We start from the raw sequence: 55948 nt of genomic DNA, 5'->3' as shown, positions 1-55948 counted from the left end.
CACCCCGCCCACGACCAGGCACCCCAGCCCCGGTCCTGTGTGGAGCAGGACGTGGAGCGGGTCGGAGCCGAGGGCCGTGCCGAGGAGCAGGCCCAGGACCGGCAGGCCGGCGAGCATCAGGGCCGTGGAGCGGGCGCCCGCCAACTGGGCTCGAAGATCGGCGCGTTGGTCCCGCTCGGCGCGCAACGCCGCTTCGAGCCGATCGACGCCGGCGGCCAGCCCCGCGCCCCGGTCCACGGCGACCCGCCAGCACGCCGCGAGCCCCAGCAGCCCACCGGCCCCCGGCTGCCGTGCCGCCGCCGCGAGCGCGTCCGGCACGTCACCGCCGAACCGCGCCGCCGCCAGCACCGCCGACTGGGCGTCGCCGAGCCCGTCGCAGTCGCGCGCGGCCCGCAGCAGGGCCTCGCCCGGCTGACGCCCGGCCCGCACCTCCCCGGCGAGCACCCCGCACAGCGCGATGACCGCGTCCCCGCGCCGCTCCCTGGCCCGCCGCTCCCGCCGGGCCAACCGCACCCGCCGCAGCAACGGCACCCCGGCCAGCCCCACGACAAACGGCACCACCGAGGCCCCCAGCACCGCGAGCACCGCCCCGGCCGCCGCCGACCACCACTCGGCCCCCAGCCGCCCCCGCAACCGCCGCATCTCGCCGCCCAGTTGCCCCCACAGGGGCGGCCCGGCCCCGACCGCACCACCGCCGCCCGCGAGCAGCAGCCGCGCTCGTCGAGCCCCGACATGGGGCCCGCCCAGCAACCAGACGACCGCCCCGACACAGGCCACGGCGGCACCGGCCGACATCTCACTCACCCCGGTCATGGCATCCCTCTCCGAGCAGCCCCCGCAGCCGCTCCCACCCCTGCTCGTACGCGAAGCCCTCCGCGCCCCAGCGCAGCGCCGGCACCGTGCGCACCAGCCCCGACGGGTCCCGTTCCAGCACCCGCACCTCGGCGATCCGCCGCCTTCCGGTCCGGTCACGCACCAGGTGCAGCACCACCGACAACGCGGCCGCCACCTGGGAGTGCAGCGCGGCCCGGTCGAGCCCGGCGGCGGTGCCGAGCGCCTCCAGGCGGGCCGGCACATCGCCGGCGGCGTTCGCGTGGACCGTCCCGCAGCCGCCTTCGTGGCCGGTGTTCAACGCGGCCAGCAGATGCACCACTTCGGGCCCCCGCACCTCGCCCACGACCAGCCGGTCCGGCCGCATCCGCAGCGCCTGCCGCACCAGGTCCTGGAGCGTGACCAGGCCCGCGCCCTCCTGGTTGGCCGGTCTGCTCTCCAGCCGGACGACGTGCGGATGGTCGGGGCGCAGTTCCGCCGAGTCCTCGGCGAGCACGATCCGTTCCCCGGGCCCGACCAGCCCCAGCAGCGCGCTCAGCAGCGTCGTCTTGCCGCTGCCGGTCCCGCCGCTGATGAGGAACGACAGCCGTGCGTCGACGAGCGCCCGCAGCACCCGGTCCCCGCCTGGCGGCACGGTGCCCGCCGCCACCAACTCGTCGAGCGTGAACGCGCGCGGCCGCACGACCCGCAGCGACAGGCAGGTGCAGTCGACGGCCACCGGTGGCAGCACCGCATGGAGCCGCGTCCCGTCCGGCAGCCGGGCGTCCGCCCACGGCCGCGCGTCGTCCAGGCGCCGCCCGGCCACCGCGGCCAGCCGCTGCGCGAGGCGCCGTACGGCCGCGGCGTCGGGGAAGCAGACCCCGGTCAGCTCCAGCCCGCCGCCCCGGTCCACCCAGACCCGGTCCGGCGCCGACACCAGGACGTCGGTGACGGACGGGTCGGCCAGCAGCGGCTCCAACGGCCCGCTGCCGACCAGCTCGGACCGCAACCGCGCGGCGGCGCCCAGCACTTCGGCGTCCCCGAGCACCCGCCCCTGCTCACGCAGCGCCTGCGCCACACGCGCGGGCGTCGGTTCGGCCCCACTCTCGGCAAGCCACTGCCGCACACCGTCGAGAAGCTCCGGAGCCATGTCGGCCCCGACCTGCACGCTTCCGAACCGCCCGGGAGCCGGGCCCCCATCACCCCGCACCCCGCCGGACGCCTCCGGAGCCAGGCCCTCGCCACGCCGTGCACCGTCAAAGGCACCCTCGCCACGCCGTGCACCGCCAAAGGCACCCGCACCGCCCCGCACACGGCCGAACACACCCGGCCCCGCGTCCGCGCCACCACGCGCACCCCCGACCACACCCGGCCCCGCCCCCGCGCCACCCAGCCCGCCACGCGCGCGTGCCCCCTCGTCCTCCAGCACCGTGGTCATGCCGCCTCCACCAGTGCCCGCTCCCAGAACTCCTTGCAGAACCGCGTCAGCGGCCCCCTCCCGGCGCCGGGCGGTGTCCTGGTCTCGTGCGGTCGCAGCAGGCCCGCCTCGACCGGTACCTCGCCCACCAGGGGCAGGCCCAGCAGGCGTGCCACCTCGCGGTCGTCGAGTCCGGGCGCGTACGGGCCCCGTACGGCCACCCGCAGGTCGCGTACGACCATCCCGACCGCGGAGGCCACCCGTCCTGCCGCCGCGACGGCCCGCAGCTCGGCGGGGACGACGAGGATGCCGAGGTCGAGCTGGGCCAGCGTCTCGGCCACGCCGCCGTCGATACGGCGGGGCAGGTCGACGACGACGGTGCCGCCCCGGCGTCGGGCCGCGGCCAGCACCGCGCGGACGGCCTGCGGCGGGACGGCGACGCAGTCGCCGCGGTCCCAGCTGAGCACCCGCAGGGAGTGCAGTTCGGGGAGCGACTCCTCCAGGGCGCCGCCGCCGACCCTGCCGCGCGAGGCGGCGAACGCCGGCCAGCGCAGCCCGTCGGCGGTCTCCCCGCCGAGCAGTACGTCGAGTCCGCCGCCCAGCGGATCGGCGTCCACGAGCAGGGTGCGCAGTCCCTCCCGCGCGGAGGTGACGGCGAGCGCACAGGCGAGCGTGGAGGCCCCGGCCCCGCCCCGGCCGCCGATGACGCCGACGGTGAGGGCGGGCCGGCCGACGCCCTCGGCGACGTCGGCGATCCGGTCGACGAGCCACTGCTCGCCGTCGGGCAGCATCAGGACGTGGTCGGCGCCGATCTCGACGGCCCGGCGCCACACCCCGGAGTCGTCCTGGTCCGTGCCGACGAGCACCACCCCGCCTCTGCGCGCGGCGCCCCGCACCCGTCGTACGGCGTCGTCGCCGACCAGGACGAGCGGTGCGGCCTCCCATCGGTCCCTCGGCTCGGGCACCCCAGGGTGCACCTCGGGTGTGGCGCCGGCCGCCGCGCAGAGCCGGAGCAGGTCGTCGAGGAGCCCGGGGTCCTCGGTGATGATCAACGGTCCGCTCTGGCGCCCTCCGGCGCCGGACGGCGGATCGTGTGTGACGGCTGCGGTCACGCTTTCCATCCCCCTTCGCTGCATCCCGCGAGGGCATCAAGGGCCTCGCGATTCCCGAACGTGTGAAGAACCGGCAACCGGCCTCCATATGAACGGCCGATAGGAACCGGCCAAACGCGCCCGACTAACCGGATCCGGCCATCGGATCGGCGTCGGCGGGCCGCGCTGGAATCACGGTGCAACGCAGCGGGAAATGAAGTGGATCTTGGTCGATATCTGTGGACAACTCGACCGTTGTGAATGTGTCCGTCACCCAAACCGGTGAGCTGTGCACCGACTCGTACCGACCTCTGTGCGACTTCCGCAGAGCAGCGCTACAACTACGGACGGTGACGGATCACGGGCATGCGGAAGAGGCGGCCGAAGCCGCCTCGGTGCGGCGGTCCTGCCGCCTGTGAAGAAGAGAAAACCCACCCGGACATGCGACGACCCCCACCGGGGGGGAGAGTGGGGGTCGTCTCCACGGCCGACTCGGGGGGGGAGGAGCCGGGCCGGGTTAGCACGGTCGCGAACGATCCGTGACTTCCATGGTGTACCCGAGAGCCCTCTCAGGCAAACCCACGCGCCACACCTTACGCCGAATGGGCTGCGCCTATGCTCGGGGTCGTGGAAAACCACTCCTTGCCCCGCACAGCGGCCTTCTTTGACCTGGACAAGACGGTCATTGCGAAGTCGAGCACGCTCACGTTCAGCAAGTCGTTCTACCAAGGCGGGCTGATCAACCGCAGGGCCGCGGTGCGTACCGCGTACGCCCAGTTCGTCTTCCTCGTCGGCGGCATGGACCACGACCAGATGGAGCGGACCCGCGAGTACCTCTCCCAGCTCGTGCGCGGCTGGAACGTCCAGCAGGTGAAGGAGATCGTCGCCGAGACCCTGCACGACCTGATCGACCCGATCATCTACGACGAGGCCGCCTCCCTCATCGAGGAGCACCACCGGGCCGGCCGCGACGTCGTGATCGTGTCCACGTCGGGCGCGGAGGTCGTCGAGCCGATCGGTGAACTCCTCGGCGCGGACCGGGTGGTGGCGACCCGGATGGTGGTCGGCGAGGACGGCTGCTTCACCGGCGAGGTGGAGTACTACGCCTACGGCCCGACGAAGGCCGAGGCGATCAAGGAGCTGGCCGAGTCCGAGGGGTACGACCTGGAGCGCTGCTATGCCTACAGCGACTCGGCGACCGATCTGCCGATGCTCCAGTCGGTCGGCCATCCGCACGCCGTGAACCCGGACCGTGCGCTGCGTCGTGAGGCGCTCGCGCGCGGGTGGCCGATTCTCGATTTCCACCGTCCGGTCCGGCTCAAGCAGCGCTTCCCCGCGTTCTCCGTGCCGCCCCGTCCGGCACTGGTCGCGGCGGCCGCCATAGGGGCCGCGGCCGCCACCGCGGGCCTCGTCTGGTACGCGAGCCGGCGCCGGGCGACAGCGCTCTGACATGCGCTTGCCGGTTTAATACCTGTTTGAGAGTAAAAGTAAAGAACCGCAGCCAGGGCTTCCGCTTGCCCGGGTGCTGGAGTACAAAGGGGTTAACGGCCCGCGAGACCAAGGACATCCGAGAGGATCACCTTAATAACGCATTTGGCCCCACGGACCGCGCATGAACACTGGGCACCCACGCGACGTCGACCCGTCGATTACGGGCCAGCCGCACCAGGTGACGGGCAAAGCTCCCGACCTGATGGGCAACATATCGAGGACGCTTGGTAACCCGGTGAGCATGCCAGCGGCGGTACGAGTCCTCGTACCGCCGCAACCCTGTTCCGGGACTTCTTTCCGGACTTCCTACGCCGCCCCGCGCTGCAACGCCTCGCACACCGCCGTCGACTCGCGCACACCGAGTTCGACCGCCTTGCCGCAGTGGGCGATCCAGGCGGCCATCCCCTCCGGAGTGCCGGAGACATAGCCTTCGAGGGCCGCCAGGTAGGCCGCCCGACCCAGTTCCGCGTGGCCGACCTCGGCCGGGCAGACGGACTTGGGGTCGAGACCGCTGCCGATCAGGACGATGCGCTCGGCCGCGCGCGCGACGAGGCCGTTGCGGGAGGTGAAGGGCCGCAGCGCGAGGAGTTCACCGTGCACGACGGCCGCCGTCACCAGCGCAGGGGCGGAACTGCCCGCGATGATGAGCTCGGACAGGCCCTCCAGGCGGCCGTTGACCTCCGCCGCGCTCGGCAGCGGCAGTTCGATCAGCGGCTCGTCGACCGGTTCGCCCTCCCGGCGCGGACGCCCGACCTCGTCGCCGTTGCTCGCCGCGGCCACCAGGTGCAGCCGGGCCAGGACACGGAGCGGTGACTGCCGCCAGATGGACAGGAGTTGGCCCGCCTCGGCGGTCAGCCTGAGCGCGGCGCCCATCACGCGCGCCTCGTCGTCCCCGCTGAAGTCGGAGCGGCGGCGCACCTCTTCGAGCGCCCAGTCGGCGCCGGACAGCGCCGCGGAGCCGCGGGAGCCGCGCAGCGCGGCCTCGCCGGTGACCGTATTGCTGCGGCGCCGCATGATCCGGTGCCCGTAGACCCGGTCCACGGCCTTGCGCACGGACTCCACGGAGTCGGCCACACCGGGCAGCGAGCCCAGGGCCGCGAGCGGGTCGGCGGTCGCGCCTGTCGTACTCATGAGTACGACACTACGCAACGGCGGCCCGGACCCCACGATGGAGTGGTCTTCTTCACGCACACCTGCCACATAAAGCTACTACGCCACTACCCTTCGTGAACATGAAAATTGCTTTCGTCGGGAAGGGCGGCAGCGGCAAGACCACCCTGTCCTCCCTGTTCATCCGGCATCTCGCCACGACCGGGCGGCCGGTGGTCGCGGTCGACGCCGACATCAACCAGCACCTAGGCGCCGCCCTCGGCCTCGACGAGGCGGAGGCCGCCGCACTGCCCGCGATGGGCGAGCGGCTGAAGCTGATCAAGGAGTACCTGCGCGGCGACAACCCGCGCATCGCCTCCGCCGAGACGATGATCAAGACCACACCGCCCGGCGACGGCTCCCGCCTGCTGCGGGTGCGCGAGGACAACCCGGTCTACGACGCCTGCGCCCGGCCGGTGGAACTCGACGGCGACACCGTCCGTTTGATGGTCACCGGGCCCTTCACCGACGCCGACCTCGGAGTGGCCTGCTACCACTCCAAGACGGGAGCGGTGGAGCTGTGCCTGAACCACCTGGTGGACGGGCGTGACGAGTACGTCGTGGTGGACATGACGGCCGGCTCCGACTCCTTCGCCTCCGGCATGTTCACCCGCTTCGACATCACGTTCCTCGTCGCCGAGCCGACCCGGAAGGGGGTCTCCGTCTATCGCCAGTACAAGGAGTACGCCCAGGACTACGGCGTCGTGCTGAAAGTCGTCGGCAACAAGGTGCAGGGCCAGGACGACCTCGACTTCCTGCGCGCCGAGGTCGGGGACGACCTGCTCGTGACGGTCGGGCACTCGGACTGGGTGCGCGCCATGGAGAAGGGCCGGCCACCCCGGTTCGCGCTCCTGGAGGACACCAACCGCCGCGCCCTGCGCCTGCTGCACACGGCCGTCGACGCGACGTACGACCTGCGTGACTGGCAGCGCTACACCCACCAGATGGTGCACTTCCACCTGAAGAACGCCCAGGCCTGGGCCAACGAGCGGACCGGGGCCGACCTGGCGGCGCAGGTCGACCCCGGGTTCGTGCTCGGCGAGAGCCTGGTGGCGAGCGCCTGACGGGCTCCTACCGCCCCGCCGCCGGCGCCCCCGGTACGCCCTTCGGGGCCGGGGCCGGGCGGCTGGAGAGGAAGGACGCCCAGCCCTGCTTCGGGGCCTCGCCGACGCCGAGCGTCCGCATCTTGGCCAGGGTCTCGGGGTCCTGGGCGTCCAGCCAGTCGGCGAGCTGCCGGAAGGAGACACAGCGCACGTCGGGCTTGTTGCAGACCTGCTCGACGGTCTCCTCGACGGCACGCATGTAGGTGCCGCCGTTCCAGGACTCGAAGTGGTTGCCGATGATCAGCGGGGCGCGGTTGCCGTCGTAGGCGCGGTGGAAGCCCTTGAGCAGGCCGTCCCGCATCTGGTCGCCCCAGAACTCGTACTTGTTCGGGTCGCCCTGCGTGTTGGTGCCGGACTGGTTGACCATGAAGTTGTAGTCCATGGTCAGCTGCTCGTAGGAGTGCCCGGGGAACGGCACGAGCTGCATCGACAGGTCCCACAGCCCCTCCTTCTTCCGGGGCCAGAGCTGGTCGTTGACGCCGCTGGTGTCGTAGCGGAAGCCCAGCTCGCGGGCGGCCTTCATGAAGTTCTTCTGGCCCTCCAGGCAGGGCGTGCGGGCGCCGACGAGCTCCTTGTCGTAGTCGAAGGGGAGCGGGGCGGCCTTCTTCATGCCGGTGTTGGTCTTCCAGGACTTCACGAACTGCTTCGCCTGGGCGATCTCGTCCTTCCAGTCCGCGACCGACCACTGGCCGACCCCGCCGCCGCTGCCGCAGAAGTGGCCGTTGAAGTGGGTGCCGATCTCGTTGCCCTCCAGCCACGCCCCGCGCAGCTGCTTCACGGTCGCGGCGATGCCCTCCTCGTCGTTGAAGCCGATGTCGGAGCGGCCCGGGGAGTGCTGCGGCGGCCGGTACAGGTCGCGCTTCTCCTCCGGCAGCATGTACACGCCGCTGAGGAAGTAGGTCATGGTCGCGTTGTTCGCCTTGGCGACCTTGCGGAAGTGGGAGAACAGCTTCTGGCCGTCCTCACCGGCGCCGTCCCAGGAGAACACCACGAACTGCGGCGGCTTCTGACCGGGCTTCATGCGCTCCGGCCGGGGCAGGTGCGGCTGGGCACCGGTGTACGCGGTGGAGCCGTCGCCGATCAGGCGGACCGCGCTCTTCGGCGGTGCCTGGGCGGGCTTCGCCTTCTGCGGGCCGGCGGCCCCTTCCTTGGAACCGTCGGTGCCGATCGCGCAACCGGCGAGCGACGCGGCACAGACCGCGGCGACCACGGCGCCGGCGGCGATCCTCTGGGTGGCGGCCATGTTCCGCCCACCTACTTCCTTCTGTCTCGGGAACTGGGGCCAACGACAGCGCCGCCAAGCTCGCACGAGACCCAGAAGGAATTAGTACGACAAGCCGATCAAATATCTGCATCACTCTGATGGGTGACTTATGAGGCCATTTGCCAGAAAAGTCTATGCCTGGCCTTTACTCTGAATTACGATCCGTTTACCGAGCGTTGATTCATCCCGCCGCTGCACGCCGTGACCCACGGCCGCGACCCGACCCCCGCCATCAGGTGGGGGACCACCTGTTCCGCGACCGCGCTGCCCCGGAGGAGACGGGAACCATGTCCGCCTGCGTCCCCACCCGCGCCACCGACTCGAGTCGGACGAAGCGCATCCACCGACCCCACAGCCCCCCGCCGCCCCGGCCCCGCCGCTTCCGCATCGCGGGCGCCGACGTGTCGGCCTCGATCGCGGTCTTCCTGATCGCCCTGCCCCTGTCCCTGGGCATCGCCCTCGCCACCGGCGCGCCCCTCCAGGCCGGCCTCGTCGCCGCCGCCGTGGGAGGCATCGTCGCCGGACGACTCGGCGGCTCCCCGCTCCAGGTGAGCGGCCCGGCCGCCGGACTCACGGTCGTCACCGCCGACCTCATCCACCGCTACGGCTGGCGCACGACCTGTGCCATCACGGTCCTCGCCGGTCTCGCCCAACTCGGTCTCGGCTGCCTGCGCGTGGCCCGCACCGCACTCGCCGTCAGCCCCGCGATCGTGCACGGCATGCTCGCCGGCATCGGCGTCACCATCGCCGTCGCCCAGCTGCACATCGTGCTCGGCGGCACCCCGCAGAGTTCCGTCCTGGCCAACCTCCGTGCGCTGCCCGCCCAGTTGGCCGGCCTCGCGCCCGCCGCCGTGTCGGTGAGCGTGCTGACGCTGACCCTGCTGCTGCTCTGGCCGCGCATCCCCGGCCGGGTGGGCCGCCTGCTGCGCAAGGTCCCGGCCGCCCTCGTCGCCGTCACCGGCGCCAGCGCGGTCGCGGCCCTCACCGGGCTGTCCGTGCCCAAGGTGGACCTGCCCTCCTGGAGCAGCCATGCCCTGGCCGGACTCCCCGAAGGGCCGGTGCTCGGCATCGCCGCCGCCGTCCTGACGACCACCCTGGTGTGCAGTGTGCAGTCGCTGCTCGGCGCGGTCGCCGTGGACAAGATGGCGGCCGCCCGGCCCGGTCTGACCGCCCGGGTCGGACGCTCCAACCTGGATCGTGAGCTGCTCGGCCAGGGCGCCGCCAACATCGTCTCCGGCACGCTCGGCGGACTCCCGGTCGCCGGGGTCGCCGTGCGCAGTTCGGCGAATGTGCACGCGGGTGCCGTGAGCCGGAACTCCACGATGCTGCACGGCGTTCTCGTAGTGATCGCCGCACTGCTGATGGTCCCCGTCCTGGAGTTCATCCCGCTCGCCTCGCTCGCCGCCCTGGTGATGGCCGTCGGCATCCAGATGGTGTCCCTGCACCACATCCGTACGGTGACCCGCCACCGCGAGGTCCTGGTGTACGCCGTCACGACCGTCGGCGTCGTCGCCCTCGGCGTCCTGGAGGGCGTGACGCTCGGCATCGCCGTGGCCGTCGCCGTCGCCCTGCACCGCCTCACCCGCACCCGCATCACGCACGAGCACGACGAACACGACGAACAGGAAGGAGTCCATCGCGTCCATGTACGAGGCCAGTTGACGTTCCTCGCGGTGCCCCGCCTCAGCCGGGCCCTGCACCTCGTGCCCCACGGCTCCCATGTCGTCGTCGAGTTGGACGGCTCCTTCATGGACCACGCGGCGTTCGAGGCATTGCAGGACTGGCAGAACACGCACACCGCGCAGGGTGGCACCGTCGAACTCACGGGCCGCCGCGCCGGAATCACGATCGCCGAGCCCGGCGAGACGCCCGCGACCGGCGCCGGCACCACTCCCCCGGCGGACGCCGACACGCCGCCGACCGCCGCAGGCTGCCGTTGCCGCCCCTGGACCCCCTGGCGCAACCACCAATGCGAACGCCCACCGTCCGCACCGCCGTCCGAGAAGTCCGAGGCATCCGGCACGTCTGACGCACCCGGCACGACCGGCACGGCCGGCACGGCCGGCACGACCGCTGCGCCCGGTGCCCCCTCCCCCGGCGCCCCCTCCTCCGGTGCCGCCGGCACTGGCGGCCCGAGCGGGCATGAACTGGCCCGTGGCATCAGCGCGTTCCAGCGCCACACCGCTCCCCTGGTGCGGGGCGAGCTGGCCCGGCTGGCCCGTGAAGGTCAGAGTCCTTCCCAGCTCTTCCTCACCTGCGCCGACTCACGGCTGGTCACCTCGATGATCACCTCCAGTGGTCCGGGCGACCTGTTCGTGGTGCGCAACGTCGGCAACCTCGTCCCGCTGCCGGGCGAGGAGAGCGGGGACGACTCGGTCGCGGCCGCGATCGAGTACGCGGTGGACGTGCTGAAGGTGCGGTCCATCACGGTGTGCGGGCACTCCGGGTGCGGAGCCATGCAGGCGCTGCTCAACTCCGAACCCGGAGGCGTCCAGACACCGCTCAAGCGGTGGCTTCGGCACGGGCTGCCGAGTCTGGAGCGCATGGCCGACGACAGCAGGCCGTGGGCCAGACTCGCCGGCCGGGCGCCCGCGGACGCGGTGGAACAGCTCTGTCTGACCAACGTGGTCCAGCAGTTGGAGCATCTGCGGGCCCACGAATCGGTGGCCCGGGCGTTGCACAGACGGGAGCTGGAGCTGCACGGGATGTACTTCCACGTGGGCGAGGCGCAGGCGTATCTGCTCACCGAGGCCTCGGACGCGGGAGTGTTCGACCACGTGACCGACCACGTGACGGATCACATGGATCACATGGTCGACACGGAGGAGCTGCGCAGCCCGGCGTAACCGTCGCGGTCACGCCCTACCCGGATGCCTCGCTCGGCGGAGACCGCACGTCTCCGCCGAGCGGGGCTACGGAGCGGGGACCGGATGGCACGGGGCGACTTCACCTCGGTAGAAGCCGAAGCCGGTGACCGGCATGAAGCTCCCGTCGGGCTGGCGCTGCCCCATCTTCACGACGGCCAGGGAGTCCCCGCGCCGCAGGTCGAACACCTGGCTGGGGCCCCCGTCCGCCTCGGGGCGGCCCCGGACCCACTCCCCCCGGTCCTCGGCGCACTCGTAACCGTTCGGCAGCTTGTCCACGACCACGTGGATGCCGTTCGCCTCCAGCCGGTCGACGAATTCGTCCGGCAGGGTGCCGCCGATGCCGATGTCGTTCAGGGTGACCGTCAGGCTCCCGTCCGAGTGAGACACCACCGCGTAGGCCGGGCTCTCGGCGGGGGAACCCGGCATCAGCACCGCGGCGCCCGCGACGGCGGCGCAGGCCAGGGCGACGAGTCCGAGCCTCGGCGCCGTGAATGCCGTACGGGCCCTGAAGCGGCGGCGTTCCACGGACGTGGATGCCGCCTCGGCCGTGCCGTCGGCCGCGCGCAGGTCGATCTCGCGGCGCAGTTCCGCCAGCAGCCGGTCCTCGAATGTCGTCCTGGTGGTCATGCCTCTCCCCCGTTTCCTCCGGTGACGTATGACAGGGCTGTGCCGCGCGGTCCGGCGGCGGGCTCGTCCGCCGCCCGGCGCAGTGACTTGCGGGCCCGGTGCAGCCGTACGCGGGCCGTGACCTGGGTGATGCCGAGGGCGGCGGCGGTCTCGGGGACCGTCAGCTGGTCGACCACGATCAGCTCCAGAACGGCTCGCTCCCCCGCGGGGAGCCGTTCCAGCGCGGCGAGGGCGCGGCGGCCCGGGGACTCCGCGTCGAGCTTGTCCTCAAGGCGCGCGATGTCGTCCGGCTCCAGCAGCCGCCGCCCGGAGATGCGCCGGTCGCGGGCCGTCTCGCGGGCCACGCGGCGGTGCTCTCCCGCGACGACGTTGCGGGCGATGCCGTAGAGCCAGGCCGTCTCGCTGCCCCGGCCCGGGCGGTAGGTGTGGGCGGAGTCGAGGACCGCGAGGAAGATCTCGGCGGTCAGGTCGGCGACCGTGTGCGGGTCGGCGACACGCCGGGCCACGAAAGATGTCATCGCGTCCACATGGCGCCGGTAGAACTCCTCGAAGAGCTCTGGGTCGCGGACGGCCGCCTGCGGCCCGCCCCGTATCCCTTCCACACGTACCTCCTTCATGTCGGTGGCGCTTCATCAGTACTTGGGCCGGAGTGTGAAAGGCGTTACAGGGACTGAACTCTGCCTGGTCGGCGTCCGTGGGTACGGATGACGTCGGCCGCCGCGAGAGACGTACGAGAAGCCCGCCCACAGGTCTAAACCAATTTCCGGACGACCCTTGTCAGCAGGGGCTTCGGTCTGATGAGCTGTGGCTTGGGACACAACGGACACCCTGGGAAAGGGAGATGTCGTGAGCAACGAATCCTTGGCCAACCTGCTCAAGGAAGAGCGCAGGTTCGCGCCGCCCGCGGACCTGGCAGCCAACGCCAATGTCACCGCGGAGGCGTACGAACAGGCCAAGGCTGACAGGCTCGGCTTCTGGGCCACGCAGGCCCGCAGGCTGACCTGGGCCAAGGAGCCGACCGAGACGCTGGACTGGTCGAACCCGCCGTTCGCCAAGTGGTTCAAGGACGGCGAGCTCAACGTCGCGTACAACTGCGTCGACCGGCATGTCGAGGCGGGCCACGGCGACCGGGTCGCCATCCACTTCGAGGGGGAGCCCGGCGACAGCCGCGCGATCACCTACGCCGAGCTCAAGGACGAGGTCTCCAAGGCCGCGAACGCCCTGCTGGAGCTGGGAGTTCGGAAGGGCGACCGGGTCGCCGTCTACATGCCCATGATCCCGGAGACGGCGATCGCGATGCTGGCCTGCGCCCGCATCGGCGCCGCGCACTCCGTGGTCTTCGGCGGGTTCAGCGCGGACGCGCTCGCGACCCGTATCCAGGACGCGGACGCCAAGGTCGTCATCACCTCCGACGGCGGCTACCGGCGCGGCAAGCCGTCCGCGCTCAAGCCGGCCGTGGACGAGGCGATCGCCAAGGTCGACAACGTCGAGCACGTGCTGGTCGTACGCCGTACCGGACAGGACGTCGCCTGGGACGACAACCACGACGTGTGGTGGCACGAGATCGTCGACCGGCAGTCCGCCGAGCACACGGCCGAGGCCTTCGAGGCCGAGCAGCCGCTCTTCATCCTCTACACCTCGGGTACGACGGGTAAGCCGAAGGGCATCCTGCACACCTCGGGCGGTTACCTCACCCAGGCCGCGTACACCCACCACGCCGTCTTCGACCTCAAGCCCGAGACGGACGTGTACTGGTGCACGGCCGACGTCGGCTGGGTCACCGGGCACTCGTACATCGTGTACGGGCCGCTCGCGAACGGCGCCACCCAGGTCATGTACGAGGGCACGCCCGACACCCCGCACCAGGGCCGCTTCTGGGAGATCGTGCAGAAGTACGGGGTCACGATCCTGTACACGGCGCCGACCGCCATCCGTACGTTCATGAAGTGGGGCGACGACATCCCCGCGAAGTTCGATCTCAGCAGCCTGCGGGTGCTGGGGTCGGTGGGCGAGCCGATCAACCCCGAGGCCTGGATCTGGTACCGCAAGCACATCGGCGCCGACCGGACGCCGATCGTGGACACCTGGTGGCAGACCGAGACCGGCGCGATGATGATCTCGCCGCTTCCGGGTGTCACCGAGACCAAGCCCGGTTCGGCCCAGACCCCGCTGCCCGGTATCTCCGCGACTGTCGTCGACGACGAGGCCAACGAGGTGCCGAACGGCGGTGGCGGCTACCTGGTCCTCACCGAGCCGTGGCCGTCGATGCTGCGCACCATCTGGGGCGACGACCAGCGCTTCCTCGACACGTACTGGTCGCGCTTCGAGGGCAAGTACTTCGCCGGCGACGGGGCGAAGAAGGACGACGACGGCGACGTCTGGCTGCTCGGCCGGGTGGACGACGTGATGCTCGTGTCCGGGCACAACATCTCCACCACCGAGGTCGAGTCCGCGCTCGTCTCCCACCCGTCCGTCGCCGAGGCGGCCGTCGTCGGTGCCGCCGACGAGACCACCGGACAGGCCATCGTCGCCTTCGTGATCCTGCGCGGCACGGCGAACGCCGAGGACGAGAACCTCATCGCCGACCTGCGCAACCACGTCGGCGCCACCCTCGGCCCGATCGCCAAGCCCAAGCGCGTCCTGCCGGTGGCCGAGCTGCCGAAGACCCGCTCCGGCAAGATCATGCGCCGCCTGCTGCGGGACGTCGCCGAGAACCGCCAGCTCGGTGACGTGACGACCCTGACCGACTCCACGGTCATGGACCTCATCCAGGCCAAGCTCCCGGCCGCGCCCAGCGAGGACTAGGAACGTCAAGAAAAGGGGCGTCCGGCGTCAGAACGCGCCGGGCGCCCCTTTTAGGTAAACTAAACAAAACTAGCGTGACCCCACAGGTGTGCCGGGAAGTCTGGTCGGCGAGCAGCTCAGCCCTACCCACCGACCGGAGGTCCCCCTCATGGCCGCGCCCCGCTCCACCACTCCCCGCAAGGTCTTCGGACGGCTCTCGCTGCCCGAACGCACCTTCGTGGCAGACGCGCTGCGCACCGAGACCGTCGGTGGTGTCCTGCTCCTCGCCGCCGCGATCGCCGCGCTGATCTGGGCGAACGTACCCGGGCTGCACGACAGCTACGCGAGCGTCAGCCACTACCACCTGGGCCCCGCGGCCCTCGGCCTGAACCTCTCCGTCGCCCACTGGGCCGCCGACGGACTCCTCGCGATCTTCTTCTTCGTCGCCGGCATCGAACTCAAGCGCGAGCTGGTCGCCGGTGACCTCAGGGACCCCAAGGCGGCCGCACTGCCGGTCGTCGCGGCCCTGTGCGGGATGGCCGTACCGGCGCTCGTCTACACGCTCACCAACCTCAGCGGCGGCGGATCGCTCGACGGCTGGGCGGTCCCGACCGCGACCGACATCGCCTTCGCGCTCGCCGTGCTCGCCGTCATCGGGACGTCCCTGCCCAGCGCCCTGCGCGCCTTCCTGCTCACCCTCGCCGTCGTCGACGACCTCTTCGCGATCCTGATCATCGCGGTCTTCTTCACCGACCGGATCGACTTCGCCGCCCTCGGCGGCGCGGTGGTCGGCCTGGCCGTCTTCTGGCTGCTGCTGCGCAAGGGCGTGCGCGGCTGGTACGTGTACGTCCCGCTCGCCCTGGTGATCTGGGGGCTGATGTACAACAGCGGCGTCCACGCCACCATCGCCGGCGTCGCCATGGGCCTGATGCTGCGCTGCACCACGCGCGAGGGCGAGCAGCACTCCCCCGGCGAGCAGGTCGAACACCTCGTACGCCCCCTGTCGGCGGGCCTGGCCGTGCCGCTGTTCGCGCTGTTCAGCGCCGGTGTCTCGATCTCCGGCGGCGCGCTGGGCGACGTGTTCACCAAGCCGGAGACGCTCGGCGTCGTCCTCGGTCTCGTCGTCGGCAAGGCGATCGGCATCTTCGGCGGGACCTGGCTGACGGCACGCTTCACCCGGGCCTCGCTCAGCGACGACCTGGAATGGGCGGACGTCTTCGCCGTCGCGACCCTCGCCGGCATCGGCTTCACCGTGTCGCTGCTCATCGGCGAGCTGGCCTTCGACGGGGACGCGACCCTCACCGACGAGGTCAAGGCGGCCGTCCTGACGGGCTCGCTCATCGCGGCGACCCTCGCGACCGTGCTGCTGAAGGTGCGCAACGCCAAGTACCGGCGGATGGTCGAGGCCGAGGAGCGCGACGACGACCTCGACGGCATCCCGGACATCTACGAGGAGGACGACCCGGCGTACCACCTGCGCATGGCCGCGATCCACGAGAGCAAGGCCGCCGAGCACCGCCGGATCGCCGAACTCAAGGCCGCCGAACGGGCGGGGCTTGCCGAAGTGGCGGGCGGGGCAGGCGAGGAGGACGACCGTCGGGCATGATCTGACGGGACGGTACAAAAGACCCGCCCCATAGAGTCCCAGTGAATATAGGGAGACCGCGATGAGCGCACCCGACGGCAGCCCGGTCGGCGCCGAACGCAGCATCGGCCAGTTGTTCGCCTCGGCGACGACCGAGATGTCCGCGCTGGTGCACGACGAGATCGCACTGGCCAAGGCGCAGCTCAAGCGGGACGTGAAGCGCGGCGCGACGAGCGGCGGCGCGTTCATGGTGGCCGGCGCGGTGCTGGTGTTCTCGCTGCCGATGCTGAACTTCGCGCTGGCGTACGGCATCCGGACCTGGAGCGACTGGAACCTCGCGGTCTGCTTCCTGCTGTCCTTCGCCGCCAACGTGCTCATCGCGGGCGTCCTCGCGCTGATCGGCGTGGTCTTCGCGAAGAAGGCCAAGCAGAGCGGCGGCGCGCAGAAGACCGCCGCGTCGATGAAGGAGTCGGCGAGCGTCCTGCAGAACGCCAAGCCGCACCCGCGGCCCGAGCTGCCGCAGGACCGTGTCCCGGAGGCCATCGAGGCTGTGGCACGCTCGTCGTCATGAGCGAGCCCGCCACCCCTTCGGCCGAATCCGTCGTACGGCCCGACGTCCTCGGTGACAGACCGCTGACCCACCGGGACGTCGCCGCCAACGGCGCGCGGTTCCACATCGCCGAGATGGGCGACGGACCGCTGGTGCTGCTGCTGCACGGCTTCCCGCAGTTCTGGTGGGCGTGGCGGCATCAGCTGCCCGCCCTCGCGGACGCCGGTTTCCGGGCCGTCGCCATGGACCTGCGGGGCGTCGGCGGCAGCGACCGCACCCCGCGCGGCTACGACCCGGCCAACCTCGCCCTCGACATCACCGGCGTGATCCGCTCGCTCGGCGAGCCGGACGCCGCGCTGGTCGGCCATGACCTGGGCGGATATCTGGCGTGGACGGCGGCGGCGATGCGGCCCAAGCTGGTGCGGCGGCTCGCGGTGTCCTCGATGCCGCATCCGCGGCGCTGGCGCTCGGCGATGCTCTCGGACGTCAAACAGACGCGCGCCGGGTCCTACATCTGGGGGTTCCAGCGCCCCTGGATCCCGGAGCGGCACCTCACCGCGGACGACGGCGCGCTGGTCGCCGAGCTGATCCGGGACTGGTCCGGGCCGGGCCTGCCGGACGACGACGCGGTGGAGACGTACCGCCGCGCGATGTGCATCCCGTCGACCGCGCACTGCTCGATCGAGCCGTACCGCTGGATGGTGCGCTCGATGGCCCGCCCGGACGGCATCCAGTTCAACCGGCGCATGAAGCGGCCGGTGCGCGTCCCGACGCTGCATCTGCACGGCTCGCTCGATCCGGTGATGCGGACCCGGAGCGCGGCCGGTTCCGGGGAGTACGTCGAAGCGCCGTACCGCTGGCGGCTGTTCGACGGACTCGGGCACTTCCCTCACGAGGAGGATCCGGTCGCTTTCTCCACGGAACTGATCAATTGGCTGAAAGACCCCGAACCCGATCGGTGACCGTCCGGACGCGCCCGGTATCCGGATCTGAACATCTGTCCTACGAACAGCCACTTGCCCGGCGCATAGGCCAATTGGGGGCCGTGGGGGCGGTTATCGACCTTGGGGCAGGGGCACACGTCGGGGTATGGGCTGGACGCACGACTACAGTGACGCAGCACGCTCCCGCCGCTCGGGCCACGGTCTGAGCCCCCACCAGCGAGGAGGTGCCCCGCAGGAGCAGGGAGCGGACCTCCGGGTGGGCATCCCGCGCATCCTGCGCCGCCGGGCCCGCTGGGTCTCGGTACGGCTGCGTCATCCCCGAGGCTGACGCACCCTCAAGCCCTCCCCGCGAGTCACAGCGCGCAGCTGTCGCTGTCCACCTGTTGGTTCGCGGTGCGCCCCTTGTCGATGTCCTCCCGGATCTCGTCCGCGGTCAGCGCGTACCCGGTGTCGGCGTTGTCGAGGGATTTGGCGAACACGACCCCGTACACCTCGCCTTCGGGCGTGAGCAGCGGGCCGCCGGAGTTGCCCTGGCGGACGGTCGCGTAGAGGGAGTACACATCGCGGTGCACGGTGCCGCGGTGGTAGATGTCCGGACCGTTGGCCGGGATGCGGCCGCGCACGCGCGCGGCACGGACGTCGTACGAGCCGTTCTCCGGGAAGCCGGCGATGATCGCGTCGTCACCGCTCACGGCGTCCGCGGCCGTGAACTTCAGGGCGGGCGCCTTCAGTTCGGGTACGTCGAGGACGGCGATGTCGCGCTGCCAGTCGTACAGGACGACCGTGGCGTCGTACTTCTGGCCCTCGCCGCCGATCTGGACAGTGGGCTCGTCGACGCCGCCCACGACATGCGCGTTGGTCATGACGCGGCGCTCGCCGAAGACGAAGCCGGTGCCTTCGAGGACCTTGCCGCAGCTCTGGGCGGTGCCCATGACCTTCACGATGGACTGCTTGGCCTTGGCGGCGACCGGGCTGCCCACGAGCGCGGGGTCCGGCGGCTGGACCTCCTTGATCGGCTCGTCGGAGAACGGGCTGAAGACCTGCGGGAAGCCGTTCTGCGCGAGGACCGAGGTGAAGTCCTTGAACCAGGTGTCGGCCGCGTCCGGCAGCGCCTCGGAGACACCGAGGAGCACCTTGGAGCCGCGGACCTCCTTGCCGAGGGTCGGCAGGGTGGTCTGGGCGAGGGCGGAGCCGATGAGCCAGGCCACGAGGAGCATCGCGACCACGTTGACCAGGGCGCCGCCGGTGGCGTCCAGGGCGCGGGCCGGGGACCACGTGATGTAGCGGCGGAGCTTGTTGCCGAGGTGGGTGGTCAGGGCCTGGCCGACGGAGGCGCAGACGATGACGACGACCACGGCGACGACGGCCGCGGTGGTGCTGACCTCCGACTTGTCGGTCAGGGCGTCCCAGATGACGGGGAGCACATAGACGGCGACGAGACCGCCGCCCAGGAAACCGATCACCGACAGGATGCCGACCACGAAGCCCTGGCGATAGCCGACGATCGCGAACCACACGGCGGCGACCAGCAACAGGATGTCCAGCACGTTCACCGGTTCAGGCCTCGCCTCATCACATGACACTGCACGGCAGACACCCTGTCATGACCGCCAGTCGAGCGGGACCTGCCTGTCCCGGTCCCAGGGGCGCTCCCAGCCGGAGTAATGCAGCAGCCGGTCGATGATTCCGGCCGTGAATCCCCAGACCAGGGCCGATTCGACCAGGAATGCCGGACCTCGGTGGCCGCTGGGATGGACGGTGGTGGCCCGGTTGTCCGGGTCCGTGAGATCCGCCACGGGGACGGTGAAGACACGGGCCGTCTCGTTGGGGTCGACGACCCCCACCGGCGTCGGCTCGCGCCACCAGCCCAGCACGGGCGTGACGACGAAGCCGCTGACCGGGATGTACAGCTTGGGCAGCACGCCGAAGAGCTGGACGCCGGACGGATCGAGACCGGTCTCCTCCTCGGCCTCGCGCAGCGCGGCCCGCAGCGGCCCGTCGCCCTGCGGATCGCCGTCCTCCGGGTCGAGGGCGCCGCCCGGGAAGGACGGCTGCCCGGCATGGGAGCGCAGCGAGCTGGCCCGCTCCATGAGCAGCAGCTCGGGCCCGCGCTCGCCCTCTCCGAACAGGATCAGGACGGCGGACTGCCGCCCCGCGCCGTTCGCCGGCGGCAGGAAGCGGCTCAGCTGCACCGGCTCGACCGTCTCCACGGCACGCACCACCGGGTCCAGCCAGTCGGGCAGGCCGTCCTTGCTCAGCGCCACGCTCCCCTGCGCGTTGCTCGCGTGCGTCATCGCCACCCCCGTTCCACCCGCTTCAACGCCCGGGCACCCACTGATCGTTCCGTCATCCGGCCCCCAGCGGCGGTGCCGCCTTGCCGCCCGCGTCCAGGTAGGACTGGGGCGGGTTGAGGCGCTGGCCCGGGAAGCCGCCCTTCTCGTACTTGAGGAGCTTCTTCGCCTTCTCGGGGTCCGTCTCGCCCTCGCCGTACGCCGGGCAGAGCGGGGCGATGGGGCAGGCGCCGCAGGCGGGCTTGCGGGCGTGGCAGATGCGGCGGCCGTGCCAGATGACGTGGTGGGAGAGGTCCGTCCAGTCGCTCTTCGGGAAGAGCGCGCCGATCGCGGCCTCGATCTTGTCGGGGTCGGTCTCGTCCGTCCACTGCCAGCGCCGCACCAGCCGCTGGAAGTGTGTGTCCACGGTGATGCCGGGCCGTCCGAAGGCGTTGCCGAGGACCACGAACGCGGTCTTGCGGCCGACGCCGGGCAGCTTGACGAGGTCCTCCAGCCTGCCGGGCACCTCGCCGCCGAACTGCTCCACCAGGGCCTTCGACAGCCCTATGACCGACTTGGTCTTGGCCCGGAAGAACCCGGTCGGGCGGAGGATCTCCTCGACCTCCTCGGGGTTGGCGGCGGCCAGGTCCTCGGGGGTGGGGTACTTGGCGAAGAGCGCGGGGGTCGTCTGATTGACCCTCAGGTCGGTGGTCTGGGCCGACAGGACCGTGGCGACGACGAGCTGGAAGGGGTTGGTGAAGTCCAACTCCGGGTGGGCGTACGGATAGACCTCGGCCAGTTCGCGGTTGATACGGCGGGCGCGGCGGACCAGGGCGGTGGCGGACTCGGCTCCGGCGGGCTTGACGGCCACCTTCTTCACCGGGGCGGCCTTCTTCACCGGAGCGCCCTTCTTCGCCGGGGCGGCCTTCTTCGCCGGGGCGGCCGTCTTCACAGCGACCTTCTTGGCGGCGGCCTGCTCCACGACCTCCGGGGCCTTCTTCACCGCGGCCTTCCTTGTCGCTTTTACGGCTTTCTTCGCTTTGCTCTTTCCGCCACCGGAGTTCTGTTCGCCCACAGCGGAATCCCGACGTACAACCACCCGCCCAGCCCCCTTGGCCTGTGCTCTCACCGGCGATTTGGACACCCGGCCAGCCTAAAGCCCGGCACCGACAATCGCCCCGGACCCAGGAGATCGGCCCCCGATTGGACCCCTGCCGCTTACCTCAGGACAGGTGTGCGGCATCCTTGTGACAGATCACACTGTTTGGACCGTCCGGCAAAACGGGGAGCACGGTCCCCTGGTACCAAGGGGGAGAAAGATCCCCTGAGCAGGTCGACAAGGAGAGAACTCGTGGACGACGTCCTCCGGCGCAACCCGCTCTTCGCGGCACTCGACGACGAGCAGGCCGCGGAGCTGCGCGCCTCCATGAGTGAGGTGACTCTCGCTCGCGGCGACTCCCTCTTCCACGAGGGCGACCCCGGCGACCGGCTCTACGTCGTCACCGAGGGCAAGGTCAAGCTCCACCGCACCTCCCCCGACGGCCGCGAGAACATGCTCGCCGTCGTCGGCCCCGGTGAGCTGATCGGCGAACTGTCGCTGTTCGACCCGGGTCCGCGCACGGCGACCGCCACCGCGCTGACCGAGGTCAAGCTGCTCGGCCTCGGCCACGGCGACCTCCAGCCCTGGCTGAACGTCCGCCCCGAGGTCGCCGGCGCCCTGCTGCGCGCCGTGGCCCGCCGGCTGCGCAAGACCAACGACCAGATGTCCGACCTGGTCTTCTCGGACGTACCCGGCCGGGTCGCCCGCGCGCTCCTGGACCTGTCCCGCCGCTTCGGCGTGCAGTCCGAGGAGGGCATCCACGTCGTCCACGACCTCACGCAGGAGGAGCTGGCCCAGCTGGTCGGCGCGTCCCGCGAGACGGTCAACAAGGCCCTCGCCGACTTCGCCCAGCGCGGGTGGCTCCGCCTGGAGGCGCGTGCGGTGATCCTGCTGGACGTGGAGCGGCTCGCCAAGCGCTCGCGCTGACCGCCGGGGGCCGGGGCCGGGGGCTGTCGCCCCCAGACCCCCGTTCGGCTCGAACGGCCTCGTCCGCAAACGCCGGACGGGCTGCTGTAGTTGTCCCATGTCTGAAAATGTGCCCTCCCAAGGTCTCGACCCGCAGGGCTACATCGCGCGCGAAGGCTCCCTCGCGCGCGTGCCGCACGCCTTCCGTCCCGTCGTCGCCCTGGCACGGGACCGGCTGCTGGACGTCTTCGGGTCCCGGCTGCACAGCGCCTACCTCTACGGCTCGATCCCGCGCGGCACCGCGCGCGTGGGCCGCAGCGACCTCGATCTGCTGGTCGCCCTGCGCGAGGAGCCCACGGAGGCCGACCGGGACGCCGTACGGGCCCTCGGGGACGCGCTCGACAAGGAGTTCCCGGAGATCGACGGCGTCGGGACGCTGCTCTACAGCCGGGCGCGGCTGCTGAGCGAGCCGGAGACCTACGACCTCGGCTGGTTCGTGGCCTGTCTGTGCACCCCGCTGCTCGGTGACGACCTGGCCGAATACCTGCCGCGCTACCGCCCCGACTCGCTCCTGGCCCGCGAGACCAACGGCGACCTCGCCCTGCTGCTCCCCCGCTGGCGCGCCCGTATCGAGGCCGCGGGCGACTCCGAGGAGGCCCTGCGCCCCCTCGTCCGCTTCATGTCCCGCCACCTCGTCCGCACCGGCTTCACCCTCGTCATGCCCCGCTGGAACGGCTGGACGAGCGACCTGGACGAGATGGCGGCGGCGTTCGGCAGGTACTACCCGGAGCGGGCCGAGCAGCTGCGCGAGGCGGCCGTACGCGGCCACGAGCCGGCCGGGGACCGCGCCGTCCTGATGTCGTACGTCGACGATCTGGGCCCGTGGCTCGCGGACGAGTACGCGCGCGTGCACGGCGTGAAGGCCCCCCGGCCGGACTGATCCGGGGCTAGATGAGCCCGTGCTCCTCCAGGTAGTCCATCTGTGCCCGCACCGACAGCTCCGCCGCCGGCCACAGGGAGCGGTCCACGTCGGCGTAGACGTGGGCGACGACCTGGGACGGGGTCCGGAAGCCGTCCTCCACCGCCGTCTCCACCTGGGCGAGCCGGTGGGCGCGGTGGGCGAGGTAGAACTCGACGGCGCCCTGGGCGTCCTCCAGGACCGGGCCGTGGCCCGGCAGGACCGTGTGGACGCCGTCGTCGACCGTGAGGGACCGCAGGCGGCGCAGGGAGTCCAGATAGTCGCCCAGGCGGCCGTCGGGGTGCGCCACGACCGTCGTGCCGCGGCCCAGGATGGTGTCGCCGGTCAGGACCGCCTGATCGGCCGGGAGATGGAAGCACAGGGAGTCGGAGGTGTGGCCGGGCGTCGGTACGACCCTCAGCTCCAGGCCGCCGACGGTCACGACGTCCCCGGCCGCCAGCCCCTCGTCGCCCAGCCGCAGCGCCGGGTCCAGGGCACGCACGCGCGTGCCGGTCAGCTCGGCGAACCGGGCGGCGCCCTCGGCGTGGTCCGGGTGACCGTGGGTCAGCAGGGTGAGCGCGACGCGCTTGCCGGCCTTCTCGGCGGTGTCGACGACATGGCGCAGGTGGCCCTCGTCGAGCGGTCCGGGGTCGACCACGACGGCCAGTTCGGAGTCGGGCTCGGCGAGGATCCAGGTGTTCGTGCCGTCCAGGGTCATCGCGGACGCGTTGGGCGCCAGCACGTTCACGGCTCGCGGGGTGGCGGGGCCGGAGAGGACCCCGCCCCGTGGCTGGCCGGGAAGGGCTGCTGCGTCGGTCATGCCGTGGCTCCCCCGGTCGGGATGTGCTTGGTGAACTCCTCGTGCCCCGGCCAGGACAGGACAATCTCCTCGCCGTCCAGCCTGGCCCGCGCCAGGACGGGGGTCAGGTCGCGGCCGGGCGCCGCCGCGAGCGCCTCGGCGGCGGCCGCGTACCCGGTCAGCTGGCGCAGTGTCGCGATCGTGGGCGGCATCATCAGCAGCTCGCCCTTGTCGTACGCCGAGGCCGCGTCCGCCGGTGCGATCCACACCGTGCGGTCCGCCTCCGTGGAGGCGTTGCGGGTGCGCTGGCCGGCGGGCAGGGCGGCGACGAAGAACCAGGTGTCGTAGCGGCGGGACTCGAACTCCGGGGTGATCCAGCGCGTCCACGCCCCGAGCAGGTCCGAGCGCAGGACCAGGCCGCGGCGCTCCAGGAACTCGGCGAAGGACAGGTCCCGGGCGACCAGGGCCTCGCGGTCGGCCTCCCAGTCCGCGCCGGTGGTGTCCCCGACCACCGAGTCGGGGGTCTCACCGGCGAGGAGGACGCCTGCCTCCTCGTAGGTCTCGCGGACGGCCGCGCAGACGATCGCCTGGGCCTCGGTCTCCGTGACGGCGAGCCTGCGCGACCACCACGCGCGCGTGGGGCCCGCCCAGCGGATCTGGTGGTCGTCGTCGCGCGGGTCGACGCCGCCGCCCGGATACGCGTACGCGCCTCCGGCGAAGGCCATGGAGGCGCGTCTGCGCAGCATGTGCACGGCGGGGCCGGCGGCGGTGTCCTTCAGGAGCATGACCGTGGCCGCGCGCTTGGGGACGACCGGGGTGAGGGTGCCCTCCGCGAGCGCACGGATGCGTTCCGGCCAGTCCTGCGGAAACCACTGCCCATTCGCCATGGGCGGAGGCTATCCCGTGGTGCGCGAATGTTCGAGAGGGGCCCGGAAGTGCGGCGATGCCGCCGTACGGGCCCGTAGGCGGCGCTCTACGCCTCCGTGAGCTCCACCTGGACCTCGACCTCCACCGGCGCGTCCAGCGGCAGCACGGCCACGCCCACGGCGCTGCGCGCGTGCACGCCCTTGTCGCCGAGGACCTCGCCGAGCAGCTCGCTGGCGCCGTTGATCACGCCGGGCTGGCCGGTGAAGTCCGCGGCCGAGGCCACGAACCCGACGACCCTCACCACGCGCGCGACCCGGTCCAGGTCACCGGCGACGGACTTGACGGCCGCCAGCGCGTTCAGGGCGCAGATGCGGGCCAGGTCCTTGGCCTCCTCCGCGGTGACCTCGGCGCCCACCTTGCCGGTGACCGGGAGCTTGCCCTCGACCATCGGCAGCTGGCCGGAGGTGTAGACGTACACCCCGGACCGCACGGCGGGCTGGTACGCGGCGAGCGGCGGCACCACCTCGGGCAGCGTCAGTCCGAGCTCGGCCAGCCGAGCCTCGACGGCGCTCACGCCTTCTCCCGCTTGAGGTAGGCCACCAGCTGCTCGGGGTTGTTCGGCCCGGGCACGACCTGGACGAGCTCCCAGCCGTCCTCGCCCCAGGTGTCCAGAATCTGCTTCGTCGCGTGCACGAGCAGCGGCACAGTCGCGTATTCCCACTTGGTCATGTGGCCGACTCTAGCCGCTGGCCCGACCCGGCTTCCCGGCCGTCGCCGCCGTCGCCACCCTCGCCGTCGCTGCCCACGGGCTCCGGCCGTCTTCGGCGCTTATCCACAGCCTGCTGCTTGACGCGCACGCCGAGTGGTTACGCTCGAAGACGTGAGCAGGCTCCAGGTCGTCAGCGGCAAGGGCGGAACCGGTAAGACCACGGTGGCCGCAGCCCTCGCGCTGGCCCTGGCCGAGGAGGGGAAGCGCACGCTTCTCGTCGAGGTCGAGGGCCGGCAGGGCATCGCACAGCTCTTCGAGACGGAGGCATTGCCCTATGAGGAACGGAAGATCGCGGTAGCACCCGGCGGCGGGGAGGTGTACGCCCTCGCCATCGACCCCGAACTGGCCCTTCTGGACTACCTCCAGATGTTCTACAAACTCGGCGGCGCGGGCCGCGCCCTGAAGAAGCTCGGCGCCATCGACTTCGCCACCACCATCGCACCCGGCCTCAGGGACGTGCTCCTGACCGGCAAGGCGTGCGAAGCGGTGCGCCGCAAGGAGAAGTCCGGGCGGTTCGCCTACGACTACGTCGTGATGGACGCGCCGCCCACCGGGCGCATCACCCGCTTCCTGAACGTGAACGACGAAGTGGCGGGGCTCGCCAAGATAGGGCCCATACACAATCAGGCGCAGGCCGTGATGCGGGTGCTGAAGTCGCCGGAGACGGCCGTGCACCTGGTGACGCTCCTGGAGGAGATGCCCGTCCAGGAGACCGCGGACGGCATCGCCGAGCTGCGGGCGGCGAAGCTGCCGGTGGGCCGGGTCATCGTGAACATGGTGCGCCCGGAGGTGTTGGACGCGGCCGAGCTGGAACTCGTACGCGGCACGGCTCGTTCTTCCTTCGCGCAGTCGCTGTCCGCCGCGGGACTCGGCGGGGCGCGGCGCGGCGGGCATGCCGAGCGGCTGGTGGACCCCCTCCTGGCCCAGGCCGAGGAGTACGCCGAGCGGTACGCGCTGGAGCACGAACAGCGCGCGGTGCTCGGCGAACTGGGCCTGCCGCTGCATGAGCTGCCGCTGCTCGCCGAGGGCATGGACCTGGCGGGCTTGTACCAACTGGCCAAGGAACTGCGGAAGCAGGGGATGTCATGAGCCCGGACGCCGAGCGGCAGCACCGCCTCTCCCCCGCGCGTGTGCTCGATCTCGACCCCCTGCTCGACGACCCGGCGACCCGCATCGTGGTGTGCTGCGGCTCGGGCGGCGTCGGCAAGACCACGACCGCGGCGGCGCTGGGGCTGCGGGCCGCCGAGCGGGGCCGCAAGGTGGTCGTGCTGACCATCGACCCGGCCCGCCGGCTCGCCCAGTCCATGGGGATCGACTCGTTGGACAACACCCCGCGCCGGGTGAAGGGCGTCGAGGGCGCCGGCGAGCTGCACGCGATGATGCTCGACATGAAGCGCACCTTCGACGAGATCGTCGAGGCGCACGCGGACCCCGCGCGGGCCTCCGTGATCCTGGGCAACCCCTTCTACCAGTCGCTCTCGGCGGGCTTCGCGGGCACGCAGGAGTACATGGCGATGGAGAAGCTGGGGCAGCTTCGCGCGCGGGACGAGTGGGACCTGATCGTCGTCGACACCCCGCCGTCCCGGTCCGCGCTGGACTTCCTGGACGCGCCCAAGCGGCTGGGGTCCTTCCTCGACGGCCGGCTGATCCGGCTGCTCACCGCCCCGGCCAAACTGGGCGGCCGCGCGGGGATGAAGTTCCTCAACGTCGGGATGTCGATGATGACCGGCACCCTCGGCAAGCTGCTGGGGGGCCAGCTGCTCAAGGACGTCCAGACGTTCGTCTCCGCGATGGACACGACCTTCGGCGGCTTCCGTACGCGCGCTGACGCCACGTACAAGCTGCTCCAGGCGCCCGGGACCGCCTTCCTGGTGGTCGCCGCGCCCGAGCGGGACGCCCTGCGCGAGGCCGCCTACTTCGTGGAGCGGCTCGCGGCCGAGGACATGCCGCTGGCGGGACTGGTGCTCAACCGGGTCCACGGCAGCGGCGCCGCCCGGCTGTCGGCCGAGCGGGCACTCGCCGCCGCGGAAGAGCTCGACCTCATGGGCGACCACGCCGCGGAAAATCTTGAGGAGTCCCGCATTGTCGATCAGGAGGACGGGAAAGCTGGTGTTCGTAACTCTCCCGACACAGACGGCAGTTCAGGTTCCCCCACCTCGAACCGCACCGTCCCACAACTCACCGCAGGCCTGCTGAGGCTGCATGCCGAGCGTATGCAGCTGCTCTCCCGCGAGCAGCGCACGCGCGACCGCTTCACCGCGCTCCACCCCGAGGTGGCGGTGGCAGAGGTGGCCGCGCTGCCCGGCGACGTCCATGACCTCGCGGGGCTGCGGGACATCGGGGCACGGCTCGCGGCCGGTCGGCCGGAGCTGCCCGAGACCACCGACGACTGAAGCCGGACCGACGGCGACACCGACGGCTGAGCCGTACTGCGACTGAGCCGGACCGCCGGCCGAGCCGCGGTGGGCTCAGCCCACCGCCGCGAAGTTCTCGTACACCTCGTCGTCGTCGAGGGGCAGGATGCCGACCCCTCGTTCGTACTCCAGGCGCGCTGTCTCCAGAAGCCGGCGCCACGAAGTGACCGTTGGCCGCCTGCGCAGCAGTGCGCGGCGCTCCCGCTCCGTCATGCCTCCCCACACGCCGAACTCGACGCGGTTGTCGAGCGCATCGGCCAGGCACTCGGTCCGCACCGGGCATCCGGTGCACACCGCCTTGGCCCTGTTCTGCGCTGCTCCTTGAACGAACAGTTCATCCGGATCGGTAGTGCGGCAGGCCGCCTGCGCACTCCAGTCGGTTACCCAGCCCATACCGGCGCCGTCCTCTCCCGAATCGAGGCTCCCCCACGGCGGCAGCGGCATATTCACCGCCGCCAGTTGAGGACGTTACGGAAGGTGGGCACAGCGCAACACCCCCTTCGGGCCCAATCTTGAATGGCCCGAACGGACTATGCGTAAGCGGCAGATCACCCGGGGGAGTGAGCCCGCGACATGCGCGACCATCCCGGCAAAGCGGGACAGTTCTGTTGAGTCACAACGGGCACCAGGTGACACACAAGGCGGATTCGGACACGCCCCCACCAGAAAGTCGGGGAACCTCCGGAACGATTCGGGGTCGCCGGACGTATTGATACGTGGCCGCACTGCTGTGACAGTTGAGAGCAGCTTAGGCCAAGGCCTGCGCGCGTGTCCGGCGAATGAGAAGGTAGGCCCTCTCTTTGCCATGCGCTCGAAACGGCCTGTGCACTTCGTCGAACGCTCATGAGTACGGATTAGGCTGCCCCCATGTCGAAGAAGCGCTCCGGTGGCGGTCTCTCCGCCACCCAGCAGGCCGCGAAGTTCCTCGGTGTCAGCGTGCTCTCGGGTGCGGTGCTGGCCGGCATCGCCCTGCCCGCCGTCGGCGCGCTCGGACTCGCGGCCAAGGGGTCGGTCGAGAGCTTCGACGAACTCCCGGCCAATCTGAAGACGCCACCGCTGAGCCAGCGCACCACGATCCTCGACGCCAAGGGCGGCACCATCGCCACGGTCTACTCCCGTGACCGCACGGTGGTGGAGCTCAAGGACATCTCGCCGTACATGCAGAAGGCGATCGTCGCGATCGAGGACTCGCGCTTCTACCAGCACGGCGCGGTGGACCTGAAGGGCGTGCTGCGCGCCCTCAACCAGAACGCCCAGAGCGGCGGGGTGGCCCAGGGCGCGTCCACCCTCACCCAGCAGTACGTGAAGAACGTCTTCGTGGAGGAGGCGGGCGACGACCCCACCAAGGTCGCCCAGGCCACCCAGCAGACCATCGGCCGCAAGATCCGCGAACTGAAGTACGCGATCCAGGTCGAGGAGGAGCTGGGCAAGAAGAAGATCCTCGAGAACTACCTGAACATCACGTTCTTCGGCCAGCAGGCCTACGGCATCGAGGCCGCCGCCCAGCGCTACTTCTCCACGTCCGCCAAGGACCTCACCCTCGCCCAGTCGGCGCTGCTCGCCGGCATCGTCCAGTCGCCGAGCCGGTACGACCCGGTCAACGACGAGGCGGAGGCCACCAAGCGCCGCAATGTGGTGCTCCAGCGCATGGCCGAGGTCGGCGACATCTCGCGGGCCGAGGCCGCCAAGGCGCAGCAGGAGAAGCTGGGCCTGAAGGTCAGCAAGCCGCGCAACGGCTGCATCACCGCGGTCGACGGCGCCGGCTTCTTCTGCGACTACGTGCGTAACGTCTTCCTCACCGACCCGGTCTTCGGCAAGACCAAGGAGGAGCGCGCCAAGATCTGGAACCAGGGCGGTCTGACGATCAGGACCACCCTCGATCCGCAGGCGCAGGACTCGGTCCAGGCCTCGCTCAAGGACCACGTCTACAAGTCGGACAAGGTCGCCGCCGCGGCCACCCTCGTCGAGCCCGGCACCGGCAAGATCGTGGCGATGGGGCAGTCGAAGCCGTACGGCACCAACGCCAAGCAGCACGAGACCGTGATCAACTACTCGGTCAACTACGGCATGGGCGGCTCCAACTTCGGCTTCCCGACGGGTTCGACGTTCAAGCCGTTCGTCGCGGCGGCCGCGCTGGAGGAGGGCCGCCCGGCCGACCAGGAGTACTCGTCGCCGTACCAGATGGAGTACCCGAGCCCCGTCCAGACCTGCGACAGCAAGCCGTGGGTCAACACCAACGGCGAGAAGCTGGAGAACGAGTCGGATTCGGAGCGCGGCCCCTACCGTCTGCGCAAGGCGATGGAGCTGTCGGTCAACACCTACTTCGTGCAGATGATCTCCGACATCGGCCTGTGCCCGGTGGTCAACATGACCAACAAGCTCCAGGTCGTCCAGGGCAACGGCGACAAGCTGCCCGAGGTCCCGGCCATCGCCCTGGGCTCCAAGGGCATCTCCCCGCTGACGATGGCGAGCGCGTACGCCGCCTTCGCCTCCCGCGGCATGTACTGCACGCCGGTCGCCATCGAGTCGATCACCCAGAAGGTCGGCCAGCAGAAGAAGTCGCTGGAGGTCCCCAAGTCGACCTGCTCGCGGGCGATGTCCGAGACGACCGCGGACACCATCAACCAGCTCCTCAAGGGCGTGGTCGACTCCGGCACCGGCAAGACGGCGGGCCTCACCGACCGCCAGAACGCCGGTAAGACGGGTACGACGGACTCCCGCAAGAACGCCTGGTTCGTCGGCTACACGCCGAACCTCTCGGGCGCGGTCTGGGTCGGCAGCGCCACCCAGAAGGTCGAGATGCATCAGATCTCCATCGGCGGCGAGTACTACGACCTCGTCTACGGCGGCAAGGTCCCGGGCCCGATCTGGAAGGACGCCATGACCGGCGCCCTCGCGGGCAAGGACGCCCCCGGGTTCAACTACGTCGAGATCCCGGAGCACAACAACCCGGACCCCGGTGACGGCAACGGGAACGGCGACGGCAACGGCAACGGAGACGGGAACAACGGAGACGGCAACAACGGCGGCACCGGCGACGGCGGCACCGACGGAGGCACGTTCCCGAACCCGACGATCTCGATCCCGGAGAACCTGTTCCAGGGGAACAACGGCAACGGCAACGGCGGCCGACGCGGGTAAGAAGCCCGGCCGAGCAGGCCGGCCGGGACACCGGCGACCGTGGTCCTGAGAAGGACCGTGATCCTGAGAAGGACCGTGATCCTGAGAAGGGGTCCGTCAGTTGGACATGGCGGGCCCCTTCTTCGTGCCTGCCCCGGCCCGTCGGTGCTGGCGTGATTACGACAACTTCGGCCGGTCCGTCGCCGTCTCATGTGGCGCCGACGACGATGGTGCGCATGGCTGGCGATCTTTCCCGACGACTGGTCTCCGACGAGCTGTGGGCCCTGACCGAGCCGTTGCTGCCGGCGTTCGCGTCCCGCAGGCAGGGCGGGGGCACCGCCCCCGTCGACGAGCGCGCGGTGCTCACCGCGGTGGTGTACGTGCTGACCAGCGGATGCGCCTGGCGGCTGCTGCCGCCCTGGCTCGGGGTCTCGCCGGCGACCGCGCACCGCCGCTTCACCGCCTGGACGGGGGCCGAGGTGTGGCGACGGCTGCACCGGGCCGTCACGCGGGGCGGACTCGCGGGCCCGGGTGAGTCCGACTGGGCCGCCGTGATCGTGCGGGCCGCGGCGGTGCGGACCGGGCAGGCACCCCCTCCGGCCGACCGGAGAACACGCGCGGAAAGCGCGCCACGCGAGACGGCCACGAAGGCGCAGAATTACTCAGCAATCCCCCAACTCGGGCACCGTCCATGCCCTTGACTCCGCAATTGCCGCGATGATCCTCTGACCATCACGCGCAGGAGGGGAGGAGTGATTCATGGGATTCCCGGACATCTCCGAGAGGCGAATACGTGGATTCCTGGCCGGTCCGGCGGCCGCGCTGGCGATTCTGGCCGGTGTCACCGCCTGCGGCTCGGGCACGGCCGGTGAAGAACGCGGGAAACCGGTCGCGGCGCATGAGGAAACCGAATCCCCTGTCCATCCGGCCAAGGGCCCGCTCGACATCGCCATGCGGAAAACAGCGGACGACCGCAAAGGGTTCTCGCTCCGCGATGCGACAGGCCTGAACCGATTTGTGAGTCCGGCTCACGCGAAGAAATTCAAGGTCTGCTTCGAGAAGGAGAAACCGAACCTCAGCGCGGTGATCCTCTTCGCGGTCCGGAATTCCGAGACCTGTCCCCGAGAAGTCGGCGCCGAGGCGAAAGCCGACGCAAAAGCCGACGCGACGCCGAACGTCGTGGGCACACAGCTCCGCAAGGCCGCCGACCAGCTCGTGCTGGCGGGCTACGCACCGCGGCACATCCACGTGGACATCAGCGGCAAAGCCGTGTCCAAGGAGCGTAGTTGGTCCTACGAGGTCTGCGGGCAGACCCCCGCGGCCGGCACTCCCTACTCGGCGGACCTGAGGCCACGACTGGTGATCTCGGCCTCCTGCCACCAGGGCTGAACCAGAAACCGACGGAACCACCACGAGAGCACGAAGGGGTATTCCCATGCGCAAGCTCGCACGCGCCGCGGCCGTACTTCCGATCATGGCGGCGCTCACCATCGGCATGACCGCGACCGCCGGGGCCGAGACGGACTGCACCGACTACTCCGACAACGGCGGCGCCAAGGCCACGTTCAAGGCGTACGGCGAACATCTCCTGGTCGACGACGTATTCGCCGACGGGCACTCCGCCATCGGCGGAATCGAGATCTACGGCGACGGTCACTACTTCTACTGGAACCGGATGGGCGCGGACGGCGGCGTCCGCGACGTCGACCTCGACATCGCCGAGGGGACGAGCGTCGTCATCAACGCCTGGCTCGGCAACTGGGACGGCACCACCACGGGCGGAATCGACTTCGGTTCCAATGCCGTCTCGAACTGCCACGGTGTCGCCTGACCTCCGTCATCCCCTGGCCCGACAGAAGAGAAGAAGGGAAGCGTGACGACCATGCGCAGAACTCTCGCGACCACGGCCGCCCTCGCACTGTCGTTCACCGGCCTCAGCATGGCCACGGCCCCCGGCGCCTTCGCCGCCCCGGAGGCAGCCGCCGAGTACGGCTGTCCGGGGACGCTGATCGACACGTACAACACACCCGCGACCGGCGAGGTGTGGGCGCAGCTGCGGCTGTACTACTCCTCGGCGAACGGCGGCACCAACTGTGCCGTGCTGCTGGCGAAGAAGTACTACGGCACGACCCACTACATGGAAGTGGGCATCAACATCTCCGGGAGCAGCAACAACAAGCTCGACTACGGCGCGTACAAGTACTACGCCGGGCCGGTCTCGGTGACCTCGACCAACGGGCACTGCATCGACCTCAGCGGGGCCGAGGACAACGGAGGCGTGTGGGCGGGCCGGAGCCTGAACCGGGTCCACTGCGGATGACGGTGCGACGCTGACATCGAGGAAGGGGCCCGGCGGATGCCGGGCCCCTTCCTCGATGTCGTCGGCTCACCCCTTGCCGCTCGCCGATAACAGCCCCAGTTCCTGGGCGCGAGCCCCCAGCGCGACCCGTCCGCTGACCTGCCAGCGGGTCATCAGATTTCGCATACGGCGCTGAACCGTGCGGTGCCCGAGGCCCACTCGCCGCCCGATGGCGGCCTCCCCCAGGCCTTCACACAACAACCGCAGAATGCGCAACTCGACTTCGTCTATCACCGGCGGGTGATCCATCCGAGGCCCCCCATGAGCACGTAGCCACCAGTTCACCTGTGAACGACCATAGGTCGCCCTGTGCCCTCTCCATAGATGCACAAAGTTGATCAGGTGCACCAACCCGACATTTAGTGCGGCGTAATTGCGCCACGCACAGTCGGGCCTGCGTGTTTGCCGGGACTTTACGCCCCCTTGGTCAGATTTATTCGACTGCCGTTGTCAGTGGCACTTCCTAAACTGGCCACGCAGTCGACCGAGCCGACTCAGGGGAGGGCGAATTGACTATTACGCCGGAATCTGAAGCGAGTGCCGAAACGCCGTACATCGACATCGATGACCGAAGAATTCTGAATCTGCTGTACCTGGGGCTCAACGACGCCTCCATCGGGCGCCGCCTGGGAATGGGCCACCGCACGGTGCAGCGCAGAGTACAGCGCCTCATGGACCGTCTCGACGTCGTCGGACGGGTGGCCCTGGGCGCCCGCGCGCAGGAACTCGGCCTGCTGCCCCCGGCCGCTAGGGAATGAGGAAGGCCACGAAGAGGCCCAGCGGCAGGATCACCGTCGCGGCCGCCATCAGCCAGCCCGCCCTCCATGAGCTGCTGTCGCCCACCTTGACGCAGAACAGCGACATGAGAACCACGTAGACGGTCATCGGCACGAGCAGGATGCCGGCACCCACGGTCCGCTCCTTTCCGCCAGTGCGCCCGGGACCGCCGCCAGAGCGGCCCCGGGCGCATCCGGTCCTACGCCCTACGGCGTGTAGTTGTCGAGGAATCCCGTGGTCGCGGCGTCGCAGTGCACGACACCGGCCGGACGGGCCCCGGGTCCGTCACCGACGATCGGCACGGGCGCGTCGATGGCCCACGGGTTGCCGCCGCTGCCGCGGTCGGTCGCGTCGCACTTCCCGTAGGCGTTGCCGCCGATGCTGTTGACGCCGGGAACGTTGGAGAAGTTCCCCCAGTCTCCCAACCGGATCCGCGTGTTGGACGGCCGGCCGAGGTTGTCGGTCATCCGGTCGTCGACATACAGGTACAGGTCGGGCATGTAGCTCTGCCAGACGATGCCGTTGGCCGGCGTCGCGTCCCGGTTCTCCACGAGGTGGGTCGGCTTGACGCTGCCGTCCGCGCAGAACGCCGCCGCGATGTCCTGCCAGATCGGCGGGGCATTGCCGATCTGGCTGCCGAAGATGTTGTTGTCCCCGCTGTTCTTGAAGAACATCGAGTAGATGTCACCGGCGAAGTTCCGGATCATGATGTTGGTCTCGGGATGGGCCTTCACCTTGTCCACCCACGCCTTGACGTTGTCGTTGATGTACTTGTGGGCGATCATCGGCCGGTAGCCGTGCACACCGCCGCCGACCGCCCGGAAGTCCACGCAGGTGTTGTCCGAGTTCAGCCGCGCTCCCCGGAAGTGCGGGAAGAACACCTGCCCCGGGGTGTCGCCGTCGGTGTACGGATGGGCGGTGATGTCCTTGCCGTACTCGAGGGCGTCCTGCGTGACGTAGTCGATGTCGGGCTTGGTGATGCCGTAGTCCGACTCGATGGCCTGGATGATGTCGGTCACGAAGTGCGGCAGATGCGCGTTGCCGATCCGGACCTGGTAGTCGCCCGACTCGCTCCCCGAGACGATCTTCCCGGTGGAGTCGTCGACGATGAAGCTGACCTCGACATCACTCTTGATCTTGTAGCTGTTGTCGCCCTTGAGGGCCACGCTCGCTGGCAGTGACGCGTCCGGCCGTTCGTTGGACATGGCCATCCACACCGGGATGGACATGGAGGGCGCCGTTCCGTCGGCTCTCGGCGTCCAGCCGCCCGCCTTGATGTCCTTGTACCACTTCTCCGCGGCGTCATAGGTCCGCTGCCCGCTGCACTCGCCCACCGGCACGACCGTGGGGCAGCGCGCGGCGCCGGTGATGCCGACCGTGTCCGCCCCGGGGTTGTCCCAGCGCGGCCCCTGGTAGGCCAGGCCCATGCCCCAGTCGTACAGGGTCTTCATGCTGCGCAGCGGCGTGTAGAACTCCTCCGGCAGGTTCCCGTTGAGGTTCTGGTTGGAGTCGAAGATCGCCGCCGCGGTCAGGGTCCGCTCCACGTACCGCCCGCTGATCGGCTGCACGGCCACGGCGTCGTACGCGAGGTCCTTGTCCCCGGTGCCGTCCTGCGTGATGGTCGACAGCGTGACCTTGGGCTTGTCGTTGAACATGAACGCGCCGAGGGCCACCCAGCGGTTGGAGCTGCCGTTCTGGTTGATGCCCCGGGTCTTGACCCCCTTCGCCGTGTGGATCTTGTACACGGCGTACTTGACCTGCGCCCCGTGGTCGGGCAGGTGCACCCAGATCTTCGCGGGCCCGTTGACCGCCTGGCCCAGCGTCCAGGTGCCGGTGATCTTCAGCCGTTCGCCCTTGGCGCCCTGCGAGCGGTCGTGGCCGAAGTAGAAGTGCCCGCCGAAGCCGGCGCCGAGCTGGTGCAGGTCGACCTTGGCCGGCCAGACGGCGGAGATGGTCTGCCCGTCATGGGCGAGCCCCGCCTCGCCGTCACCGAAGTCGAGCGAGAAGCTGCCCTGGTTCGTCCAGTCGCTGTTGGCGCAACCGGGCCGGACCGACGGGGTACCGCCGGGCAGGTCGTCGATGATCATCGCGTCCGAAGGCAGCCCGGAGCGGCTGCACTTGGGCGGGTAGGCGGTGCCGTCCGCCTGCTCGGCATCGTAGTCGGGCGAGGTGAAGCGGAAGAGCTCGTTGCCGCACGAGTACGAGCAGTCGGTCTTCCAGCTCACGGACTGGTGGTACCAGCACTTGAAGTCGTCACGGGTGCAGGGCCCCGCGCCCGGCTCGTTCGCCGCGCCGTCGCCGATCTTCGACGGCTCGCACCAATTGTACGGGCCGCAGAACAGGTCCTCCGGCGGCTTGACCTTGGCACGGTTGTACTTGGCCGAGCCCTGGACGGTGGCGTCCTCGCCGGTGCCGTTCCACCAGGCGGCGCGGAACGCGGCCACCATCGTGCCCGGTGACTCGATGAAGGACGGCGGGTGGGCGGCGAAGCCCAGCACCTTCTCCGGGTACGGCCAGTTCTGCGGGCGGGCGGCGGCCGAGGCGTCCTCGTTGCCGAGCCGGTCCTCCATGAACGGCATCCGGCCGGCGTCCCATTCGGGGTTGGCGGGGTTGTTGGCCCAGCCCACGCCCCAGGGCTCGTTGCCGTTGACGTTCTCGTAGAAGCCGGAGTTGTACGCCCACAGCGCGAAGAACCAGTTCTCCAGCTTGGTCGGGTCACCGTTGTGGACGACGAGTCCGGCCTTACGCGTCTGGTTCCACTTGTCGACCAGGATCTGCAGGCCGGCGGCTATGTTCGCGGCGTAATCGAGGGCCACGGCGCGCTGCTTGTCGTAGTCCCAGGCGGTGCCGCCCTTGCCGTGTTCCCGGCCGGCGAGGCGCATGTGGTCGGTGACCTGGGTGACGCCGTAGCCGCAGTCGGCCTCGGACCAGTCGACGTCCCAGTCGTTGTCGGTGTTGCCGTCGTAGTAGTCGATGCCGTAGAAGTTCCCGATCAGCGGGCTGCCCGTGACACCGGGCACCGCCGAACGGGCGGCCTGCCACATGTTCGACTCCTGCGTGGTGATGCCGAGCAGCACCTGCGCGGGCACCCGGCCGCCGCCCTCCAGGATCGGGTTCTGGAAGAGGGTCTGCGGCGCGTACGCCGGCATCCCGAGGTTCTTCCAGTTCGCCGGACGGGAGGCGCCGAGGTTCAGCTTCCCGGTGACGGCCTTGTCGACGGCCCACTCCACCTGGCGGGGCTTGGGCTGCATCGCCTGGTTGTGCGGGTCGTTGCGGGGCACGGAACAGGTGCGCTCCGATTCGACGACCTCGGTACGGGTGCCGGTGACGTCGCCGGGGTCGTCGGCGGAGAGGGGTTGTGTGGCGAGGGAGTTGGTGCGCATCCCGTCTTCGTCAGCGGAAAGGGGTTGTGTGGCGCGGGAGTTCGCGCGCATCCCGCTTTCATCGGCGGAAAGGGGTTGTGTGGCAGTGGAGTTCGCGCGCATCCCGCTTTCATCGGCGGAAAGGGGTTGTGTGGCAGTGGAGTTCGCGCGCATCCCGCTTTCATCGGCGGTCCCCTTGGCGGCCCTGCCCAGCAGCGGCGACGGCGTGCGCGAGGTCTCCCACTGCGCCGACCTGGACTTCAGCGGCGTCACCACGAACTCGGCCCGCTCACCGCTGTCCCGGACCGTCGCCGTGACGTTCACCGGCCGGGCGTCGAGCGCCGAGTCGGGCTGGAGGTACTTCGGCGAGCCCTTGCCGTCCGCCCACTCGGTGTGCTGGACGATCGCAGCGCCCTTGGTGGAGAGGGTCGCGTCCTTGTCGGCCCCGGCCAGCCGGGTGACGGTCCGCGGCAGACTCTTCGCCGCCTTCACCCCGCCGGTGAGATAGACCTGGCCACCGCGCCGGGCCAGCCCGGTGTCACCGAGCGGCCCCGCGCCGAGCCGCGTGACCCTGTTGTCGGCCCAACGCCGTACCAGGGCGGTCTCGTTCTCCTTGAGACTGTCGCGCTGCACCCGCTCCAGGAACACATAACCGCCGTCGCCGTCCCGGCTGACGCGGTACGGCACGGTGCCCGTGGTGGCGAGCTTCTTCTTACGCCCCTTGCCGTCGATCTCGACCAGGGCCCGCCCGGACGCGGCGGCGATCTTCCCGTCGCCACCCGGCACGGACGAGGTGATCTGTCCGTCCACCACAACGGGCTTGTCCGTCCCGCCCGTTGCCGCGTCGACCCGGATCAGCCGGGTCTGCTTCTTGTCCTCCCCCGGCGACTGCGTCAGCACCGCGGTCTCGCCGGTGCCGCACCCCGGGTTGTAGTACGACAGCGAGGCATTGACCTTCAGCTTCGTCACCACACCGGTGACCAGGTCGACCACGGCCGTGAAACCGCCGCGCGCCATCAGCTTCGGGTCGTTGGTGAACGTGCGCGGCGCGTACACGACCACCGCGCGCTTCCCCGACCCGGTGACACACACATTGCCGATCCACTGGTCCGCGTCGAAGCCCGGCTCGGCCAGCGACGCCAGCGTCTTCCACGCGTAACCGCTCTTCTCCGTCGCGGTCAGCAGATGGAAGCCCTGCGCGTCACCGGTCGTGGTCCAGGCGATGTCCGCGGACGACTTGTAGTCGTCACCGAGCACTTCGGCACGGTCGCCCGGGGGCACGGAGTCCGGGCCGGGCTCGGTCGGTGAACCGGTCGTGGCGCCGGCTGGGGAGTCGCCTGCGGCGCCGACTGCGGTGCCGGCTGCGGTGCCGAGTGCGGGGTTCTCCTCGGCCGACGCCGTGACCTGGAGCAGCCCGGCCAGGATCCCGCCCGCCGCCATGAGGGCCAGCGGCGCTCTTGCTCGTCTGAGTCCTTGTCTGGGGCTCAACCACTCGTCCTTTCCTGCTTCCTGATACGCGTGCCTGGGCAGCACGGATCGTCCGGCCCGCGAACGTGCGGGGTGGGGCCGGAAGTTGGGGGGAGGGTGCGTATGCGGAGAGGGGTGTGGGCGGTGGCGTACGGCGTGAGCGGCGGCGGGGGTACGGCCTTGGCGTTTGTGGTGCGAAATCCCGCTGATACGGGCCTTGTTGATGCGTTATTCGATCAGAGGCGGAGCGGGCGTCTCAATGGACGCAGGGGAATTGACGTCATTACGCCAGGCCCGGGGAGGAGGGCGGGGGAAACGTGGAAAGCCCCGCTCTCCTCTCCTGGGGAGGGGGAGGGCGGGGCTTTCGGGTGTTCTTGGTTGTTCTCCAGTGCTCCCGGTTGTTCTCAGCCCGCGAGCAGCAGCGTCTCAGCCTGCGAGCACATCCTCAGCCGAGCAGTGCAGGTGGTTTCTCAGCCGAGCAGTGCAGGTGGTTTCTCAGCCGGCCAGTGCAGGTGGTTTCTCAGCCGGCCAGTGCAGGTGGTTTCTCAGCCGGCCAGCAGCTTCTTCACCGTGGCGGCGACGCGGCCGCCCTCCGCGAGACCCGCGACCTTCGGGTTCACGATCTTCATGACCGCGCCCATGGCCCGCGGCCCCTCGGCGCCCGCCGCCTTCGCCTCCTCGACGGCCTGGACGACGATGTCGTTCAGCTCCTCGTCGGACAGCTGCTTGGGCAGGTACTCGGCGAGGACCTCGCCCTCCGCCTTCTCCCGCTCGGCGCTCTCGGCGCGACCACCCTGCGCGAAGGCGTCCGCGGCCTCGCGGCGCTTCTTCGCCTCCTTGGCGATCACCTTGAGGACCTCGTCGTCGGAGAGCTCGCGCTTCTCCTTGCCCGCGACCTCTTCCTTGGTGATCGCGGCGAGCGTCAGCCGGAGCGTCGAGGAGCGGAGCTCGTCGCGCTCCTTGATCGCGGCGTTGAGGTCTTCGTGCAGCTTCGACTTGAGCGTGGTGGTCATGGGTCCGATTCTCGCAGGTGTACGACGCGGGACGCCCGTGCATTTACGGGAACACGGGCGGCTGGTCAAGGGGACGCCCACGGTCTGACACGATGGAGGCATGCGCGCGCGATACGGAGTTCCCTTGGGAATGGCGGCGGTTGGCGCCGCCGGCTTGCTCTACTCGGCGGGATTCGAGGCCCGTTCCTTCCGCCTGCGACGGGTGACGGTCCCCGTCCTCCCCGCCGGCATGCGGCCCCTGCGGGTGCTCCAGGTCTCCGACATCCACATGGTCGGCGGCCAGCGCAAGAAGCAGCGCTGGCTGCGATCGCTGGCGGGGCTGCGCCCGGACTTCGTGATCAACACGGGCGACAACCTGTCGGACCCGGAGGGTGTGCCGGAGGTGCTGGACGCGCTGGGCCCGCTCATGGAGTTCCCGGGGGCGTACGTCTTCGGCTCCAACGACTACTACGGCCCGCGCCCCCGCAACCCCGCCCGCTACCTCCTGGAGAAGGCCAGCGGTCGGCACGGCCTGAACGGCAACCCGCCCGCTGTCGGCGTGGTCCACAACCCGTGGGAGGACCTGCGGGACGGCTTCGACGCGGCGGGCTGGCTCAACCTGACGAACACGCGCGGCACGCTGAAGGTCGAGGGTGTGTCGGTCGAGCTGACGGGACTGGACGACCCGCACATCAAGAGGGACCGGTACGCGGAGGTGGCGGGCGGTCCGTCGTCCGCGGTGGACTTCTCGATGGGCGTGGTGCACGCGCCGTACCTGCGCGTCCTTGACGCGTACGCGGCCGACGCCTACCCCCTGATCCTGGCGGGCCACACGCACGGCGGCCAGCTGTGCATCCCCTTCTACGGCGCCCTGGTCACCAACTGTGACCTCGACACGGACCGGGTGAAGGGCCTGTCGACGCACACGGCGGAGGGCAGGACGTCGTACCTCCACGTCTCGGCGGGCTGCGGCACGAATCGGTACACACCGGTGCGGTTCGCGTGTCCGCCGGAGGCTACGTTGCTGACGCTGGTGGGACGGGAGCAGGGCTGACGCCGGCTGGCGGGTTGAGCGCGGGGGCGTGGGGGCGCGGCCTGTCGCTGACTGCGGCGGGGTGGCGGGCGAGGGTGCGGGTGAGGGCCTGCCGCAGGCTGAGACGGGCTGGCCGGCGAGGGTGAGAATCTGCCGCAGGCCAGGTCGGCTGGCGGGCGAGTGCGAGCGGGACTGCTCCTGACCGGGGCTGAGCGGGTGGTTAACCCGCACGGCCCGCCCGTATCGCCCCTTTTGTCGGCCCTGCTTAGCGTGAGGGCATGACCGCCCCGATACCCAGGGACATCCCGGACCTCCCCGCGGTCCCCGGTGTACCCGCGCTGCTGCCCTCCCCCGTCCCCGCCGCGGCGGTGGTGGCCCCCGTACGCCGCCCGCTGACCGCTACGTATCGCCTGCTGGTCGCTCTCGCGGCCACCGCGGCGGTGACGATCGACCTGCTCCTGGGCAGCCCGACGCGCGTCCTGAGCTACTTCACGATCCAGAGCGCGATTCTGCTGGCGCTGGTCTCCACGGCGTCGGCCCGCAGGGCCTGGACCGCACGCCGCCCGCTGCCGGCCGCGCTGACGGGCGCGACACTCCTCTACGTCCTGCTCACGGGCCTGGTGTACCACCTGCTGCTGGCGGACACGACGACACCGTTCTCGATGACGGACGCGGCCGAGCCGTCGGGCTGGGCGAAGATCACGAACGTGGCCCTGCACACGGCCCTGCCGATCGCGGCGACGCTGGACTGGCTGCTACTGACGGCCCCGGGCCGCATGCGCCTACGCCATGCGGCGACCTGGCTTCTGTTCCCCCTGGCCTACCTGGCCTTCTCCTTCACCCGGGGCGAACTGCTGGTCCCCGGCACGCCGGCCCGCTACCTCTACCCGTTCCTGGACGTCGACCTGCACGGCTACAAGACGGTCCTGGGCAACGCCCTCCTCCTGGGCCTCTCCTTCTACGCCCTCGCCGTCCTCCTCGTGGCCCTCGACCACATCCGCCCGAACCCCCTCCGCCACCGCGCCCACCACCGCGCGAAAACCGGATTTCGTCTCCAGCCACCAGTGGGCTAAAGTAAACGACGTCGCCGCGACAAGCAGGAACAGCAGCGACATCGGGGTGTAGCGCAGCTTGGCAGCGCGCTTCGTTCGGGACGAAGAGGTCGTGGGTTCAAATCCCGCCACCCCGACAGCTAAAACAGCAGGTGAGGCGCCTACCGGTTTCGGTAGGCGCCTCGCCTGTTTCTGCGTGAGCGACGGCGACCGGCGCACAGGCCGCCGTAGCCTTGGGCCGCAGGAATCGCATCCATCCGCCGTTAAGGACGTCCATCCAATGATCATCTTCGGCACCAAGGGATACCTCTACCAGCTCGCCATACTCACGCTGGTCTGCGGTGGCTGTGGCAATCCCGCTGCGCACACCCTCCGGAAGCGCGTCACCAAGTTCACGCTGTTCTTCGTGCCGTTGTTCCCGATCTCGACCAAGTACGCGACGCAGTGCACCTTCTGTGGCACGGAGGTGAAGATCGGGAAGGAACAGGCCGAGCAGCTTCAGGCGCAGGGGGCGGGTGCTGCCGGCCCGTACGGGCAGGGGCAGGGGCAGGGGTACGGGCCGGCTCAGCAGCCGTATCAGTCCTGAGCAATTCGGTGGTGCGGGGCCTCGCGTTTGGGTAAGTTCCCTTAAGGAACTTAGTCGATCGAGAGAGAGGCGACACCGTGTCGCAGCAGCTCACCTGGACCGCCGTCGACGACTACTTCAACGGGCTGCTCGTGGAGGAGGACTCCGCGCTCCTCGACGCCTTGCGGGACAGTGCGGCAGCCGGGTTGCCCGGGCATCAAGTCGCCGCCAACCAGGGGAAGTTGCTGAACCTGATCGCCAGGGCCCGAGGGGCGCGTTCCGTTCTGGAGATCGGCACCCTGGGTGGATACAGCACCATCTGGCTGGGGCGTGCCCTGCCCGAAGGGGGGCGGCTGGTGACCCTGGAGGCTGACGCGCGGTGTGCCGAGGTGGCTCGGGCCAATGTGGCGCGGGCCGGGCTCGCGGACGTCGTCGACCTGCGGCTCGGCAAGGCGCTGGACACGCTGCCGCTACTGGTGGAGGAGGGTGCCGGGCCCTTCGACCTCGTCTTCATCGACGCCGACAAGCCCTCCAACCCCGACTATCTGCGGTGGGCGCTGCGGCTCACCCGGCCCGGCAGTGTCATCGTCGGTGACAACGTGGTCCGGGACGGTGCCGTCACCGACCCCGACAGCGACGACCCGCGCGTCCAGGGTGTCCGGCGGTTCACCGAACTCATCGCCGCGGAGCCCCGGTTGACGGCCACGACCGTGCAGACCGTCGGCTCCAAGGGGTACGACGGCTTCACACTCGCCCTCGTCACCGGCTGACGCCCGAGTGCGGGGCGGGGTCGGGGTACGTGTGCAGGTCCAAGCCTGTTGTGCCCTCCCTCTCCCTGCCCGGCAGCAGCCGCATGTCGTGGTCGTAGTCGCCGCCCGTGAGGGTGCGGTACGGGACCGGCGGGTCGGTGAACAGGGCGTCCAGGCGGCGGGCGTACGCCTCGAGGGCGGGGGCGTAGCGGTCGGCGGGCATGCGGTCCGTGTCGTAGACCGCGAAGGGTTCCAGCGGGGTCATGCCGGTGAACCAGAACAGGCCGTGCTGGAGCGGGTGGAGGACGTCGGTGAGGCGGCCGTGGATGCCCCGGTCGGAGAACGCCGTCTCCCTCGCGCCGAGCGTCACCGAGAGCAGGGCCCGGCGGCCGGCCAGCGCGCCGGCGGTGTCGTCGTACGGCGGCGGGACCTTCGGGCCGTACGCGAAACCGCTCGTGAAGACGCGGTCGATCCAGCCCTTCAGGATCGCGGGGGCCGAGAACCACCACATCGGGAACTGGAAGACGACCGCGTCCGACCAGCGGATCTTCTCCTGTTCCGCGGCGATGTCCGGGGCCAGGCGGCCGGCCAGTGTGGCCTCCTCCGAGTCGCGCATCACGTGGAGGCGGCGGGCGGCCCCTCCTGCCGAGCCGTGGTCCGGGTAGTCGTCCGTGTCGACCGTCGGGTTCCACTTCATCGCGTACAGGTCGGAGAGTTGTACCTCGCGGCCCGCCGCGCTCAGGTGGTCGACGGCGAACTTGGCCAACGCCGCGTTCAAGGACCGGGGTTCGGGGTGGGCGCTGACGACCAGGATCTTCTTCTTCATGCCGTCACGGTCTCCCGGCGGGCGGCGCCGTAGCCAGAACCCTCCTCGACCGGTGGAACGCGAATCCTGGTATTGCGAGGACCAGGACACGCCGATACCGGGACACGTCGATACTGGGACACATGGACGGGATCTACGACAGCCGGCGCGCCCTCGGTGGGTTTCTGCGGGCCCGGCGTGGGCGGGTCGCCCCGGAGCGGGTCGGCGTGGCCGGGGGCGGGCGGCGGCGGGTGCGCGGGCTGCGGCGGGAGGAGCTGGCCCAGCTCGCCGGGATCAGCGTGGACTACTACGTCCGCCTGGAACAGGGGCGGGCCACCGCCCCGTCCGCCGAGGTGCTCGACGCCCTGTCCCGTGCGCTCGGTCTCGACGCGGCGGAGCGGCGGCACCTGGACACCCTGGCCGCCGGGCGGCCCGACCCCGTGCCGCGGCAGCGGATCGGGCCGGGGCTGCGGCGGGCGCTGGACGCGATGGACGGGCTGCCCGTCTTCGTCACCAACCACCGGCTCGACGTCGTCGCCTGGAACCGGCTGGGTGCCGTGCTGATGGGTGGTCTGGACGTGCCGGGGCGGCGCGACCTCAACAACGCCCGGTTCGTGCTTCTGGACCCTGCCGCGCGGGACCTCCATCCCGACTGGGAGGACCGGGCCGCGGAGGCGGTCGGGCAGTTGCGGGTCGCCGCCGGACGGCATCCCGACGACCCCGAACTGACCGGGCTCATCGCCGAACTCGCCGACCGCAGTCCGGAGTTCCGGCGGATCTGGGACTCCGGTGAGGTCACCATGTGCGCGGCCGGACGCAAGCGGCTGCGGCATCCCGTCGTAGGACTGCTGGAACTGGACTTCGAGACGCTGCACGTGCCGGCCGGGCCCGGGGAGTCCGGGCTGGTCCTGCATGTGTTCAGTGCGGCGGAGGGCAGTCCCGAGGCCGCCGCGCTGCAAGAACTACTGGCCTAGTCAGTTGTTCCACGTCTCGTCGTACGGGTCCGCGGGCGTCGCCACCGGGCGGGCCGACGTCACCTTCAGATACGGGATCGGGCCGTTGTTGACCGGGTCCTTGGTGCGCTCGGGCGTGTAGGTGCCGGTGGCCTCCAGCCAGGCGTCCGGTCTCAGCACCGGCGGGATCTTGCCGGTCAGGGCGATCTTCACCGGCTGGGCGTCCGCGGCACAGCAGTTGAGGGCCATGCGGACGAGGTAGGGACGGCCGGACGCGTCCAGGGCGACGAAACCGGTGACCTTGATCTCGCGGCCGCTCAGCTCACGGCCGTGGTCGTAGACCGCGCGGCCCGCGTAGTCGGCCACCCCGAGGCGCAGCGGACCGGTGGCGGGGAGGTCCTCGTAGCCGTACGCCTGCTGGAGTGCCGTACCGGAGCGCATCGCGCTGTAGGAGCCGAGGGCGGGCGGGGCGACCAGGACGAGGGCGAGGAGGGGGAGGACCAGGAGCCAGGAGACGCGGGGTTCACGGTGGTTGTGGTCGTCGTGGTCGTCGTGGCCGGCGGGGGTGGCATGGTCGTCTTGGTCGGCGTGGGCGGGGTGATTCGCGTGGTCGGTGTGGTGGGTGCTTCGGCGTTCGTACCACAGGGTTGCCAGCGCCGCCGCGATCAGGACCGCGCCGGACAGCAGGAGCAGGGGGCGTAGGCCTGCCTTGACGTAGCGCAGGTACAGGTCGGTGGAGCCCGCGTGCAGCAGGGTCGCGCCGAGCAGGAACATGACCGCCGACTGGGCGTGCCGGTTCACAGCAGCACCGCCCCCGTCAGCACCGCCACCAGGACGGCGAGGGTGAAGGTGGCCGGCGCGAAGCGGAGCGCGAAGCCGCGGCCGAAGGTGCCCGCCTGCATCGCGAACAGCTTCAGGTCGATCATCGGGCCGACCGTCAGGAACGCCAGCCGGGCCGTGAGGGAGAACTGCGACAGCGACGCCGCCACGAACGCGTCGGCCTCCGAGCAGATCGACAGCAGTACGGCGAGGACGGCGAGGGCGAGCACGGACACCACCGGGTTGCCGGCCGCCGCCCGCAGCCACTCCTGCGGTACGACCGCCTTCAGCGTCGCCGCCGCCATCGCGCCGACGACCAGGAAGCCGCCGGCGTGCATCACGTCGTGCCGCACCGAACCCCAGAACGCCGCTCCCCTGCCCCGGCCCTCGTACGAGGCACGGGCCGGGGGGCGCAGCCAGTCCGCGCGGCCGAGGCGCAGCCACAGCCAGCCCATCGCGCACGCCACCAGGAGGCCCGCGACCAGGCGGCCGAGCACCATCTCCGGGTTGCGCGGGAAGGCGACGGCCGTCGCCGTCAGCACCACCGGGTTGATCGCCGGGGCGGAGAGGAGGAAGGCGAGGGCCGCGGCCGGGGTGACGCCCCGTCGGACCAGCGCGCCCGCCACCGGCACCGACGCGCACTCGCAGCCCGGCAGCACCGCCCCCGCCACGCCCGCGACCGGCACCGCCAGCGCCGGGTTCTTCGGCAGGGCGCGGGCGAAGAAGGACGCCGGCACGAACACCGCGATCGCCGCCGACAGCAGGACGCCGAGCACGAGGAACGGCAGCGCCTGCACGGTCACCGCCACGAAGACCGTCATCCAGCTCTGCATCACCGGGCCGGCCAGCGCGCCGCGGATGGGGCCCTGGAGGAGGAGGGTCAGGAGCAGGAGCATCGTGAGCAGGAGCGGGGAGTTCAGGTGGCGGGCCTGCTCGTCGTCGCCCTTGGGCGTCCGCTGGTCGGTCTTCGCGGGTGACGTGTGCTCGGACTTCGGGGGTGGCGTCGGTTCCGCCGCCGCGGGCGGGGCTTCTTCGGTGATCGCCACGGGTGAGGTACCTCCGGTGGTGCGCGAGGGCGTGGGGTCCACGTGGATTTCCCTCCCCTTCAGTACGGGGGGCGGGAGGCGGGCGTTCAGCGCGGGCCGGTTCCTTCCGGTTCCTTTCGGTCACTCCTGATCACTTCTGGAACCACCTGTCTCGGTGAGGCAGTCTTCTCCCTCGTGGCGAGCCTTCCGAATCAGAGTCCGCAGGGTCAGCAAGGTCAGCAGAGTCGGCAGGGTGACGCGGCCGCGCACATGGTGGTGTGCGGGGACGACGGGCTCGCCCATCGGCTGGCCGCCGAGTTGCGGGGGGTGTACGGGGAGCAGGTCACGCTCGTCGTACCGGCGTCCGAGCGGACGGTACGGCCGCCCGTGGTCGGGCGGGCCCGGGCCGCGTCGGCGGCGCTGCTCGACCGGGTCGTGAACGCCGCCGCCGGGCGGACCGGCGGGAGTGAACCCGTCGGCGGGGAACGGCTGGTGGAGGCCGCGGAGGCGACGGAGGCCGTGCTCGCCGACGCGGGGGTGGAGCGGGCCGCGGCGCTGGCGCTCGTGTACGACGACGACGAGACCAACATCCGTGCGGCGCTGACCGCCCGTCGTCTCAACCCGCGGCTGCGGCTGGTACTGCGGCTCTACAACCGGCGGTTGGGGCAGCACATCGAGGAACTGCTCGATCAGGCCGCCGCGTTGGCCTCCGGCGAGGGCGGGGGCGGCGGTGACGGCGGTGGTGGTGACGGTGGTTTCGATGCCTCTACGACCGTGCTGTCCGACGCCGATACCGCCGCGCCGGCGCTCGTGGCCTCCGCGGTCGCCGGGACCAGCAAGGTCGTGCAGACGGACGGGTTGTTGCTGCGGGCGGTGGAGCGGCCGCCGGGGCAGGCGGGTGGGGCGGGGCTGGCCACGTTGGCGCTGCTGTCGGCCACCGGTAACGGTACGGCGGGGAGCGACGGCGTCGGTGCCGGTGCCGGTGGGGGCGGCCGTGGTACCGGTGGTGGCAGTGGTGGTTTCGCCGGGGAGCAAGGGCCTGAGCTGCTGCCGGACGCGGGGGCCGTGCGGGACGCGGTGGGGCGCGGGACCTTGGTGCTGGAGCAAGTGTCGTACGCGGGCCCCTCGTTGCCCTCGGGGCGGGGTGGGGTCGTGCTGCCGTTCGCCTCGTTGTTCTCGCGTCGGTTGCGGTGGTCGCTGGCCGGGCTGGTCGGGTGCGTCGGGGCTCTCGCCGTCGCGCTGTCCGTCGTGACGGATGAGCATCCGCTGTTCGCCACGTACGAGACACTTCTCGATCTCTTCGCCATCAACGATCCCGCGCTCGGGGCGCCGATCGGGCGGCAGATCCTGCAACTCCTCGCCGGGCTCGTGGGGTTGTTGCTGCTGCCGGTGCTGCTGGCCGCGGTGCTGGAGGCGCTCGGGACCTTCCGGTCCGCGTCGGCGCTGCGGAAACCTCCTCGGGGGCTGGGTGGGCACGTGGTGCTCCTCGGGCTCGGGAAGATCGGTACGCGTGTGCTCACGCGGTTGCGGGAGCTGGACATTCCTGTGGTGTGTGTCGAGTCGGGGGCCGAGGCGCGGGGGCTTGCCACGGCTCGGCGGTTGCGGGTGCCGGTGGTGCTCGGGGACGTGACGCAGGAAGGGGTGCTGGAGGCGGCGAAGATCCATCGGGCGCATGCGTTGCTGGCGGTGACCAGTTCGGACACGACGAATCTCGAGGCCGCGTTGTATGCGCGGTCCGTGCGGCCGGATCTGCGGGTGGTGTTGCGGCTGTACGACGACGACTTCGCGACGGCGGTGTACCGGACGCTGCGGGCCGCACATCCTCGGGCGTCGACTCGGAGTCGGAGCGTTTCTCATCTGGCCGCGCCCGCGTTCGCCGGGGCGATGATGGGGCGGCAGATTCTCGGGGCGATTCCGGTGGAGCGGCGGGTGTTGTTGTTCGCGGCTGTGGAGGTGGGTGGGCATCCGCAGTTGGAGGGGCGGACTGTGGGGGAGGCGTTTCGGGCGGGGGCGTGGCGGGTGCTGGCGTTGGACACGGCTGCGGGTGGGGAGGGGGCGGAGCCGGCGGCCGAAGGGGCGTATGAGGAGGGGACTGTGCCTTCGGGGTTGGTGTGGGATCTGCCGGACAACTATGTGCTGAAGGGGTCGGACCGGGTGGTGTTGGCGGCTACGCGGCGGGGGTTGGCGGAGTTGCTGGGGCGGCGGGCGCGGGACGGTGCGTTGAGCTGAGGCGGCTTGCCGGTCACCCGGCGTGGGGGCTGGGCGGGGGTGGGTCTCGCTCGCCCGCGCTTGCGGGGTGCCGCTGCGCCCACCCGTGCCGCCCCAGCGGCACGACTGCCCGCAGCTAGGTAGGCAGACAGGTTGGTGCCGCTACCCGCAGCCGCGGCAGATCAACAGCACATGCTGCCTGGGTGGGCGCCGCCCCCAGCGGCACGACTGCCCGCAGCTACGCAGGGATGCGGGTGGCGTTGCTTGGGTGGGCGCCGCCCCCAGCGGCACGACTGCCCGCAGCCAGGTAGGCAGAGGGGCAGGTGTCGCCGCCCGGGTGGGCGCCGCCCCAGCCGCACGGCTGCCCGTAGCCGTGCCGCTGGTAGCGCCCCGGTGTGGGGCTACGCAGGTGCGGTGCCGCTGCTCAAGTGGCGTTCCGCGAAGTCCAGTTCCAGTCTTACCTGCTTGATCCTCTCGTCCACCACCAGCGAACCGTGGCCCGCGTCGTAGCGGTAGACCTCGTGGGTCGCCCCCCTTGCCTCCAGGCGCTTCACGTAGTTGTCGATCTGGCGGATCGGGCAGCGGGGGTCGTTGACGCCGGCCGAGATGTAGACCGGGGCCTTGACCTGGTCGACGTAGGTGAGCGGGGACGAGGCCTCGAAGCGCTCCGGGACCTCTTCCGGGGTGCCGCCCAGGAGCGTGCGGTCCATGGCCTTCAGGGCTTCCATCTCGTCGTGGTACGCCGTGACGTAGTCGGCGACCGGGACCGCCGCGATGCCGAGGGTCCACGCGTCGGGCTGGGTGCCGAGGCCGAGAAGGGTGAGGTAGCCGCCCCACGAGCCGCCGGTGAGGATCAGGCGGGTGGGGTCGGCGAGACCGGACGTCACCGCCCATTCCCGGACCGCCGCGATGTCCTCCAGCTCGATCAGGCCGACGCGGTGCTTGAGGGCGTCCGTCCAGGCTCGGCCGTAGCCCGTCGAGCCTCGGTAGTTGACCCTGACCACCGCGTACCCGTGGTCCACCCAGGCCGCCGGGCCCGCCGCGAACGCGTCGCTGTCGTGCCAGGTCGGGCCGCCGTGGATGTCGAAGACCGTGGGCAGCGGGCCGGTCGCGCCCGCCGGCTTCTGGACCAGGGCGTGGATGCGGCCGCCGGGGCCCTCCACCCACACGTCCTCCACCGGCACCGAACCCGGCGACTTCATGCCGGGCGGGTCGAGGACCACCGCGCCGGTCGTGGAGCGGACCGTCGAGGGCTGTGCCGCCGACGACCAGAGGTACTCCACGCTGCCGTCGGGGCGGGCCGTCGCTCCGGAGACCGAGCCCGCCGGGGTGGGGATCTTCACCAGGTCGCGGGTCGTCAGGTCGTAGCGGAACAACTCGCTGCGCGCCTCGAAGCTGTGGGCGATGAGCAGGCCCGTGCCGTCCGGGTACCACTCCGCGCTGACGTCGCCCGGCAGGTCGAGGGCCAGGTCCGTCTCCTCCCCCGACGCCACGTCCCACACCAGCGGCTCCCAGCGCCCCCGGCGCTGGTGCCCGATGAGCAGGCGGCTGTCCCCGTCGACCGGCGCGAAGCCGAGCACCTCCAGGCCCAGCTCCTCGGTGCCGCCCTTGGTGTCGTCCAGTTCGGCGACCGGCGTGCCGTCGAGGCGGACCACGCGCAGCGCCGAGTGCATCGCGTCGCCGTGCTCGGTGTGTTCCAGGGCGATCAGCGTGCCGTCGTGGGAGAGGTCGCCGACGCCCGCGGACTCGCGGTGCCGGTAGATCTCCACCGGGGGTTCCGAGGGGGACTGCGGCGAGGACTCCGCCGAGGACTTCCCCGTACGGACGACGTAGATCGTCGTACCGTCCTCGTCCGTCGAGCGGCCCACCACCGCCGTGCGGCCGTCGCGGCCGAGAGCCAGGCCCGCCGGGTAGGAGGCGTCGAGGCCGGGGGCGGCCGGTTCGTCCGGGCCGCCCTCGAAGGGCTGGCGGCGCCAGACGCCGAACTCGTCGCCGTCCTTGTCGTCGAACCACCAGATCCACGCGCCGTCCGGGGTCAGCACGCCGTCCGTCGTGCCGTTCGGCCGGTCGGTGACCTGGCGCTGGGCGCCGGTGGCCCGGTCCCAGGCGTACAGCTCGTACGTCCCCGTCGCGTTCGACACGAACAGGGAGCGGTCCGGGGCGTCCTCCGCCCAGTCCGGCAGGGAGACCCGGGGCGCCCGGAAGCGCTTCTCCCACTCCGGCATCGCTTCCTGCCGTGCGCTCGCGGCACCCTGAAGGTCACTCTGTTCGTTCTGTCCGGGCGCGGCGGACCCGTTGCTCTCAGTCATGGGGCCATACTGCCCGCCCGCACAGACAATTCACGGCCGGGGTGCACAGGCTGTGGACAACTCATTGCCTGTGGACAACCTGGCCGGAGCCGTACGAGCCGCCGGCCGGGCGGGACCACCGCAACGAGCGGTACCGAGCCCACCGACCCCGCGGGCCGACGCTTCCGGGCTGCCCCGTACCGTTGAGGTGTGTACCGGTTTCTGCTGACGCCCCGTTGGTGGGGGATCAACGTCTTCGTGCTGCTCGCCATCCCCTTCTGCGTGTTCATGGGGTCCTGGCAGCTGAGCCGCTTCGAGGAGCGGATGCAGGACCACGACCGGGCGACCACGCAGGCCGCGGCCAATGAGCGGGAGGCCGCCGCGCCGCTGGCGGAGCTGCTGCCGGTGGACCAGGAGACGTCCGGTCGGCAGGCCACGGTGAGCGGGCGGTACGGCAAGCAGCTGCTGGTGCCGGGGCGGGAGCTGGACGACAAGCGCGGGTTCTACGTGCTGACGCTGCTGCGCACCGACGGGGGCAAGGCGCTGCCCGTGGTGCGCGGCTGGCTGCCGGGGGACGCCGACCCGGCGAAGGCGCCGGCCGCGCCGAAGGGCGAGGTCACCGTCACGGGCGCCTTGCAGGCGTCCGAGCAGCCCGGTGAGAACGGGGTCAGTGCGCGGGGCGGGCTGCCCGCGGGGCAGACCTCGGCGATCAGCGCGGCCTCGCTGGTGAACCTGGTGTCGTACGACCTGTACGACGCCTGGGTCACCCTGGACAAGGCCGATGCCGGGATGAAGACGGTACCCGCGAGCGCGCCGGCCGACAGCGGGCTGAACCTGAAGGCGTTCCAGAACCTCGGCTACACCGGCGAGTGGTTCGTGTTCGCCGGGTTCGTGGTCTTCATGTGGTTCCGGTTGCTGCGCCGCGAGGTGGAGTTCGCCCGGGACGCGGAGCTGGGTCTCCTCCCGGACGAGACCGCGCCGGCCGCTCAGGAGGCGGCCAGCACGCCCGTCCAGTAGACGGTTCCCGCGCACGCGTTGTTCACCGTCGTCGTGGCGGCCGCCACTCCGCCCTCGGCGGAGTTGGTGATGGTGACGCTGCCGTCCGCCGTGCCGCCGTCCTCCCTGACGAGCTGGGTGGTGACGCCGGTGTCGCCGCCGGTGGAGGTGCCCTCCGTGGTGGTGCCGGTCTCGCTCGGGGACGGGTCCGGAGTCGGGTCCGGGGTCGGGTCCGGGTCGCCGCCCTGGACGGGGCAGGTCTCGCTGGGGACCCAGGCGAACTTCACGTCGTAGGAGGCGCCGGGCTGGAGGACCAGGGAGGCGAGTTCCGTGGACGGGTCCGGGAGGGAGGCCGCGGCGTCACCGGCGGTGTGCCGGAGCTGGCCGACCTTGGAGTAGTCCGCCGCTCCCGCCACCGCGAGGGTGATCGAGCCGGGGCCCGCGATCGTGCAGGCGGCCGTGGCGGTGTTGGTGTAGCGGAAGGTGCCGTAGACCGCGCCGGAGGCGTCGGGGGCGCCGGAGTTGGCCGTCGCCGAGCCGAGGTCCGTGGCCGTACAGGCGGGGACGCCGACGGTGCTGGCCGCGGACGGGTCGCCGGCGCCGGCGCTGCCGCCGCCGGTGGAGGAGCCCTTGCTGTCCTTGTCGCCCTTGTCCTTGCCCTCGACCTTGCCGGAGCCGCCCCCGGAGGTGGACTCGCCGCCGTCGGGATTCTTGCCCTGGCTCGCGCCGCCCTGGGTCTGCGAGGAGTGGCCGGCGTTCAGGGGGTCGGCGTCGGAGCCGGTGGCGCCGGAGACGTGCAGCAGGGCGGGGACGGCGGTGCCGATGAAGAGCGCCGCGGCGGCCATGCCCACGAGGGCCTGCCGCTTGCGGGCCCGGCGGGCGGGCACCGCCTGCCGCAGATGGTCGAGTGTGCCGTCGCGCGGTTCGATCTCCTGGACCGCCTGGTGCAGCATGCGGCGCAGTGCCAGCTCGTCCGAGTCGAACCCTTCGCCGGGGCTCTGGTCGTCGAGGCCGTGGTTCACAGTTCCGTTCCCAGCGTGTGATTGCTTCGGGGTGTCCTGTCCGCCCCCGCCCGGCTCGTGCCAGTCGAAGGGACGGTGCAGGTGGCGCCGCCCGTCCCGGCCTTCGTGGTCCCCGCTCATGCCGGTGCCTCCATGGCGACGCGCAGCGCGGCGATGCCGCGGGAGCCGTACGCCTTCACCGAGCCCAGGGAGATGCCGAGGGTCTCGGCGACCTGTGCCTCGGTCATGTCCGCGAAGTAGCGCAGGACGAGGACCTCGCGCTGGCGGCGCTGGAGTCCCTTCATCGCCTTGATGAGGGAGTCGCGCTCCAGCTGGTCGTACGCCCCCTCCTCGGCGCTCGCCATGTCCGGCATCGGCTTGGACAGCAGCTTCAGTCCGAGGATGCGGCGGCGCAGGGCCGAGCGGGAGAGGTTGACGACCGTCTGGCGCAGGTACGCGAGCGTCTTGTCGCGGTCGCGGACGCGTTTGCGCGCGGAGTGGACGCGGATGAAGGCCTCCTGGACGACGTCCTCGCAGGAGGCGGTGTCGTCGAGGAGGAGGGCGGCGAGACGCAGCAGGGAGCTGTAGTGCGCCCGGTACGTCTCGGTGAGGTGGTCGACGGTCGTGCCGGCCGCCGTGGCGTCCTCGGCGCCGTCGCGCTGGTTCGGAATGCGGGCGGGCCGCGCTGCGGGCATGGGCGCGATCACCGGCATGCCGCCGGGCGTGCCGGGCATGCGGGGTCGTAGGGCTGCGGGGCGGGGCCGAAGGGCCGTACCGCCACGTGCCGCGCTGAAGTCGAGTACCTCTGCCACGCCAGTTGGACACGGCTACCCCCGTAAGGGTTGTACGTGCCGGGCGTCACTTTTGTGTCGGACCGCGCCATGTCACGCGAGACAGCCCCCCGTCTTGTGTCAGGCAGCACTACTGACCGTGCGTCAAGCGCCCTCATGCCTACCCGCTCTTCCCCTATGTCCAGAATGATTCGGGGCGTCCCCACGCCCCTTGCAGCATCCCCGCACCCCCGAGAGGGCGTACGCCCTTCGAAGGGCGTTCGCAAAGACGCTCCCCGCCCTTCACGCGGTTGCGGAGAGCGGGGAGGAAAATCTTCGGACGACAACGACGTCCGCAGCAAGTGGTCCGGACCATCGACCGGCTCACACTTGGTTCACAGATCTTACAAACCGGTCGCGCTCAGCCGCCCGTGAATTCGGCCGCGACCAGCTCGGCGATCTGCGCGGTGTTGAGCGCCGCGCCCTTGCGGAGGTTGTCGCCGCACACGAAGAGTTCGAGGGCGGTCGGGTCGTCGAGCGCCCGGCGCACCCGCCCCACCCAGGTGGGATCGGTGCCGACGACGTCGGCGGGCGTCGGGAACTCCCCGGCCGCCGGGTTGTCGAACAGTACGACGCCCGGGGCGGTGGCGAGGATCTCCCGCGCCTTGGCGACGGTGACCTCGCCCTCGAAGCGGGCGTGGACGGTCAGCGAGTGCGTGGTGACCACCGGGACCCGCACACAGGTGACGGCGACGGGCAGTTCGGGCAGGCCGAGGATCTTGCGGGACTCGTCCCGCACCTTCATCTCCTCCGACGACCAGCCGTCCTCGCGCAGCGACCCGGCCCACGGCACGACGTTCAGCGCGACCGGCTCCGGGAACGGCCCGGTGTTGTCGCCCACGGCCCGGCGTACGTCCCCGGGGTGCGTCCCCAGTTCCGTACCGGCGACCAGGGCGAGCTGCTGCCGCAGTGTCTCCACGCCGGCCCGCCCGGCCCCGCTCACCGCCTGGTACGACGACACCACCAGCTCACGCAGCCCGAACTCAGCGTGCAGCGCGCCCAGGGCGACGATCATCGACAGGGTCGTGCAGTTCGGGTTGGCGATGATGCCGCGCGGCCGCACCCGGGCGGCGTGCGGATTGACCTCGGGGACGACGAGGGGCACTTCCGGGTCCATCCGGAAGGCGCCCGAGTTGTCCACGACGATCGCCCCGCGCGCCGCGGCGATCGGCGCCCACTGCGCGGAGACCTCGTCGGGTACGTCGAACATGGCGACGTCGACCCCGTCGAAGGCCTCCTCGGTGAGGGCCACGACCTCGACCTCCGCGCCGCGCACGGCCAGCTTGCGGCCGGCCGAGCGCGGGGAGGCGATCAGGCGGATCTCGCCCCAGATGTCCGCGTGCTGGGACAGGATCTGGAGCATGACCGTGCCGACGGCTCCGGTCGCTCCCACGACCGCGAGCGTCGGTGGGCTGGTCATCGCCCGGTGCCTCCGTAGACGACGGCCTCGTCACTGTCGGAGTCGAGCCCGAAGGCGGTGTGGACGGCGCGGACGGCCTCGTTGACGTCGTCGGCGCGGGTGACGACCGAGATGCGGATCTCGGAGGTCGAGATCAGCTCGATGTTCACGCCCGCCTCGGACAGCGCCTCGAAGAAGGTCGCGGTCACGCCCGGGTTGGTCTTCATGCCGGCGCCGACGAGGGAGATCTTGCCGATCTGGTCGTCGTAGCGCAGCGACTCGAAGCCGATGCCCTCCTTGTGCTTCTCCAGGGCGTCGATGGCCTTGCGGCCCTCGGCCTTGGGGAGGGTGAAGGAGATGTCCGTCAGACCGGTGGAGGCGGCG

Annotated in this window: 52 protein-coding genes and 1 tRNA gene (2 of these 53 only partly in view); 26 read left to right on the top strand and 27 right to left on the bottom strand. The window is 70.9% G+C overall.

Annotated features, from left to right (window positions below):
* From EJC51_RS26960 to ssd, 3 genes are all read right to left on the bottom strand, one after another.
* Positions 1-813, bottom strand: the 5' portion of a protein-coding gene (locus EJC51_RS26960; RefSeq protein WP_126273451.1) for a type II secretion system F family protein. The gene continues 60 nt to the left of window position 1, outside the view; only the first 813 of its 873 coding nucleotides appear in the window; its start codon is at positions 811-813; the stop codon falls past the left edge of the window.
* Positions 797-1960 (bottom strand): TadA family conjugal transfer-associated ATPase, encoded by a 1164-nt coding sequence (locus EJC51_RS26955; protein ID WP_126273450.1) that lies wholly within the window; start codon positions 1958-1960, stop codon positions 797-799. Before EJC51_RS26955 ends, EJC51_RS26960 begins: the two co-directional genes overlap by 17 nt.
* Before the next feature lie 284 nt (positions 1961-2244).
* The gene (ssd, locus tag EJC51_RS26950; protein WP_126273449.1) at positions 2245-3348 is read right to left on the bottom strand and encodes a septum site-determining protein Ssd; all 1104 of its coding nucleotides are present in this window, start codon (positions 3346-3348) and stop codon (positions 2245-2247) included.
* A gap of 585 nt (positions 3349-3933) precedes the next feature.
* Here ssd and EJC51_RS26945 point away from each other — a divergent pair.
* A complete protein-coding gene (locus EJC51_RS26945) occupies positions 3934-4767 on the top strand; it encodes an HAD family hydrolase (protein ID WP_059194055.1) in 834 nt (277 codons plus the stop codon).
* 348 nt (positions 4768-5115) lie between these two features.
* Here EJC51_RS26945 and EJC51_RS26940 read toward each other — a convergent pair whose 3' ends face one another.
* Positions 5116-5940 (bottom strand): Fic family protein, encoded by an 825-nt coding sequence (locus EJC51_RS26940; protein WP_126273448.1) that lies wholly within the window; start codon positions 5938-5940, stop codon positions 5116-5118.
* A gap of 101 nt (positions 5941-6041) precedes the next feature.
* On the opposite strand from EJC51_RS26940, the gene EJC51_RS26935 reads away from it, so the two are divergent.
* Positions 6042-7022 (top strand): ATP-binding protein, encoded by a 981-nt coding sequence (locus EJC51_RS26935; RefSeq protein WP_126273447.1) that lies wholly within the window; start codon positions 6042-6044, stop codon positions 7020-7022.
* Positions 7023-7029: 7 nt separating this feature from the next.
* Here EJC51_RS26935 and EJC51_RS26930 read toward each other — a convergent pair whose 3' ends face one another.
* Positions 7030-8304, bottom strand: coding sequence for a polysaccharide deacetylase family protein (locus EJC51_RS26930; RefSeq protein WP_126273446.1), 1275 nt, complete (start codon positions 8302-8304; stop codon positions 7030-7032).
* Between the two features lie 308 nt (positions 8305-8612).
* On the opposite strand from EJC51_RS26930, the gene EJC51_RS26925 reads away from it, so the two are divergent.
* On the top strand, positions 8613-11171 hold the full coding sequence (locus tag EJC51_RS26925; protein ID WP_126273445.1) for a bifunctional SulP family inorganic anion transporter/carbonic anhydrase: 2559 nt from the start codon (positions 8613-8615) through the stop codon (positions 11169-11171).
* 66 nt (positions 11172-11237) lie between these two features.
* Here EJC51_RS26925 and EJC51_RS26920 read toward each other — a convergent pair whose 3' ends face one another.
* Positions 11238-11819: a hypothetical protein gene (locus EJC51_RS26920; protein ID WP_126273444.1), complete on the bottom strand. Its 582-nt coding sequence runs from the start codon at positions 11817-11819 to the stop codon at positions 11238-11240.
* Positions 11816-12436, bottom strand: coding sequence for an RNA polymerase sigma factor (locus EJC51_RS26915; RefSeq protein WP_126273443.1), 621 nt, complete (start codon positions 12434-12436; stop codon positions 11816-11818). The genes EJC51_RS26920 and EJC51_RS26915 overlap by 4 nt, the downstream gene beginning before the upstream one ends.
* Positions 12437-12623: 187 nt before the next feature.
* Here EJC51_RS26915 and acs point away from each other — a divergent pair, with 187 nt between their 5' ends.
* The 5 genes from acs to EJC51_RS48865 all read left to right on the top strand — a co-directional run bounded on the left by acs (position 12624) and on the right by EJC51_RS48865 (position 18010).
* Complete coding sequence (gene acs, locus EJC51_RS26910; protein WP_208870744.1) at positions 12624-14624, top strand: acetate--CoA ligase; 2001 nt, start codon at positions 12624-12626, stop codon at positions 14622-14624.
* A 148-nt stretch (positions 14625-14772) separates the two neighbouring features.
* The gene (nhaA, locus tag EJC51_RS26905) at positions 14773-16209 is read left to right on the top strand and encodes a Na+/H+ antiporter NhaA (RefSeq protein WP_126273441.1); all 1437 of its coding nucleotides are present in this window, start codon (positions 14773-14775) and stop codon (positions 16207-16209) included.
* 61 nt (positions 16210-16270) lie between these two features.
* Positions 16271-16759, top strand: coding sequence for a phage holin family protein (locus tag EJC51_RS26900; RefSeq protein WP_126273440.1), 489 nt, complete (start codon positions 16271-16273; stop codon positions 16757-16759).
* Complete coding sequence (locus EJC51_RS26895; protein WP_126273439.1) at positions 16756-17700, top strand: alpha/beta fold hydrolase; 945 nt, start codon at positions 16756-16758, stop codon at positions 17698-17700. The genes EJC51_RS26900 and EJC51_RS26895 overlap by 4 nt, the downstream gene beginning before the upstream one ends.
* Positions 17701-17827: 127 nt before the next feature.
* On the top strand, positions 17828-18010 hold the full coding sequence (locus EJC51_RS48865) for a hypothetical protein (protein ID WP_079083232.1): 183 nt from the start codon (positions 17828-17830) through the stop codon (positions 18008-18010).
* Between the two features lie 25 nt (positions 18011-18035).
* Here EJC51_RS48865 and EJC51_RS26885 read toward each other — a convergent pair whose 3' ends face one another.
* From EJC51_RS26885 to nth, 3 genes are read right to left on the bottom strand one after another with little or no spacing between them, the layout of a single operon-like run.
* Complete coding sequence (locus tag EJC51_RS26885; RefSeq protein WP_126273438.1) at positions 18036-19235, bottom strand: MarP family serine protease; 1200 nt, start codon at positions 19233-19235, stop codon at positions 18036-18038.
* A gap of 48 nt (positions 19236-19283) precedes the next feature.
* The gene (locus EJC51_RS26880; protein ID WP_126273437.1) at positions 19284-19976 is read right to left on the bottom strand and encodes an NUDIX hydrolase; all 693 of its coding nucleotides are present in this window, start codon (positions 19974-19976) and stop codon (positions 19284-19286) included.
* A gap of 52 nt (positions 19977-20028) precedes the next feature.
* Positions 20029-21027: an endonuclease III gene (gene nth, locus EJC51_RS26875; protein ID WP_126273436.1), complete on the bottom strand. Its 999-nt coding sequence runs from the start codon at positions 21025-21027 to the stop codon at positions 20029-20031.
* A 276-nt stretch (positions 21028-21303) separates the two neighbouring features.
* Here nth and EJC51_RS26870 point away from each other — a divergent pair, with 276 nt between their 5' ends.
* A complete protein-coding gene (locus tag EJC51_RS26870; protein ID WP_058924095.1) occupies positions 21304-21978 on the top strand; it encodes a Crp/Fnr family transcriptional regulator in 675 nt (224 codons plus the stop codon).
* A 97-nt stretch (positions 21979-22075) separates the two neighbouring features.
* Positions 22076-22897, top strand: a complete 822-nt coding sequence (locus EJC51_RS26865; RefSeq protein WP_126273435.1) for a nucleotidyltransferase domain-containing protein — start codon at positions 22076-22078, stop codon at positions 22895-22897.
* A 7-nt stretch (positions 22898-22904) separates the two neighbouring features.
* On the opposite strand, the gene EJC51_RS26860 is transcribed toward EJC51_RS26865, so the two are convergent.
* The 4 genes from EJC51_RS26860 to sp36 form a co-directional block, all read right to left on the bottom strand.
* Complete coding sequence (locus tag EJC51_RS26860) at positions 22905-23735, bottom strand: MBL fold metallo-hydrolase (RefSeq protein WP_126273434.1); 831 nt, start codon at positions 23733-23735, stop codon at positions 22905-22907.
* The gene (locus tag EJC51_RS26855; protein ID WP_126273433.1) at positions 23732-24601 is read right to left on the bottom strand and encodes an NUDIX hydrolase; all 870 of its coding nucleotides are present in this window, start codon (positions 24599-24601) and stop codon (positions 23732-23734) included. The genes EJC51_RS26860 and EJC51_RS26855 overlap by 4 nt, the downstream gene beginning before the upstream one ends.
* A gap of 86 nt (positions 24602-24687) precedes the next feature.
* On the bottom strand, positions 24688-25155 hold the full coding sequence (locus EJC51_RS26850) for a RidA family protein (RefSeq protein ID WP_126273432.1): 468 nt from the start codon (positions 25153-25155) through the stop codon (positions 24688-24690).
* A complete protein-coding gene (sp36, locus tag EJC51_RS26845) occupies positions 25152-25310 on the bottom strand; it encodes a Sp36 family protein (protein ID WP_003967454.1) in 159 nt (52 codons plus the stop codon). Before sp36 ends, EJC51_RS26850 begins: the two co-directional genes overlap by 4 nt.
* A gap of 151 nt (positions 25311-25461) precedes the next feature.
* Here sp36 and bagA point away from each other — a divergent pair, with 151 nt between their 5' ends.
* Together bagA and bagB are read left to right on the top strand one after the other, a co-directional pair.
* Positions 25462-26439, top strand: coding sequence for an ATPase BagA (bagA, locus tag EJC51_RS26840; protein ID WP_126273431.1), 978 nt, complete (start codon positions 25462-25464; stop codon positions 26437-26439).
* Positions 26436-27743, top strand: a complete 1308-nt coding sequence (bagB, locus tag EJC51_RS26835) for an ATPase BagB (protein WP_126273430.1) — start codon at positions 26436-26438, stop codon at positions 27741-27743. Before bagA ends, bagB begins: the two co-directional genes overlap by 4 nt.
* A gap of 75 nt (positions 27744-27818) precedes the next feature.
* On the opposite strand, the gene wblA is transcribed toward bagB, so the two are convergent.
* Positions 27819-28157 carry a WhiB family transcriptional regulator gene (gene wblA / locus EJC51_RS26830; protein ID WP_207924815.1) on the bottom strand — a complete coding sequence of 113 codons (339 nt, stop codon included), beginning with the start codon at positions 28155-28157 and terminating at the stop codon, positions 27819-27821.
* 474 nt (positions 28158-28631) lie between these two features.
* Between wblA and EJC51_RS26820 the strand changes: the two genes are divergently transcribed.
* The 5 genes from EJC51_RS26820 to EJC51_RS26800 all read left to right on the top strand — a co-directional run bounded on the left by EJC51_RS26820 (position 28632) and on the right by EJC51_RS26800 (position 33204).
* Entirely contained in the window at positions 28632-30905 is a 2274-nt protein-coding gene (locus EJC51_RS26820) for a transglycosylase domain-containing protein (protein WP_126273429.1), read from the top strand.
* A 215-nt stretch (positions 30906-31120) separates the two neighbouring features.
* On the top strand, positions 31121-31585 hold the full coding sequence (locus tag EJC51_RS48275) for a transposase (RefSeq protein WP_207924808.1): 465 nt from the start codon (positions 31121-31123) through the stop codon (positions 31583-31585).
* 58 nt (positions 31586-31643) lie between these two features.
* Complete coding sequence (locus EJC51_RS26810; protein ID WP_126273428.1) at positions 31644-32273, top strand: hypothetical protein; 630 nt, start codon at positions 31644-31646, stop codon at positions 32271-32273.
* Positions 32274-32319: 46 nt separating this feature from the next.
* On the top strand, positions 32320-32715 hold the full coding sequence (locus EJC51_RS26805; protein ID WP_126273427.1) for a hypothetical protein: 396 nt from the start codon (positions 32320-32322) through the stop codon (positions 32713-32715).
* A 51-nt stretch (positions 32716-32766) separates the two neighbouring features.
* Positions 32767-33204, top strand: coding sequence for a hypothetical protein (locus EJC51_RS26800; RefSeq protein WP_126273426.1), 438 nt, complete (start codon positions 32767-32769; stop codon positions 33202-33204).
* Between the two features lie 66 nt (positions 33205-33270).
* On the opposite strand, the gene EJC51_RS26795 is transcribed toward EJC51_RS26800, so the two are convergent.
* Positions 33271-33492 (bottom strand): LuxR C-terminal-related transcriptional regulator, encoded by a 222-nt coding sequence (locus EJC51_RS26795; protein ID WP_126273425.1) that lies wholly within the window; start codon positions 33490-33492, stop codon positions 33271-33273.
* Positions 33493-33752: 260 nt separating this feature from the next.
* On the opposite strand from EJC51_RS26795, the gene EJC51_RS26790 reads away from it, so the two are divergent.
* The gene (locus EJC51_RS26790; RefSeq protein WP_244362864.1) at positions 33753-34001 is read left to right on the top strand and encodes a helix-turn-helix domain-containing protein; all 249 of its coding nucleotides are present in this window, start codon (positions 33753-33755) and stop codon (positions 33999-34001) included.
* Here the strand turns inward: EJC51_RS26790 and EJC51_RS47835 are convergent.
* From EJC51_RS47835 to EJC51_RS26780, 3 genes are all read right to left on the bottom strand, one after another.
* Positions 33991-34155, bottom strand: coding sequence for a hypothetical protein (locus EJC51_RS47835; protein WP_166682907.1), 165 nt, complete (start codon positions 34153-34155; stop codon positions 33991-33993). The genes EJC51_RS26790 and EJC51_RS47835 overlap by 11 nt on opposite strands.
* Before the next feature lie 71 nt (positions 34156-34226).
* Positions 34227-38870, bottom strand: a complete 4644-nt coding sequence (locus EJC51_RS26785; protein ID WP_126273424.1) for a golvesin C-terminal-like domain-containing protein — start codon at positions 38868-38870, stop codon at positions 34227-34229.
* Positions 38871-39394: 524 nt separating this feature from the next.
* Positions 39395-39862: a GatB/YqeY domain-containing protein gene (locus EJC51_RS26780; protein WP_126273423.1), complete on the bottom strand. Its 468-nt coding sequence runs from the start codon at positions 39860-39862 to the stop codon at positions 39395-39397.
* Between the two features lie 100 nt (positions 39863-39962).
* Here EJC51_RS26780 and EJC51_RS26775 point away from each other — a divergent pair, with 100 nt between their 5' ends.
* The 5 genes from EJC51_RS26775 (at position 39963) to EJC51_RS26755 (ending at position 43261) form a co-directional block, all read left to right on the top strand.
* A complete protein-coding gene (locus EJC51_RS26775; protein ID WP_126273422.1) occupies positions 39963-40895 on the top strand; it encodes a metallophosphoesterase in 933 nt (310 codons plus the stop codon).
* Between the two features lie 257 nt (positions 40896-41152).
* Positions 41153-41947: a Pr6Pr family membrane protein gene (locus tag EJC51_RS26770; RefSeq protein WP_126273421.1), complete on the top strand. Its 795-nt coding sequence runs from the start codon at positions 41153-41155 to the stop codon at positions 41945-41947.
* 42 nt (positions 41948-41989) lie between these two features.
* Positions 41990-42063 (top strand) — tRNA-Pro (locus tag EJC51_RS26765).
* 143 nt (positions 42064-42206) lie between these two features.
* Complete coding sequence (locus EJC51_RS26760; RefSeq protein ID WP_126273420.1) at positions 42207-42512, top strand: zinc-ribbon domain-containing protein; 306 nt, start codon at positions 42207-42209, stop codon at positions 42510-42512.
* Between the two features lie 77 nt (positions 42513-42589).
* Positions 42590-43261, top strand: coding sequence for an O-methyltransferase (locus EJC51_RS26755; RefSeq protein ID WP_126273419.1), 672 nt, complete (start codon positions 42590-42592; stop codon positions 43259-43261).
* Here EJC51_RS26755 and EJC51_RS26750 read toward each other — a convergent pair.
* The gene (locus tag EJC51_RS26750; RefSeq protein WP_126273418.1) at positions 43251-44066 is read right to left on the bottom strand and encodes an NAD(P)H-dependent oxidoreductase; all 816 of its coding nucleotides are present in this window, start codon (positions 44064-44066) and stop codon (positions 43251-43253) included. The two genes, EJC51_RS26755 and EJC51_RS26750, sit on opposite strands and share 11 nt — an antisense overlap.
* Before the next feature lie 122 nt (positions 44067-44188).
* On the opposite strand from EJC51_RS26750, the gene EJC51_RS26745 reads away from it, so the two are divergent.
* Positions 44189-45019 (top strand): helix-turn-helix domain-containing protein, encoded by an 831-nt coding sequence (locus EJC51_RS26745; RefSeq protein WP_126273417.1) that lies wholly within the window; start codon positions 44189-44191, stop codon positions 45017-45019.
* Here the strand turns inward: EJC51_RS26745 and EJC51_RS26740 are convergent, their stop codons facing one another.
* Together EJC51_RS26740 and EJC51_RS26735 are read right to left on the bottom strand one after the other, a co-directional pair.
* Positions 45020-45799: a TIGR03943 family putative permease subunit gene (locus EJC51_RS26740; protein ID WP_126273416.1), complete on the bottom strand. Its 780-nt coding sequence runs from the start codon at positions 45797-45799 to the stop codon at positions 45020-45022.
* Entirely contained in the window at positions 45796-46863 is a 1068-nt protein-coding gene (locus EJC51_RS26735; RefSeq protein WP_244362863.1) for a permease, read from the bottom strand. The genes EJC51_RS26740 and EJC51_RS26735 overlap by 4 nt, the downstream gene beginning before the upstream one ends.
* 249 nt (positions 46864-47112) lie before the next feature.
* Between EJC51_RS26735 and EJC51_RS26730 the strand changes: the two genes are divergently transcribed.
* On the top strand, positions 47113-49071 hold the full coding sequence (locus EJC51_RS26730; protein WP_126273415.1) for an NAD-binding protein: 1959 nt from the start codon (positions 47113-47115) through the stop codon (positions 49069-49071).
* A gap of 380 nt (positions 49072-49451) precedes the next feature.
* On the opposite strand, the gene EJC51_RS26720 is transcribed toward EJC51_RS26730, so the two are convergent.
* Entirely contained in the window at positions 49452-51359 is a 1908-nt protein-coding gene (locus EJC51_RS26720; RefSeq protein ID WP_126273413.1) for a S9 family peptidase, read from the bottom strand.
* A gap of 189 nt (positions 51360-51548) precedes the next feature.
* Between EJC51_RS26720 and EJC51_RS26715 the strand changes: the two genes are divergently transcribed.
* Positions 51549-52355 (top strand): SURF1 family protein, encoded by an 807-nt coding sequence (locus EJC51_RS26715; protein WP_126273412.1) that lies wholly within the window; start codon positions 51549-51551, stop codon positions 52353-52355.
* On the opposite strand, the gene EJC51_RS26710 is transcribed toward EJC51_RS26715, so the two are convergent.
* The 4 genes from EJC51_RS26710 to EJC51_RS26695 form a co-directional block, all read right to left on the bottom strand.
* Positions 52325-53476, bottom strand: a complete 1152-nt coding sequence (locus tag EJC51_RS26710) for a hypothetical protein (RefSeq protein WP_244362862.1) — start codon at positions 53474-53476, stop codon at positions 52325-52327. The two genes, EJC51_RS26715 and EJC51_RS26710, sit on opposite strands and share 31 nt — an antisense overlap.
* Positions 53473-54048 (bottom strand): SigE family RNA polymerase sigma factor, encoded by a 576-nt coding sequence (locus EJC51_RS26705; protein ID WP_097274376.1) that lies wholly within the window; start codon positions 54046-54048, stop codon positions 53473-53475. The genes EJC51_RS26710 and EJC51_RS26705 overlap by 4 nt, the downstream gene beginning before the upstream one ends.
* Positions 54049-54526: 478 nt before the next feature.
* Positions 54527-55585, bottom strand: coding sequence for an aspartate-semialdehyde dehydrogenase (locus tag EJC51_RS26700; RefSeq protein WP_126273411.1), 1059 nt, complete (start codon positions 55583-55585; stop codon positions 54527-54529).
* Positions 55582-55948, bottom strand: the 3' portion of a protein-coding gene (locus tag EJC51_RS26695; protein WP_059194087.1) for an aspartate kinase. 911 nt of this gene lie beyond the right edge of the window; 367 of the gene's 1278 nt are visible here — the last part of the coding sequence; its start codon lies off the right edge, out of view; its stop codon occupies positions 55582-55584. The genes EJC51_RS26700 and EJC51_RS26695 overlap by 4 nt, the downstream gene beginning before the upstream one ends.

This window comes from Streptomyces aquilus, assembly GCF_003955715.1.
GTDB lineage: Bacteria > Actinomycetota > Actinomycetes > Streptomycetales > Streptomycetaceae > Streptomyces > Streptomyces aquilus.
The sequence above is the reverse complement of the archived record's forward strand: the minus strand, read 5'-3'. Positions and strand labels throughout refer to the sequence as shown.

Bases quoted from the DNA above. Each gene is read 5' to 3' on its own strand.
- EJC51_RS26955 (WP_126273450.1), bottom strand. From the start codon at position 1,960: ATGGCTCCGGAGCTTCTCGACGGTGTGCGGCAGTGGCTTGCCGAGAGT.
- ssd (WP_126273449.1), bottom strand. From the start codon at position 3,348: ATGGAAAGCGTGACCGCAGCCGTCACACACGATCCGCCGTCCGGCGCC.
- EJC51_RS26945 (WP_059194055.1), top strand. From the start codon at position 3,934: ATGCTCGGGGTCGTGGAAAACCACTCCTTGCCCCGCACAGCGGCCTTC.
- EJC51_RS26940 (WP_126273448.1), bottom strand. From the start codon at position 5,940: ATGAGTACGACAGGCGCGACCGCCGACCCGCTCGCGGCCCTGGGCTCG.
- EJC51_RS26935 (WP_126273447.1), top strand. From the start codon at position 6,042: ATGAAAATTGCTTTCGTCGGGAAGGGCGGCAGCGGCAAGACCACCCTG.
- EJC51_RS26930 (WP_126273446.1), bottom strand. From the start codon at position 8,304: ATGGCCGCCACCCAGAGGATCGCCGCCGGCGCCGTGGTCGCCGCGGTC.
- EJC51_RS26925 (WP_126273445.1), top strand. From the start codon at position 8,613: ATGTCCGCCTGCGTCCCCACCCGCGCCACCGACTCGAGTCGGACGAAG.
- EJC51_RS26920 (WP_126273444.1), bottom strand. From the start codon at position 11,819: ATGACCACCAGGACGACATTCGAGGACCGGCTGCTGGCGGAACTGCGC.
- EJC51_RS26915 (WP_126273443.1), bottom strand. From the start codon at position 12,436: ATGAAGGAGGTACGTGTGGAAGGGATACGGGGCGGGCCGCAGGCGGCC.
- nhaA (WP_126273441.1), top strand. From the start codon at position 14,773: ATGGCCGCGCCCCGCTCCACCACTCCCCGCAAGGTCTTCGGACGGCTC.
- EJC51_RS26900 (WP_126273440.1), top strand. From the start codon at position 16,271: ATGAGCGCACCCGACGGCAGCCCGGTCGGCGCCGAACGCAGCATCGGC.
- EJC51_RS26895 (WP_126273439.1), top strand. From the start codon at position 16,756: ATGAGCGAGCCCGCCACCCCTTCGGCCGAATCCGTCGTACGGCCCGAC.
- EJC51_RS48865 (WP_079083232.1), top strand. From the start codon at position 17,828: ATGGGCTGGACGCACGACTACAGTGACGCAGCACGCTCCCGCCGCTCG.
- EJC51_RS26880 (WP_126273437.1), bottom strand. From the start codon at position 19,976: ATGACGCACGCGAGCAACGCGCAGGGGAGCGTGGCGCTGAGCAAGGAC.
- EJC51_RS26865 (WP_126273435.1), top strand. From the start codon at position 22,076: ATGTCTGAAAATGTGCCCTCCCAAGGTCTCGACCCGCAGGGCTACATC.
- EJC51_RS26860 (WP_126273434.1), bottom strand. From the start codon at position 23,735: ATGACCGACGCAGCAGCCCTTCCCGGCCAGCCACGGGGCGGGGTCCTC.
- EJC51_RS26855 (WP_126273433.1), bottom strand. From the start codon at position 24,601: ATGGCGAATGGGCAGTGGTTTCCGCAGGACTGGCCGGAACGCATCCGT.
- sp36 (WP_003967454.1), bottom strand. From the start codon at position 25,310: ATGACCAAGTGGGAATACGCGACTGTGCCGCTGCTCGTGCACGCGACG.
- bagB (WP_126273430.1), top strand. From the start codon at position 26,436: ATGAGCCCGGACGCCGAGCGGCAGCACCGCCTCTCCCCCGCGCGTGTG.
- wblA (WP_207924815.1), bottom strand. From the start codon at position 28,157: ATGGGCTGGGTAACCGACTGGAGTGCGCAGGCGGCCTGCCGCACTACC.
- EJC51_RS26820 (WP_126273429.1), top strand. From the start codon at position 28,632: ATGTCGAAGAAGCGCTCCGGTGGCGGTCTCTCCGCCACCCAGCAGGCC.
- EJC51_RS48275 (WP_207924808.1), top strand. From the start codon at position 31,121: ATGGCTGGCGATCTTTCCCGACGACTGGTCTCCGACGAGCTGTGGGCC.
- EJC51_RS26810 (WP_126273428.1), top strand. From the start codon at position 31,644: ATGGGATTCCCGGACATCTCCGAGAGGCGAATACGTGGATTCCTGGCC.
- EJC51_RS26805 (WP_126273427.1), top strand. From the start codon at position 32,320: ATGCGCAAGCTCGCACGCGCCGCGGCCGTACTTCCGATCATGGCGGCG.
- EJC51_RS26800 (WP_126273426.1), top strand. From the start codon at position 32,767: ATGCGCAGAACTCTCGCGACCACGGCCGCCCTCGCACTGTCGTTCACC.
- EJC51_RS26795 (WP_126273425.1), bottom strand. From the start codon at position 33,492: ATGGATCACCCGCCGGTGATAGACGAAGTCGAGTTGCGCATTCTGCGG.
- EJC51_RS26780 (WP_126273423.1), bottom strand. From the start codon at position 39,862: ATGACCACCACGCTCAAGTCGAAGCTGCACGAAGACCTCAACGCCGCG.
- EJC51_RS26775 (WP_126273422.1), top strand. From the start codon at position 39,963: ATGCGCGCGCGATACGGAGTTCCCTTGGGAATGGCGGCGGTTGGCGCC.
- EJC51_RS26770 (WP_126273421.1), top strand. From the start codon at position 41,153: ATGACCGCCCCGATACCCAGGGACATCCCGGACCTCCCCGCGGTCCCC.
- EJC51_RS26760 (WP_126273420.1), top strand. From the start codon at position 42,207: ATGATCATCTTCGGCACCAAGGGATACCTCTACCAGCTCGCCATACTC.
- EJC51_RS26750 (WP_126273418.1), bottom strand. From the start codon at position 44,066: ATGAAGAAGAAGATCCTGGTCGTCAGCGCCCACCCCGAACCCCGGTCC.
- EJC51_RS26745 (WP_126273417.1), top strand. From the start codon at position 44,189: ATGGACGGGATCTACGACAGCCGGCGCGCCCTCGGTGGGTTTCTGCGG.
- EJC51_RS26730 (WP_126273415.1), top strand. From the start codon at position 47,113: ATGGTGGTGTGCGGGGACGACGGGCTCGCCCATCGGCTGGCCGCCGAG.
- EJC51_RS26720 (WP_126273413.1), bottom strand. From the start codon at position 51,359: ATGACTGAGAGCAACGGGTCCGCCGCGCCCGGACAGAACGAACAGAGT.
- EJC51_RS26710 (WP_244362862.1), bottom strand. From the start codon at position 53,476: ATGAGCGGGGACCACGAAGGCCGGGACGGGCGGCGCCACCTGCACCGT.
- EJC51_RS26705 (WP_097274376.1), bottom strand. From the start codon at position 54,048: ATGCCGGTGATCGCGCCCATGCCCGCAGCGCGGCCCGCCCGCATTCCG.
- EJC51_RS26700 (WP_126273411.1), bottom strand. From the start codon at position 55,585: ATGACCAGCCCACCGACGCTCGCGGTCGTGGGAGCGACCGGAGCCGTC.